A 56,004-nucleotide genomic window follows, 5' to 3' on the forward strand; every position below is an offset into this window, starting at 1 on the left:
GCCCGGGAGGAGAAGCGCCGCGGCCCTGACGTGACGCGGGGGCGTGCCGGTCCGGGACCGTCCGGACCGGCACGCCCCTCGTCGTCGTGGTCGCCCGGCGGTCGCCCCGGGCGTCACTGGGCCGAGGTCAGGTACTCCTCCACGCCGGGCGGCTGCGTGGCGTCCTCGACGGGCGCGGTGCCGCCGACGGCGTCCTGGGCGGGCCGGATGATGTAGGACTGCTTGCTGGACGGGCTGCCCGGGTCGGAGAAGTCCTGCGGGGAGCCGAGGCCGACGTCGACCTGGTCGCGGGAGCGGTGCGCCTCGACCAGCCCCTCGCGGGTGAGGTCCTTGGCGTCACAGGCCGCCTTCAGGCTCTCACCCATGAGGACGGCGGCGTTGAACCCGGAGAGCACGCCGGAGTCGACGAGGTCGCCGGGGTAGGTCTCCTGGTAGTCGGCGACCATCCGCTTCACCTCCGGGAGGTCGGAGCTGACGGACGGGATGGCCGTCACGATGTGCAGCATGGCCTCCAACGCCGGGGCGGCCGGGGTGTCCAGCAGCTGCGGCGCGAAGCCGGGGGCACTGGTGACGACGGGCACCTCGAAGCCCGAAGCCGCCGCCACCCCGACGAGCGAGGCGGTCTGCGCGGGTCCGGCGCTGATGAGCACGGCGTCGACCTCCTCCCCGCGCACGGCGGTGACCTGGGCCGTCAGGTCGGTGTCGGTCGCCTTGATCTTCTGTTCGACGACGTCGATCCCGGCCTGCTCCGCCGCGTACGTCGAGCCCTTGACCGCGTTGGCCCCGTACTCGCCCTCGAAGTAGACGTGGCCGATCGTGTCCCCCTCCTTCAGGCCCTGTTCCCGGACGAGGAAGTCCACCGCCCGCATCATGTCCAGGTCGTAGGTGGTGCCGAGCACCTGGACGGCGTCGTGGCCCAGCAGCGAGGCGGACCACGCCTGGGGGAAGGAGAGCACGGCGTCGCGTTCGAGGTCGTCGATGAGGGCGTCGACCACCGGCGACCCGATGACCTGCGGCATCGCGATGACGTCCGGGGAGATCTTGGAGTAGGCGGCCACGGCCTTCTGCACGTCGTAGCCGTGGTCCTCGACCTCGATCTCGAGGGAGCGCCCGCAGATGCCGCCGTCGTCGTTGATCTGCTCGGCCCACATCTGCTGGGCCTGCACGATGCTCTTGCCGAGCGTGGCGTAGGGGCCGCTGAGGTCGGTGAGGGCGCCGAGGGTGATGGTCTCCTCGGTGACGCCGGGGCCCGTCTTCACGCCGTCGGCGCCGGTGCCCCCGCCGGAGTCGGACGCCTTGGTGCTGCACGCGGTGCCGAGGAGGGAGAGGGCGGCCAGGACCGCGAGGGCGGCGGCCGGTCGTCTGATGCGGTTCACGGGCGGGACTCCTTGCGTTGCGCGGAGGGGACGGGCAGGGGGGTGACGTGGGGGCCGGTGCCGAGCGGCGGGGCGGCACCGGCGGCCGGGTCGGTCCCGGTGGGGCTGGGCTCCGGCCGGGCCCGGGCGGGGCGGCGGCGCAGCAGGCCGGCCAGCCCGCCGGGCGCGTAGCGCAGGACGACGATGATGGCGGCGCCGTAGAGGTAGCGCGCGGCCTCCGTCGGACCGACGACGTGGCCGGGGCCGCCCGGTTCGTCGACGATCGGGAGGGCGTCGGCGTACCGGGCCATGACCAGGGGCAGCGCCGTGACGAACGCCGCCCCCGCCACGGCTCCGCCCACCGACCCGAGTCCGCCGATGACGATCATGGCGAGGTAGTCGATGGAGAGGACCAGCCCGAAGTAGTCGGGCACGATCCGGCGGAAGGCGAGGGCGATGAGCGCGCCGGACAGGCCCGCGTACATGGAGGAGACGACGAACGCGGCCGAGCGGTAGCGGGCGACGGGCACACCCATGACGGAGGCGGCCACCTCGCTGTCCCGCACCGCCGCCATGGCCCGGCCGGGTCGGCCGCGCAGGATGTTGCGGGCGGTGAACCAGGCCACGGCGAGCAGCGTCAGTCCGAGGTACCACAGCCGCTCCTCGGCGCCGAACGGCACTCCGAGGACCAGGAGTTCCGGGTCCTGGCCGGTGAAGGAGAAGCCGAACAGCTCGAAGGGCGCCACCGCGCGGCCGTTGTACCCGCCGGTGACGGACTCGGCGTTGAGCATGACGTGGTGGCCGATGAAGACGAGCGCGAGCGTCGCCACGCCGAGGTAGATGCCGCGCACCCGGCCGGAGACGGGGCTGAAGAGTCCGCCCGCCACCCCGGCCAGGCAGACGGCCAGCACCAGCGCGAGCGGCGCGGGCAGTCCGGGGCCGGGCTCCCCGGCCAGCCAGGCGTAGCCGTAGGCGCCGACGGCGAGGAAGAAGGCGTGTCCGAGGGAGAGTTGGCCCGCTCCCCCGCTGAGCAGGTTCAGTCCGATGGCGCCGATGGCCGCCGCCATGGCGAACAGGCCGATCTGGAGCCAGTACGCCTCCGCGTAGAGCGGCAGCGCGCACAGCAGCAGGACACCGGCGGTGGCCAGGAGCGGACGCCGGGCCCGGGACGTCAGCGGGGTGCGGGGCGTCGGCGGGGTGCGGGGCGTCAGCGGGGTGCGGTCAGACACGGACGGCCTCCTTCGTGCCCAGCAGGCCGTGCGGGCGGATCAGCAGGACGGTGATCATCACCAGGTAGGGCGCCACGTCGCCCAGACCCCGCCCGAAACCGCTCAGTTCGCTCTGGTACCCGGCGGCCAGCGCCTCGGTCACGCCGATGAGCAGGCTGCCCACGAGCGCGCCCGGCGGGGACGTCATGCCGCCGAGGATGGCGGCGGGGAACGCCTTCAGGGCGATCTGACCCGTCGTGCGCTCCAGCCCGGGGGCGGGGAAGGCGGTGAGGAAGAGGGCGGCGAGCGCGGCGAGCGCCCCGGCCAGACACCAGGCCAGGGTGCGGATGCGGCTGAGCGGGATGCCCATGAGGGCGGCGGCCTCCCGGTCCTCGGCGGCGGCGCGCAGCGACAGGCCCCAGGAGGAGTAGCGGAACGCGGCGAACACCGCCCCGATGACGAGGACGGACACGACGATGCAGGCGATGCGGCTGACGGGCACGGTGACGCCGCCCAGCGCGACGACCTCGTTGCCCCACGGGTCGCCGAGGGAGAGCAGGTCTCCTCCGATGCGCCGGGCCAGTTCGGTGACGATCAGGATGTCGACGCCGATGGTGAGGATGGTGAGGATGTGGTGCTGCGACGGGTCCAGGCCGCGCAACAGCAGCCGGTCGACGGCCCCCGCCAGCACGGCCGTCGCGAGCACACCGACGGCGAGCGCCGCGAGGAAGCCGATGTGCTCGTGCAGGACGGCGGTGAGGTAGCCGCCGAAGAGCAGCATCGAGCCCTGGGCGAAGTTCATGACCCCGGACGCCTTGAAGATGATGACGAAGCCGAGGGCGACCAGGGCGTAGACCGAGCCGAGGGCCAGGCCGTTGATCAGGATGTCGAGCACTTGGTTCATGCGGGGGACTCCTGGTCGGCGCCGGACGGCGCGGCGTGCGGAGGTGTGGCGTCGGGAGCGGTGGACGGTTTCGGGTCGGCGGTGGCCGGGGTGCCGAGGTAGGCGCGGAGCACCGCCGGGTCGTTGCGGACCTGCTCGGGCGTGCCGCCCGCGATGCGGCGGCCGAAGTCCAGCACGGTGACCTCGTCGGCGAGCCGCATGACGAGTCCCATGTCGTGCTCCACCAGGACGACGGAGAGCCCGAGTTCGGCGCGCACGGTGCGGACGACCTCGGCCATCCGGTCCCGTTCGGCGCCGTTCATCCCGGCCACCGGTTCGTCCAGCAGCAGCACGCGCGGTTCCAGGCACAGGGCGCGTGCCAGCTCGACGCGCTTGCGGTCGCCGTAGGAGAGCAGGCCGACGGGCGTGTCGAACAGCGCTCCGAGCCCGGTGAGTTCGGCGAACTCGCGGGCCCGCCGCAGGTGCGTGCGCTGTTCCCGCACCGCGTGCGGCAGCCGCAGCGCGGCGGACGCGAAGCCCGCCTTCGTCAGCCCGTGCCGCCCGAGCATCAGGTTGTCGGCGACGGTCCCGGCGGTGGTGACGATGTTCTGGAAGGTCCGGGCCACCCCGAGCCCCGCGATGCGGTGCGGCGCGAGGCGGGTCAGCTCGTGCTCGCCGAGCCGGACGCTGCCCGACGCCGGGCGGCACACGCCGGAGAGCACGTTGAAGCAGGTCGACTTCCCGGCCCCGTTCGGCCCGATGAGGGCGTGCACGGTCCCGGGGCGGACGGTGAACCCGACGGCGTCCAGCGCGACGAGGCCGGCGAAGCGCACGGTGAGGTCCGTGACGGTCAGGGGCGGTGGCGGTGGCGGGACGGTCGCACTCATCCGGCGCGCACCCCCTCGCCGAGGTAGAGCCGGCCGACCTCGTCGGAGCGGGACAGCTCCTCGGCGGGCCCGGAGAGCCCGACCCGTCCGACCTCCAGCACGTAGGCGTGGTCGGCGAGGGCGAGCGCCATGGCCGCGTTCTGCTCCACGAGCAGCACGGACGTGCCCTGGGCGTGGATCTCGCGGACGACCTCCGCGATGCGCTCGACCATGAGCGGGGCCAGGCCCAGCGACGGTTCGTCCAGCAGCAGCAGCCGGGGCCAGGCCATCAGGGCGCGTCCGATGGCGAGCATCTGCTGCTCGCCGCCGGAGAGCAGCCCGGCACGCTGGCCGGTGCGTTCGGCGAGGCGGGGGAAGAGGCCGTAGACCCGCTCGCGGGCGGCGGCGTTGCCGCCGTCGGCGTCCCGCCGCACCCGGCCGAGGCCGCCCGCCCTCAGGTTCTCGTCGACCGTCATGCCGCCGAAGACGCGGCGGCCCTCGGGGACCTGCACGACGCCCGCCCGCACGGCCGCCACCGGGTCGGTGCCGTCCAGCGAGCGGTCCCCGTACGTCACGGTCCCGGCGGTGACGCCGCCCCGGTACAGGCGCAGCGTGCCCGAGACCGCGCGCAGCAGCGTCGTCTTGCCCGCGCCGTTGGACCCCAGCAGGGCGACGACGCCCCCGGCGGGCACGGTGAGGCTGACGTCGTCCAGGGCGGTGACGGCGCGGCCGTACCGCACCTGGAGGCCGTCGACCCGCAGGTCCGCCGGTCCGTCGCCGGGCGGCGCGCCGGAGCGGGAGGGAGGGGGCGCGCCGGGGCGCGCTCGGAAGCCGAACATGCACTCCTCCTCAAAGGCCGCCGCCGGCGGGACCGGGCGGGGCGCGACGGCGGCACGGGGCGGGGAACGCCCACACCACAGCACCCGCCGCGACGGGCGTACAGGGCCGCGCGGCATGTCGGGGGCGGCTCCCAGACTCCGGCCCCGCCCGTTGTGCACCGGCACAGCGGGCGGGCGAACGTCCAGCGCACGGCGTTCGGAGCGGGTTGTGCCGGGGCACACCGGCGGCAGGGCACGGCGAACGCACCCGCCGGCGCCGGTGCGGGCCGGGGGTGCGGTCGGGTGCCGTCGCGCGGGCCGGGGCACGCCGGCCCGGCCGGGTCGTCAGCCGGGCAGGAGACGGCGTGCGGTGAGGGCCAGCGAGAGCTGCACCAGGTCCTCGGGGCGGGAGAGCGAGCGGCCGGTGAGCTGCTCGCAGCGGCGCAGCCGGTTGAGCACGGTGTTGCGGTGGCAGTACAGCCGGGCCCCGGCGCGCGGCGCCGAACCGTCGCACTCCAGCCAGACGGTGAGGGTGTCCAGCAGCACGTCCCGGTCGGCCGGTTCCAGCCGCAGGAGCGGCCCCAGCACGCTGCGGGTCAGCGCGGCGGCGAGGGCGGGCGAGGAGACGGTCAGAGCGGCGGGCAGGTGGTCGTCCAGGACGACGGCCGGGCCGTCGGGGGTGGCGCAGCGCAGCGCGGTGTCTGCGAGCTTGCGGGCGTCGCCGAGCGCGGCCAGGCCCTCCACCACGGAGCTGACGCCCAGGCGGGCGCCGGGCGGCAGGCGCAGGGTGCGGGCCACCTCCTGCGGCGTGGCGTCGCCGAGGAGGACGACGGCGCGTACCGCCTCCCGCCCCTCGTCGTCCGGGCCGCCGTGCCACAGCAGCCGGGTGCCGCGCCGGCCGACCGGCAGGCGTCCGCCCGGCAGGCCGCCGGCGTGCGCGCCGGTGACGGTGACGACGGCGTACCGGCCGTCCTCGGGAAGGTCGAGCGCGGACGCGGCCTCGGGCAGGTCGGCGATGCGGGTGGTGCCGTCGAGCAGGCCCTGCACGAGGAGCCGCAGCCGGTTCTCCCGCCGCCAGGCGAGCTGCCGTTCGGTCTCCCGGAAGGCGTCCGCGACCAGGGCGCAGTGCTCGTCGACGAAGTTCCACACGTCGGCCGCGAGATGCACGAGGAGCCGCACGTCGTCAGGGTCGGTGCGCTCGGTCTCCTCGATCAGCGCCTGCCAGACGATGGCGCCGCCGCGCCGGAAGGCGTGCAGCACGGCGTCCAGCGGAACGCCCTGTTCCGCCCGGTGCACCGCGATCTCCCAGGTGCAGCGGCGCGCGGCGTCCCGGAACTGGCGGGGGCGCACGAGCGAGCTGACGTTGTAGCGCAGCGAGCGGTGCACCTCCTGCCACACCTCGTCGCCCTCGGAGGTGATGGCGGCGCGGTAGGACGCCTCCCGCTCGCCGAGGTAGGTGACCAGGCGGTCGGTGAGCTGCGGCAGTTCCTCGATGAGGACGCGCGCGGCACGGTGCAGGACCGCGAGGGCCTCGGGATCGGCCCGTGTCCGTACGGGGGGCGGCATGGCCGGTGCCCCGGCATGCGTACGGACCCGGGACAGTACGTCTGGCTGCATCAGAGTCCTCCACCTCGGTGGGCCCTGGCGTCAGGCGGGCGGACCGCCCGGCCGTCGGAGCACTCAGCATGACATACCACCCGGTCGGTAACCCAGACGAGCGACCGAAGTCGGCATCACTCCGTGACCTCCCAGGCCCCCGGCGCCCCGGGCCCCCGCGCCCGGCCACGTTGTGGACGGCGTCAGGAAGCGGCCCACTCCGGCCGCTCCACCCGTCCCACCAGCCGGGTCAGCTCCACGCGGGAGCGCACCCCGAGCGCCGTGAAGACGTTGCGCAGGTGGTAGTCGACCGTGCGCGGGCTGACCCCGAGCAGTTCGGAGACCTCGCGGTTCGTCGCCCCCTCGGCCACGTACCGGGTGATCCGCAGCTGTTGCGGGGTGAGCGCGCCGAGCGGCCAACCGCCGCACGTCCCGACGTCGGCGAGGAGCCGGTGCGCGGCGCGCCGGGCGGCGAGGGTCGCACCGGCGTACACCAGCCGGGCCACGACGGGCGGGTCGAAGCGCAGCGCGCCGCCGCCCGTCCGCACCAGACCGGCGTGCTCGGCCGGTTCCAGGCAGACCGGGTCGAGTCCGGCGGCCCGCACCGCCGCGACCCAGCGGCGCACGCCGTCCGCCGCGCCGTCCCGTCCCGACCGCTCCCCCGCGCCCGGCCCGGCGGCCCGGCGCGACGCCTCGGTCGCCGCCAGCAGCAGGGCGGTGCGGGTGTCGGCGGGCAGCTCCCCCACCCGGGCCGCGTACCGGCCGAGCAGCGAACCGGGCGGGTGGGGACCCTCCCACGCCGGCCCGCCCGGAGCGGCGGCCCCCGGCAGGGCGGCGAGTTCGGCCAGCACACCGGGGACGCCGCCCGCCTCGGTCAGCAGCCGCTCCCGCGCCCCGGCGTCCGAACCGGTGGGCAGGAGGTCGTCGAGGAGCGCCGCGCACGACGCCCGGCCCAGCCGCCCGACGTGGCGCACCGGCAGCCCGGCGAACTCCGGCGCGGCGGACGCGTCCCGTTCCACGCTCAGCACCAGCCCCACGGCGAGCCCGGGGCCCAGTCGGCGCGCGGCGAAGCCGAGGGCCGAGCGGGAGGTGGGGTCGACGAGGTGGGCGTCGTCCACGCACAGCAGCACCGGCCCGGCGGACGCGGTCAGGGCGCGCAGCGTGCGCAGCAGTTCCAGCGCGGCGGGCCGGTCGCCGGGCCACCGCGCCGGGGGCGGCGCGAGGCCGAGCGCGGCGGCCCGGCTGAGCACGGCGTGCAGCCCGGCGTGCGGCCAGCCGCGCTCGGCGAGGACCCCGGCGACGTCCACCACCGGGGACGGCCCGAACGCCCGCGCCGCGTACCGGAGCAGGGTCGTGCGCCCGCAGCCGGGGGGCGCGGTGAGGAGGAGGGCGCCGCCGTGGCCGTGCCGCACACCGTCCAGCAGCACGTGGAGGTCGGTGATCTCGGCGTCCCGGCCGTGCGGCCCGGCGGGGCGGGACGAGAGGGAGCCTGCAAGCGTCATCCCGTCATCATCGGGACCGGCCACCGGGGTGCGGCAAGGGGCGGTCCCCCAGCATGCCGAAGGCGGGGCTGTGCCTCGGCACAGCCCCGCCCGCAGGTCAACGTCAGGAGGAGTGGGGGCAGTTGCCCCGGTACTCCTCGATGGTGAGGCTCGGGCGCGGGATCGGGCAGAGGAACTGCTCGTAGCGCGTGTCGTCGTCGATGAAGCGCTTCAGCCAGGAGATGCCGTACTTCGCGATGGTGGTGTTGGAGAAGTTGGGCGCGAAGTGGTCGGCGTTGTTCAGCTCCAGGTACGCGCGGTCCAGATCGCCGGGCAGGGACGCGTAGAACGGCTCGGAGTGCGTGGCCACCGGGGCGACGCTGTCGCGCTCGGCGCCCACGATGAGGGTGGGCGTGCGCAGTTCGGGCCAGCGCTTGTCCGTGTTCCACGGAGTGAGCGGCACGGCCGCCTTCAGGGCGGGCCGCTCCTTGGCGGCCTCCAGGGACCCGCCGCCGCCCATCGAGTGGCCCATGACACCGAGCCGGTCCGGGTCGATGCGGTCGCGGACGCCGCTGTCCTCGGTCAGGTAGTCCAGGGCGGCCAGGAGCTGGTCACCCCGGCTGGCGGGGAAGTCGAAGCGCGAGTTGGTGTCGATGACGATGATGACGAAGCCCCGGGAGGCCAGGCGCGGCCCGAGCCACTCCATCGTCTCCTTGCCGGCCGTGTAGCCGGGTGAGACGGCCACCGCGCCGAACGTGCCGTCGCCGGTGTCGGTCGGGTAGTAGACGGTGCCGCCGCCGAAGCCGCTGACGTACCAGGACGGGACGTCGAAGTCGTCGACGGAGTAGTGGCCGAGGGGGGCTTCGATGCTCGACTCCGTGGGGTCCGGGCCGCGCTCGTAGGGGTTGTCGGCCGCCACGGCGACGGGGGCGCCCTCGGCGGCCCGGGTGGCCTGGGCGCCGTGGGCGGCCTGGGCGCCGCTGAGGAGGAGGAGCCCGGCGATGCCGGCCGAGGCGATACGTGAGCGATGGGTGCGCACGGTGGGGGTCCTTCCGGTCAGTGCCGTTGACCCCGCCACGATGGCGCTCCCGCCGCGCGGCCGCCCCGGTGTAATCGCCGGTCTCCGGCGCGGGCCCGCCCGCCTCGGTCCGTCCGCCGCCCCGGCCGCACGGCCCGCCCGGCCCGCACGGCCCGGAGCCGGGCGCGCCCGGCGGCCCTCAGCCCCGGCGGCGCGGCGCCAGGTCCGCCACCGAACCCGGACCGCCGCGCAGGGGCGGCGGGGACGCCGGGTGGTTGCGCCGCTGCCCCGGCAACGGCACCTCGTGGCGGGCCGGTTGCCCGGGATACTGCGGCGGGTGCGGCTGCTGGGGGGCGTCGGGGCGTTCCTGCACCGGGCCCGGCCCGGCCACGGCGATCTGCACCCCCTGGTCGGCCAGGGCCTGCAACTCGCCGCCCGCCCGCTCGTTCTCGGCCGGGGGCTCGTCCGTCACCAGGTGGGTGATGAGGTCGGTCGGCACCGTCTGGAACATGGTGTCCGTGCCCAGTTTCGTGTGGTCGGCGACGACGACGACCTCGGCGGCGGACTGCACGAGCGCCCGGTCCACACTGGCGGACAGCATGTTGGAGGTGGACAGCCCGCGTTCGGCCGTCAGACCGCTGCCGGAGAGGAACGCGCGCGAGACCCGCAGCCCGTGCAGCGACTGCTCGGCACCGCTGCCGACGAGGGCGTAGTTGGAGCCGCGCAGCGTGCCGCCCGTCATCACGACCTCCACCCGGTTGGCGTGCGCGAGGGCCTGCGCGACCAGCAGGGAGTTGGTGACGACCGTCAGGCCCGGCACCCGGGCCAGCCGCCGGGCCAGCTCCTGTGTGGTGGTCCCGGCCCCCACGACGATGGCCTCGCCCTCCTGGACCAGCCCGGCGGCCAGGTCGGCGATGGCCGTCTTCTCCGCGGTGGCCAGGTGCGACTTGTGCGGGAACCCGGACTCCCGGGTGTACCCGCCGGGCAGCACCGCACCGCCGTGCCGGCGGTCCAGCAGCCCTTCGGACTCCAGAGCGCGGACGTCGCGCCGCACGGTGACTTCGGAGGTCTGGACGACGCGGGCCAACTCCCGGAGCGACACCGCTCCGTTGGCCCGGACCATCTCAAGGATCAATTGTCGACGTTCTGCAGCGAACACGGAACTGACAGTAACGTGAAAGACCGCCAACTTTCAGCTATATGCCGCAATTAACCGAAGATGGTCATGCCCTGCACCGTGATGTGGTAAAGCGGACCGCAGCCCGGCGGGCCCTGCGTCCCGCCGGGGCCGACGTCAGTCCTGCGCCGCCTTCCGGGTGTGCAACTGTCGCGCCACCTCGGCGATCGAGCCCGACAGCGACGGGTACACGGTGAAGGCGTTGGCGATCTGCTCCACGGTCAGGTTGTTGTCCACGGCGATCGATATCGGGTGGATCAACTCGCTCGCGCGCGGCGAGACGACGACACCGCCCACGACGATGCCGGTACCCGGACGGCAGAACAGCTTCACGAAACCGTCCCGCACGCCCTGCATCTTCGCGCGCGGGTTGCGCAGCAGCGGCAGCTTGACCGTCCACGCGTCGATGCGGCCCTCGTCCGCGTCGGCCTGCGAGTAGCCGACCGTGGCGATCTCCGGGTCGGTGAAGATGTTCGCCGACACCGTCTTGAGGTCCAGCGGCGCCACCGTCTCGCCGAGGATGTGGTACATCGCCACCCGGCCCTGCTTCGCGGCGACCGAGGCCAGCGCGAGGACGCCCGTGCAGTCACCGGCCGCGTAGACGCCGGGCGCCGTCGTGCGGGAGACCTTGTCGGTCCAGATGTGGCCGGATTCCCTCAGCCGCACCCCGGCCTCCTCCAGGCCCAGCCCCGTCGTGTTGGGGACCGCGCCGACCGCCATCAGGCAGTGCGAGCCGGTGATCACCCGCCCGTCGGAGAGCGTCACCTCCACCCGGTCCCCGACCCGCTTGGCCGACGCCGCGCGGGAGCGGGCCATGACGTTCATGCCGCGCCGCCGGAAGACGTCCTCCAGGACGGCGGCGGCGTCCGGGTCCTCGCCGGGCAGCACCCGGTCGCGCGAGGAGACGAGCGTGACGTGCGAGCCCAGCGACTGGTAGGCGCCGGCGAACTCCGCGCCCGTCACACCGGAGCCGACGACGATCAGTTCCTCGGGCAGCTCGTCCAGGTCGTAGACCTGCTTCCAGTTCAGGATGCGCTCGCCGTCCGGCTGCGCGTCCGGGATCTCCCGTGGGTGACCGCCGGTGGAGATGAGCACGGCGTCCGCCGTCAGCGTCTCCTCGGTGCCGTCGGCCGCCGTCACCACGACGGTGCGCGAGCCGTCCGGGCCCTGCTGCGGCTCCAGCCGCCCGCGCCCGCGCATGACGCGGGCCCCCGCGCGCGTCACCGAGGCGGTGATGTCGTGCGACTGGGCCAGTGCCAGCCGCTTCACGCGGCGGTTCACCTTGCCCAGGTCCACGCCGATGCCGTCCTCCGCCCCGTCCCCGCCGAGCGTGATGCCCAGCTCCTGGTAGGAGGAGTCGAAGTTCGTCTTGACCTCCGCCGTGGCGATCAGGGTCTTGGACGGGACGCAGTCGGTCAGCACCGACGCGCCGCCGAGGCCGTCGAGGTCGACGACCGTCACCTCCGCCCCGAGCTGCGCGGCCACCAGCCCCGCCTCGTATCCGCCGGGTCCGCCACCGATAATCACGATCCGAGTCACGTGCCCCAGTGTCCCTCACGACCCCCCGCCGTGCGCGAGGGGCACCCTTCGGCCACCGGGGGCGCCGCCCGGTGCTCCCGTACCCTTTGACGCATGTCGCTCTACGCCGCGTACGCAGGAAACCTGGACGCCCGGCTGATGGCCCGCCGTGCCCCGCACTCCCCGCTGCGCGGCACCGGCTGGATCACGGGCTGGCGGCTGACCTTCGGCGGCGAGCACATGGGCTGGGAGGGCGCCCTGGCGACCCTCGTCGAGTCGCCGCGCTCGGAGGTCTTCGTGGCGCTCTACGACATCGCCCCGATGGACGAGGACGGCATGGACCGCTGGGAGGGCGTCGGCCTCGACATCTACCGCCGCATGCGCGTGCGCGTGCACACCCTCGACGGGGACGAGGCGGCGTGGATCTACGTGCTGAACGGCTTCGAGGGGGGCCTGCCCTCACCCCGCTACCTCGGCGAGATCGCCGACGCCGCCGAGTCGGCGGGCGCCCCGCACGACTACGTGATGACGCTGCGCAAGCACCCCTGCTGACCCCGTCGACGCCGCCCACCTGCGGTTTTCCGGACTGCGCCCACCCCTGAGCGGCCACCCCTGGCCGCGGGAGGGACGCACGAACGGGCACCCCCGCGGTTCGTGGTTTCCGCCGGAGTCCGCGAGGGCTTCTACGCGCGTAGCCAAAAAGCGGCTACCCTCTTCGCGTGAACGTTTCAGATACCCCTGCCGACCCTTACCTCGCCGCCGACGCGGCCGCGGCCCGGCTGCGCGAGCTGACCGGCGCCGAGACCCACGACGTCGCCCTGGTCATGGGCTCCGGCTGGGTGCCCGCCGCCGAGGCGCTGGGCACGCCGGAGTCGGGGTACTCGGAGTTCCCCGTGACGGAGCTGCCCGGGTTCCCCGCACCCGCCGTCGCCGGCCACGCCGGCACGGTCCGCTCCTACGAGCTCGGCGACAAGCGCGCCCTCGTCTTCCTGGGCCGCACCCACTACTACGAGGGCAAGGGCGTCGCCGCCGTCGCGCACGGCGTGCGGACCGCCGTCGCCGCGGGCTGCAAGACCGTCGTCCTGACCAACGGCTGCGGCGGCCTGCGCCCGGGCATGCGCCCCGGCCAGCCCGTCCTGATCAGCGACCACATCAACATGACGGCCGCCTCCCCGATCGTCGGCGCCAACTTCGTCGACCTGACCGACCTGTACTCGCCGCGCCTGCGCGCCCTGTGCAAGGAGGTCGACCCCTCGCTGGAGGAGGGCGTCTACGTGCAGCTCCCCGGGCCGCACTACGAGACGCCCGCCGAAATCGGCATGGTCCGCGCCGTCGGCGGAGACCTCGTGGGCATGTCGACGACGCTGGAGGCCATCGCCGCACGCGAGGCGGGCGCGGAGGTGCTGGGCATCTCGCTCGTCACCAACCTCGCCGCCGGCATGACCGGGGAGCCCCTCAACCACGAGGAGGTCCTCCAGGCCGGCCGCGAGTCGGCGACGCGGATGGGCGCCCTGCTCGCGCAGGTGCTCGGCCGCATCTGAGCCGCCCCGGCGGGCGGCCCGTCCGGCGGGCGGCCCGGCGGCCGGGCAGCCCGAGCCGACCCGGTACCGAACGACCCCGAAGGTGACCCCGTGACCGCACAGCAGGATCTCATCGCGCAGGCCCGCACCTGGCTGGCCGAGGACCCGGACCCGGACACCCGGGCCGAGCTGGCCGCCCTCCTGGCCGACGCCGAGGCCGGGAACGCCGGTGGCGCCGGGCACACCGACGGCGCCGACCGCCACGCCGAGCTGGCCGACCGCTTCGCCGGCACCCTCCAGTTCGGCACCGCCGGGCTCCGCGGTGAGCTGGGCGCCGGGCCGATGCGGATGAACCGGGCGGTGGTGATCCGGGCCGCCGCGGGACTCGCGGCGTACCTGAAGGGCAACGGCGACGGCGACGGACTCGTCGTCATCGGCTACGACGCCCGGCACAAGAGCGAGGCGTTCGCCCGCGACACGGCCGCCGTCATGGTCGGGGCGGGGCTGCGGGCCGCGCTCCTCCCCCGCCCGCTGCCGACGCCCGTGCTGGCGTTCGCCGTGCGGCACCTCGGCGCGGTCGCGGGCGTCACCGTCACGGCGAGCCACAACCCGCCGCAGGACAACGGGTACAAGGTCTACCTCGGCGACGGCCGCCAGATCGTGCCCCCCGCCGACGCGGACATCGCCGGGCGCATCGCCGCCGTCGGCGCGCTCGCCGACGTCCCCCGCGCGGAGAGCGGCTGGACGGTGCTCGGCGAGGACGTCGTCGACGCCTACCTCGACCGCGCGACGGCCGTCCTGGACGACGACGGGCCGCGGGACGTGCGGATCGTGCACACCGCCCTGCACGGCGTGGGCGCCGCCACGGTGGCCGCCGCGTTCGAACGGGCCGGGTTCCCCGCGCCGCTTCCCGTCGCGGAGCAGGCCGAACCCGACCCCGACTTCCCCACCGTCGCCTTCCCCAACCCCGAAGAGCCCGGCGCGATGGACCTCGCCTTCGCCACCGCCCGCGCCGCCACCGTCGGCGCGCCCGGCGGCGCCCCGGACCTCGTCATCGCCAACGACCCCGACGCCGACCGGTGCGCCGTCGCCGTCCCCGACCCCTCCGCCGCCTCCGGCTGGCGCATGCTGCACGGCGACGAGGTCGGCGCCCTCCTGGCCGTCCACCTGGTGCGCAAGGGCGTCACCGGCACGCTCGCCGAGTCGATCGTCTCCTCCTCCCTGCTCGGCCGCATCGCCCACGCCGCCGGGCTGCCGCACGCCGAGACGCTCACCGGCTTCAAGTGGATCGCCCGCGCGCCGGGCCTCGCCTACGGCTACGAGGAGGCCCTCGGCTACTGCGTGGACCCCGAGGGCGTCAGCGACAAGGACGGCATCACCGCCGCCCTCGCCGTCGCCGAACTGGCCGCCGGGCTCAAGGCCGACGGCCGCTCCCTGACCGACCTCCTCGACGAGCTCGCCGTCACCCACGGCCTGCACGCCACCGACCAGCTCTCCGTGCGCGTCCGGGACCTCTCCCTCATCGCCGACGCGATGGCCCGGCTGCGCTCGACGCCACCGACCACCCTCGCGGGCCTCACCGTCGACCGCGCGGACGACCTGTCCGCCGGGACGGCCGACCTGCCGCCCACCGACGGGCTGCGGTACCGGCTGACCGGGGCGGCCCGGGCCCGCGTCATCGTGCGGCCCAGCGGCACCGAGCCCAAGATCAAGTGCTACCTGGAGGTCGTCGTCCCCGTGGCCGACGCCGCCGCCCTCCCCGGCGCCCGCGCCGAGGCCGCCGCGCTCCTCCACGCGCTGCGCACCGACGTCGCCCGGGCGGCCGGCCTCTGACCGGCACCGCACCGTGAGACGATCGCCCACGACGGAGCGCCCGCTCCGGGAGTGAAGGGCGACGATGTACGCGATACCTCTCGGTGACGACGGCGCGGAGCTGCGCCCCCTGGAACCCTGGCACGCCGAGGAGTTCTTCCACCACATCGACCGGGGCCGGGAGTTCATCGGCCGCCACGTCGGCCTGCCCGACCTCGTCACGGACGTCGACACCGGCCGCGCCCACCTCCGGCGGTACGTGGAGAAGGCCGCGGCCGACACCGGGCGGATCTACGGCATCTGGGCCGACGGCACGCTCGTCGGCGGCGTCCTGTTCGTCGGCTTCGACGCCGCGCAGGGCGTCGCCGAGGCGGGCTGCTGGCTGGAACCCGCCGCCGTCGGCCGGGGCCTGGTCACCCGGGCCGCGCGCGTGGTCATCGACTGGGCCGTCGAGGAACGCGGCATCCACCGCGTCGAGTGGCACGTCTCCTCGGCGAACGCGCCCAGCATCGCCGTCGCCCGGCGGCTCGGGATGACGAAGGAGGGCGTCCTGCGGCAGAGCCACCTCTACCGGGGGGAGCGGCAGGACATGGAGGTCTGGTCCGTCCTCGCCCCCGAGTGGCGCGCCGCCCGCACCCCTCCCGCCCCGCGCGCCGAAACCGTGTGACCCGCGTCACCGACCCCCGCCCGTCCGGTGCGATGATTCTCCGGCGGCTCGGCCGTCCATCCCTTCGCACGCGTCGAGCACGTCAGCACGACCGACCGGACCACGGGAGAACCCCATGCGCATCGTCATCACCGAGTTCATGAGCCTCGACGGCGTCGTGCAGGCCCCGGGCGGGCCCGAGGAGGACACCGACGGCGGCTTCGCCCACGGCGGCTGGACCGGGCCCTTCTTCGACCCCGAGGTCGTCGGCGGCGCCTTCGACGCCGCCCTCGCCGAAGCCGACGCCCTGCTGTTCGGCCGCCGCACCTGGCAGACGATGGCCGCCGCCTGGCCCGAGCGCGCCGGCGACCCCTTCGCCGACCGCATGAACGCCATCCCGAAGTACGTCGTCTCCGCGACCCTCGGCGACGCCGACCTGACCTGGAACCACACCACCCGCCTCCCCGGCGGCGACGAAGCCCTCGACCGCCTCCGCGCCCTGCGGACGTCCGAGGGCGGCACGCTCCTCGTCATGGGCAGCTCCCGGCTCGCCACCACCCTGCTGCGGGAGGGCCTCTTCGACGAGCTGCGCCTCATGATCATGCCGGTGCTCCTCGGCGGCGGTAAGTCCGTCTTCCCCACGGACGGCACGAAGCGCCCCCTGGAGCTCGTCTCCACGACCACCAGCCCCACCGGCGTCACCGTCTCCACCTACCGCCCGGGCCCCCGGTCCTGATACAGCAGGTGCCGGTAGGACCGCCCCGTCCGGTGCAGTCCCGCCAGGAGACAGCAGGTCGCCGACACCACGGCCGAGGCGAGCGCCAGCGGCGCCGACGGGACGGCGTGCAGGACGGCGACACCGATCACCACCGTGACCAGGCCGTCGAACTGCCACACCACGACGCGCAGCCCCGACAGGTCGCCGAGCGGTGTGACGATCGGGAGGAGCAGGGCGAGCGGAAGGTGCAGCTTCATCTCCCGCAGGAAGCGGGCGCCGAGGGCGAGCACCACCGACCCGGCGACGAGTAACGCCGTGGCCCCCGGATCGTCCCGCACGTCCGTCCCCGGGGCCACGGACGCCAGACCGCCGCCCACCGCCACGCCGAGCGTCACGGCGAGGACGGGCCAGGTCAGCGTGCGGGCGGGCATCCCGCCCCACCGTCGGCCGAACAGCGGGGCGAGGGTCAGCTCGTCGCGCAGCCCGCGCCACGTCTCGCTGATCCACCCGGAACCCAGGTACACGCCGACGGTCCCGGCCGTCCACAGGGCCAGGGCGTGGCCCCCGTGGCGCTCGGCCGCCCCGAGGGTCAGCGCGGCACCGCCGCACAGGAGCAGCGCCGTGGCGGCGGACGTGCGGCCGGGCGTCCGGAGGGCCCGGACGACGCCCTGGGCGAGGTGTCCGCGCAGGCGGCCGTCCGGGCGGATCAGGGCCGTGGTGAGCCCGCGCGGCTCTGGCCGGTAGAGGTCCAGCGCGTGGTGCAGGGTGCCCGTCCAGGCGTACGCCTGCGCTTGAGAGAAGCGGGCCGCGTCGCGTGCCAGGCCGGGGAGGTCGATCGTGCGCAGGGATCGGAAGGCGACGCGTCCGAGGAGGGCGCCGGTGGTCGACAGCACCGCCGCGACCGGCCAGAGGCCGCCCGCCTGGCCCGGTGCCGTCCGGCTCGTCGCGGCCAGGACGGCAGCCGCACCGCCCACGGCGGCGGCGAGCACAAGGTTGTCGGCCGTCGCACGGATCTGGCCCCACAGCCAGGCGACGGCGACGAGCGCGGCGAGGCCCACCGCGACCGCGAGGGTCGGCGCGGCGGTCGCGGACCGGTCGAGGAGGTCGGTCGTGAGGGAGGCCGTCGCGGCGAGCGTCAGCAGTGTGGCCGTGCCCGCCCAGGCGAGTCGGCGCCGGGCCGTCGCGCCGAGGTAGGCCGTCGGGGGCAGGTCCGTGGACCGGAACACGTGCAGCAGGAAGGGCTGCGTCACCAGGGGCCCCCAGTACCGGCCGGTGAGCTGAGCCGTCCAGCACAGGGACGCCGCCACCGCGCTGAGGAGGGGCACCGCCGCCGAGGGGGAGCCGACGGCGACGAGCGTCGGGGCCGTGCTCGCGGCGTGGGCGAGGGGCACGAGGTAGATGAGAGCGAACAGGGAGACCAGGTAGAGCGTGTACGCCCGGCCGCGAACCGTCGCGCGGCCACCGCGCCGCGCGTAGCGGCGTCGCACGGCGCGGACCCGCGCCGCGGGGTCCGGAGCGGGATCGCGGCCGGGTGCCGCGACACGGGGCGTGGTCACCCCAGCTCCACGCGCCCGACGCACGCGTCGACCAGCGCGGGCTCGTGGGTGGCCACGAGGAACGCCGTGCCCTCCGCCGCCCGCTCGGTGAGCAGCGTGCCGAGCAGGCCGACGCGGCGCCGGTCGAGATGCCGCTCGGGTTCGTCGAGCAGGACGGCGTCGGCGGGGCGTACGAGAGTCAGCGCGAGGCCGAAGAGCTGCAGCTGTCCGGACGAGACCTGGTGCGGGAAGCGCTCACCCAGCGGGGCCAGCCCCAGTCGGCCCAGGGTGGCTTCGGCGTGCGTGGCGGTCTCCGGGGTGTCGCCGTACCAGGAGGCGGCGACAAGGGTCACCTGCTCACGCAGCGTCATGTCGCGGGCGACGGGGACGGGGTCGACGAGCGAGGCCACACTCCGTCGGTGCGGCGCCCTGGTGAGGTCCGCCGGCTCGCCCCACACGGTGCAGGTCCCGGCCGTCAGGCTGCGGCTGCCGAGGAAGGCCCGCAGCAGGGTCGTCTTGCCCGAGCCGTTGCCGCCGGTGACGCACCACGACTCGCCCGCCGCCACCGCGAAGGTGGTGGGGGCGAGCAGTGTGGTGCCGTCGAGGGTGACGGTGGCCCCGTGCGCGGCGAGGACCGGTGTCCCGGTCACGGCGCGCTCAGCCGGTGAGGAGGAGGGTGGCGGTGGCGAGGGCGCCGAGGGCGGCGGGGGCGATGATCTCGTAGGCCCAGCGGACCGTGGGCTCGCCGCCCTTCCCCTCGTTGCGCTCGGCGAGCTCGCGGAGGGTGCCGATCGCCTCGTCGCCGGGCGGGCGGCGCGGGCCGTCGTCGTCGTCCGCGATGCCGCCGCCCATGCCGAACAGGCCGCCGGCGACGAAGCCGCGCCGGGGGCGTCCGGCCGCCCTGCGCTCGTTGTGGCGCTGGGCGCTGCGGCGGGCGCGCAGGGAGACGGGAATGGCCCAGAGCTGGAACTTGCGGCCGTCCTCGACGACGAGCTCGTTGGAGTAGACGGAGCGGATCGAGACGACGGCGCCCCAGGGGACGGTGATGGTGCGGAAGGGGTTCCTGATGCGGGCGCGGTCGGCTCCTGCGAAGACGGCCGGGCGCAGGGTGAAGGCGCTGATCAGGGGGACCAGGCAGAGCATGAACGCGCCGGCCGTCAGCGGGGCGCGTCCCTCACCGCGCAGGATGGCCTCACCGCCGATCCACAGGACGACGGCGAGGAGCAGCACACCGCCCGCCAGCGCGGCGGGGGAACGGTAGCTGCGATCCGAGTAGGGCGGCTGCTGGCTGGTCATAGGGGCGATTGTGCCCGACCGTCCGGATGACGGACGTCTCGGTCCGGCATCTTTGTCGCCGCCGGGGCTCCGAGAGGCTTCGGGAGGGGGTTCCCGGCAGACGTCACAGGCGGTTCCCGGAAGACGTCACGTCGCCGGATCTGGCACGGAGCAACGCGCGTAGATATGCTGCTTTGCGTGACCTCACAGAGCCCACCCCTGACCGCACTGGCCGACGTCACCGCGTCCGACGCCGCACTGCGCCGCTTCCTGCACGGCCTGCCCGGCGTCGACGGGGTCGGCCTGGAAGCCCGTGCCGCCTCGCTCGGCACCCGATCCGTCAAGACGACGGCCAAGGCGTACGCGATCGACCTGGCCATCTCGATGATCGACCTCACCACCCTGGAGGGCGCGGACACCCCGGGCAAGGTCCGGTCGCTGTCGGCGAAGGGCATGACGCCCGACCCCACCGACCGGGGGACGCCGAGCGTCGCGGCGATCTGCGTCTATCCGGACATGGCGGCCGTCGCCAAGGAGGCGCTCGGCACCTCGGGCGTGCGGGTGGCGTCCGTGGCCACGGCCTTCCCCGCCGGACGCGCGGCGCTGCCGGTGAAGCTCGCCGACACCCGCGACGCGGTGGCGGCCGGGGCGGACGAGATCGACATGGTGATCGACCGGGGGGCCTTCCTCTCCGGCCGCTACCTGGAGGTCTTCGAGGAGATCCGCGCGGTCAAGGAGGTCTGCGGCACGGCGCGGCTCAAGGTCATCTTCGAGACGGGCGAGCTGTCGACGTACGACAACATCCGCCGCGTCTCCTGGCTGGCGATGCTGGCGGGCGCGGACTTCGTCAAGACCTCGACGGGCAAGGTCGCCGTCAACGCCACCCCGGCGAACACGCTGCTGCTCATGGAGGCCGTGCGCGACTTCCGGGCGGCGACGGGCGTGCAGGTCGGCGTCAAGCCGGCCGGCGGCATCCGCACCACCAAGGACGCGATCAAGTACCTGGTCATGGTGAACGAGACGCTGGGCGACGACTGGCTGTCGAACGAGTGGTTCCGCTTCGGCGCCTCCAGCCTCCTCAACGACCTGCTGATGCAGCGGCAGAAGCTGCGGACCGGCCGCTACTCCGGCCCCGACTACGTCACGGTGGACTGATCATGGGTTTTGACTACGCACCCGCGCCGGAGTCGCGGGCGATCGTCGACATCGCGCCGTCCTACGGCCTGTTCATCGACGGCGAGTTCCGCGAGGCGGCGGACGGGAAGGTCTTCAAGACGGTCGCCCCCGCCACCGAGGAGGTCCTCTCCGAGGTCGCGCAGGCGGGCGAGGAGGACGTGGACGCCGCGGTCGCCGCCGCGCGCCGCGCGTTCGCCTCGTGGTCCGCGCTGCCGGGCGCCGAGCGGGGCAAGTACCTCTTCCGCATCGCGCGCGTCCTCCAGGAGCGCTCGCGCGAGCTGGCCGTCCTGGAGACGCTCGACAACGGCAAGCCGATCAAGGAGACGCGGGACGTCGACCTCCCGCAGGTCGCGGCGCACTTCTTCTACTACGCCGGGTGGGCCGACAAGCTCGCCCACGCCGGGTACGGGCCGAGCCCCCGGCCGCTCGGCGTGGCGGGCCAGGTCATCCCGTGGAACTTCCCGCTGCTGATGCTGGCCTGGAAGATCGCCCCGGCGCTCGCCACCGGCAACACGGTGGTGCTCAAGCCCGCCGAGACGACACCGCTGTCGGCGCTGTTCTTCGCCGACGTCTGCCGCCGGGCCGGCCTGCCGAAGGGCGTCGTCAACATCGTGACCGGCGACGGCCGCACCGGCGCCGCGCTCGTCGCCCACCCCGACGTGAACAAGGTGGCCTTCACCGGCTCCACCGGCGTCGGCAAGCAGATCGCCCGCACGGTGGCCGGGACGTCGAAGAAGCTCACGCTCGAACTCGGCGGCAAGGGCGCCAACATCGTCTTCGACGACGCCCCGGTCGACCAGGCCGTCGAGGGCATCGTGAACGGCATCTTCTTCAACCAGGGCCAGGTGTGCTGCGCGGGTTCGCGGCTGCTGGTCCAGGAGTCCGTGCGGGACGAGGTGCTGGACGCCCTCAAGCGCCGGCTGGGCACGCTGCGGCTCGGCGACCCGCTGGACAAGAACACCGACATCGGCGCCATCAACTCCGCCGAGCAGCTCGCCCGCATCACCGCGCTCGCCGAGACCGGCGAGGCGGAGGGCGCCGAGCGCTGGTCGCCCGCGTGCGAGCTGCCGTCGTCCGGGTACTGGTTCGCGCCGACGCTGTTCACCGGCGTCTCCCAGGCGCACACGATCGCCCGCGACGAGATCTTCGGCCCCGTCCTGTCGGTGCTGACGTTCCGCACCCCCGACGAGGCCGTGGCCAAGGCGAACAACACGCCCTACGGGCTCTCGGCGGGCATCTGGACGGAGAAGGGCTCGCGCATCCTGGCGATGGCGAGCAAGCTCCGGGCCGGTGTGGTGTGGGCCAACACGTTCAACAAGTTCGACCCGACCTCGCCGTTCGGCGGCTACAAGGAGTCGGGCTTCGGCCGCGAGGGCGGCCGTCACGGTCTGGAGGCGTACCTCGATGTCTGAGCGACCTGAACGGCTCGCAGTGCTCAAGACGTACAAGCTCTTCGTCGGGGGCAAGTTCCCCCGCTCCGAGAGCGGACGGGTGTACGAGGTGACGGACTCCAAGGGCCGCCTGCTGGCCAACGCCCCGCTGGCCTCCCGCAAGGACGCGCGGGACGCCGTCGGTGCGGCGCGCAAGGCGTTCGGCGGCTGGTCCGGCGCCACGGCCTACAACCGCGGCCAGGTGCTCTACCGGGTGGCGGAGATGCTGGAGGGCCGCCGCGAGCAGTTCACCGCCGAGGTGGCGGCGGGCTCCGGGATCTCCCGGGCCAAGGCGGCGGCCGAGGTGGACGCGGCCATCGACCGCTGGGTCTGGTACGCGGGCTGGTCCGACAAGATCGCCCAGGTCGCCGGCGGGGCCAACCCCGTCGCCGGACCGTTCTTCAACCTCTCCACGCCGGAGCCGACGGGCGTCGTGGCCGTGCTGGCGCCCCAGGACAGCGCGCTGCTGGGCCTGGTGTCCGTCGTCGCCCCCGCGATCGTCACCGGCAACACCGTGGTGGTCGCCGCGAACGAGAAGGCACCGCTGCCCGCCCTGTCGCTCGCCGAGGTGCTGGCCACCTCGGACGTGCCCGGCGGCGTCGTCAACGTGCTGTCCGGTCGCACCGCCGAGTTGGGCGCGCCACTGGCCGCCCACCAGGACGTCAACGCCATCGACCTGGCGGGGGCGGACGCGGAGCTCGCCAAGGAGCTCCAGATCGCGGCGGCCGACAACCTCAAGCGCGTGGTGCGACCCCGCGCCGAGCGGTGGACCACCGACCCGGGCACGGACCGGATGCTCGCCTTCCTGGAGACGAAGACGGTCTGGCACCCCACCGGCTCCCTCGGCGCCTCCGGCTCCGCCTACTGAGCCCCGCTCCACCCCCTGGAGCCGCAGCCCCGCTCCCCCGCCGTCCGGGGAGCGGGGCTGCCCGCATGTGGTCATGAGCACGACGCTAGGCTGAACCGCGTGATGCGCAGGAAGGCAGCCGTACGCAGGCTTGTGGCAACAGTGGTCGGCCTCGCGGTACTCGCCTCGGGCTGCGCGGCCTCGATCGACCCCGACGCCCTGCCCGGCCGCTACCGCGACGAGACCGGCGGCGAGGTCCGGCTCGAACCCGACGGGACGTTCTCCGTCACCGCCGTGTCGACCAACGACTCCTCCGGCCCCGCCGACTTCAGCGGCACCTGGGAGTTCCACGACAGCGACATGACCACCGACTTCGTCTACCTGTCGGTCGAGGACGGCGGACTCGGCCGCATCGCGGGCATCCAGCTCTACACGGAGGACCAGGAGACGGTGTACTTCCGCCACGACGTGGACGGCCCCCCGACCACGGTGCTCCACAAGGTCGACACCCCGTAGACCTCACCCGCCGGTCCGGCCGCGTCGCTCAGCACGAGCGCGCGGCCGCCTCACATCCGGGACCTCAGCACGTCGACCTCGCAGCCCGGTGAGAAGGGGTCGAAGCCGTGCTCGACGAGCCAGCGCACCGCCAGCAGACTGCGCAGCGACCACCACGCGTGGACCACGTCGAGGTCGACGTCGGTGCCGTACCCGGCGATGACGTCGTCGAGATGCTCCGCATGCCCGAGCGTGAAGGTGGCGAGGTCGTACAGGGCGTCCCCTCGGCCCGCCTCGGACCAGTCGATGACGCCCGTGACCGCGTCACCGTCGAAGAAGACATGCGCGATCTGCAGGTCGCCGTGCGTGAACGCCGGAGTCCACGGCCGGAGGGCGGCCTCGGCGACCTCGCGGTTGCGGGCGACCAGATCGGCAGGCAGCAGGCCGTTCGTCACCAGCAGCGCGCACTCCGCGTCGAGTTCGGCCGCCAGCCGGGCGGCGCTCCGCCCGGCCCGGCCGGTCCAGGACGGCGGCGGCGCGTCGTGCAACCGTCGCAGGACGCGGCCCGCGGCGGCCCAGGCCGCGGGCGCCCCGGCCGACGGCCCACCGAGGCGGCCGAGCGTCGTCCCCGGAACCGCCGCGATCGCGAGGACGGGCGGCTTGCGCCACAGGACCTCCGGCGTCGGGACGGGCGCCAGGGCCATCGCCTCGACCTCGACGTCGACGCGCGCCTGATCGGCGTCGACCTTCAGGAACACGTCGCCGACGCGCAGGGTCGCGCGCTCGGAATGGGCCACGACGACTTCGACCTCATCCATGGCGGCCAGTATCCCCGGACACCCGACGGCCGTCCCCCGGATTTCCGCCAGCAGCCCAGGGCACGGCGACCCCGCGGTCAAATGAACGACCCGCTCCGCCCCTTCGGCGAGGCGGCCTTTCGTCAGGAACCGTCCACCGTGTAGGTGGTGGGCTGACCCGTCGCCGCGTCGACAGCCACGATCGGGCCCGCCTGTCCGGCCACACCCGTCGGGAAGAGCCAGGGAGCCTCCAGGCCGCTTCTTCAGGGTGTCTCACGCCCCGGCCCGCTCTTCCCGGCTGAGGCGTTCGACCGCCTGGGCCTCAGTGATGTCCAGGTCACGGGCCATGGCCTCGGTGACGCGGTCGATGGCTCCGCCTTCCACGGCGCTGGCGGGACCGGACAGGGAGGGTATGCCGATCAGTGTGGCGGCGGCCGCTGTGGCGGCGAGGGTGCGGAGTAGGGGTCGGTGCACGGTGGTGGTGTCCTCTCCTGCCACGAGCGCGGTACGTGGGGCGCGGTGGGGCCCGGTCGTGGCGTGTGGGTCAGTAGCCGTTGGGCCCGAGCACGTTGACGAAGAGCGGGTCGCGCTGGGTGCCGCCGAGAGTGACGCTCTGCGTGACGACCTTGCCGTAGTAGGCATTGGCGTTGATGACCTTGCCGTCACCGATGTAGATCCCGGTGTGGTCCAGGTCACCGCCGTATCGGATGCCGTCTCTCTTGTCCGTGTCCCAGAAGACGAGGTCGCCGGGGCGCGGGTTGGACACCACGCGGCCCTGGTCGATCTGGCCCTGGAGCCAGTAGTTGAGCTGGAGGCCGCGGCCGGTGGCGTTCAGCGTGCCGTGCCAGATGGCGTTGCGGTTGAAGCACTCGCAGTCCATGGCCGACTCCCGGCAGGTCCAGCCGTACTCCAGTCGGTACGGGCGACCCAGTCGGTTCTTCGCGGCGCGGACGACGGCCCTGCGCACCGCCGAGAGGGCCTCCGTCTCGTACCCCGCCGCGTCCGCCTGCGGAGCTGCGGCGGCCGCGGACGAGGCGGAGGGCTGGGCGGGGGCGGCCACGGCGGTCGCGGGCACTGCGGCGACGGGGCCGGCGAGCAGGGCGGCGGTGAGCACCGCCGTCCGACGTGACCGAGACATGACATTTTTACGGATGACGGGTGCGCGCATGGCGGGTACGTCCTTAGCTCTTGGCGGGGAGAGAGGGGAGGGGAAGTGCCGGTGGATATTCTTCGGACAGGACGACAAAGAAAGTAGAAGCGACCTGGGAGGGCGTCAAGGGGGGCGCTAGCATCGTGTTCTTCCGGCACACGACCGACGCGAGGAACCTGTTGGCCCGACCCAAACGCCAAGACGCCCGGCGCGAAGCCCTGTTGCAGGCCGCTGGGGTCGCCATCCAACGGCGTGGCCTGCACGCCACGAGGGTCCGCGACATCGCGGACCAGGCCGGTGTGGCCGCCGGCACCGTCACCTACTACTTCCGCGACCTCGATGAGCTCTTCCGCCTCGTCTTCGCGCAAGCCGTGGACCGCTTCTGCACCCAACGGGAACGTGAAGCCGCCGCCCACGAGGACCCCCGCGACCAACTCGCCGCCGTCCTCCGGCACGGCCTGCCCACCGGGCCCGATGACCAGCTCTGCTGCCTGCTCTACGAGTTCTCGCCGCACGCCCGGCACCGGGACAGCGACGCACAGCTTCGCCGTGAGCTCTATGAACGCCAGCTCCACCTCTATCGCGACGTGCTGACCCGTGGCCACGCGTCCGGCCGCTTCGACCTCCGCCGCCCCGCGGAGGAGATCGCGGCCAACCTGGTCGCCCTGGAGGACGCCTACGGCTACCACGTCATAGCGCGCACCTTCATGCCCCGCCAACAGGCCGAAGAACACCTCTTCGGCTACGCCGCCCTCGCGACCGCCGACCCCTCACTCGCCCCGGAGAACCACTACGGGCCGGGCTGAGCTACACCGGGGTCCGGCACCAGGCAACCACCCGCTCGGTCTTGCTGGCGGTCGCCCCCGCCGGCAACATCCGCATGCCTGCGCTACCGCGGTCGCCTACGTGCACCTCAGTGGCGAAGGCACCGCCCCCGTACGGCGCCGTGGTCTACCTCGCCCTCGACATCGTCGAAGGCGGCGCAGACGTCGGTGAGCCGAGAGCTGGTGATCGAGTGGTCGTGCCGTCGGGCGAGCCAGGGGCTCGACGAGTGTGTCGGCCGCCGTCGCTATCCGGTCGTCGGAGTCCGGGGCGGGTTGGCGATGGGCCCTCACACCGAGTCGCTGACGTGAACTCAGGCGACGTCGGCGAGCCGGCCCACGTCGAGCTGGAAGTCGAGGGCCAGGGCGAGCCCTTGGCGCGGGCAGCCAACCAGCAGAACGCGGCCCCGGCCGGTGCGTGCGCCGAGCCGGCGCCTCATGCGGCCGGGCGGGCGGATCGCGAGTGACACGCCTCGGACGACGCACGTTGGCAGGGCGCCATGGCGTCGGACACGGTGATCATGGTGATCGTAGCCTCGACCGGTGGCTGCCTTCATCTGTTCGAAGAGGTGTACTTGATAACCGCTCAGATTCTGGCTGCCGGCGCTCGTCGGCCGCTCAGCCTCACCGTTGTGACCTCCGCGAACTGAAGGAACCCCTGCCATGGACCTGCCGCGCAGCTTCACCATCCGCGAGAGCAGCCACCGCATCTGCAACCCGTTCACCAGCGACAAGCTGGCTCTCCTGGGCCGGGCCATCAGCCCGGCGCCAGGCACGCGCATGCTCGACCTCGGCTGCGGCAAGGGCGAGATGCTGTGCACCTGGGCCCGGGACCACGGTCTCACCGGCACGGGTGTCGACCTCAGCACCGTGTTCATCGACGCCGCCCGTAAGCGGGCCGCGGAGCTGGACGTCGCCGACCAGGTTGAGTTCGTGCATGCGGATGCCTCGGGCCACGTCGCCGATGAGCCCGTCGGGATCGCCGCCTGCGTCGGCGCGACGTGGATCGGCTCCGGAGTCGGCGGCACGGTCGACCTCCTGCGACACAGTCTCGCTCCCGGTGGCATGATGCTGATCGGCGAGCCGTACTGGCGCCGCGAGCCCGAGGACCAAAGGGTCGTGGAGGGCTGCCAGATGGCCCGCCGGGATGACCTGCTCACCCTGCCGGATCTGCTGGAGCAGTTCGGAGGCCTGGGCTGTGACGTCGTCGAGATGGTCCTCGCCGACCAGGACAGCTGGGACCGGTACGTCTCGGCGCAGTGGCTCAACGTCCGGCGCTGGCTCGACACCAACCCCGATGACGAGCTTGCCGACCAGATGCGAGCGGAACTGACGTCGGCACCCGTCCAGTACGTCGGGTACCAGCGGGAATACCTCGGGTGGGGTGTCTTCGTCCTCATGGACCGCTGATCAACCACCCCGAGCGTGAGCCCCGGCATCACCTGCCGGGGCCAACGATCACCCACAGTCGAGCGAAATGATCAGGTGCTCACGGGCTCTCAGGCGGCAGCCTGCGGCATAGATCGCCTGTCGCCGCGGACCCTACTGGTGCCTGCGAACCACGTTCGTGGACGGCGTGGGGCGGCCGACGGTGCCCACCCAGGTCGTGAATGGCATGGGGAACGGCCGCGTGTATCCGACGTGGCCGACAGGACGCCGCGGCGGGATGGGGCGTGGTAGGTCGGCCGCTGCCCGCATCGGATGACGAAACTCGGTGGCGGACGCAGTCGATGCGCACCACGATGCGGTCATGGCCTCAGGCGAGCGCAACGACGAAGCAGCGGTGACTCGGTGGACCCCTTCCACCATCTACCCCGATATGTGGGTCGATCCGGACGACGACCCGCGCGAGACGGAGGTCGAGACGGTCGACGAGCGCGGCACGCTGCTGGAGAGTCTGCGCCACTTCCGCCTGACCATCGAGATGAAGTGTGTGGGTCTGGATGCCGAGCAGATGGCCCGGCGCTCCGTACCGCCGTCCACGATGTCCCTGCTCGGGCTGGTGCGGCACATGGCCGAGGACGAACGGCACTTGCGCCGGATGGCCGGCGAGGACTCGCCCAGGCTCTACCGCACCCCTGAAGACCGTGACGGCGACTGGAACGGAGCGGTCGCCGACCCGGCGGTCGTGGAGGATGCCTGGCGGCAGTGGCGAGCCGAGAGCGAGGTCACCGACCGCTTCATCGCCGGCTTCGCTGACCTCGGCACGCGGACCGGGGAGGCGCCGCTGCGCGAGATCCTGGTGGCACAGATCACCGAGTACGCGCGACACTGCGGCCACGCCGACCTCCTGCGTGAGCGGATCGACGGCCGTGTAGGCCAGTGATCACATCCTGCCGTACGGATCCGGGAGGCGGGAGAAATCAGCCGGTCTTGGCGGGTGTCCCGGGCCGGGCCCCTGCGTAGGCGAGGAGAGAGAGTCCGGGACCGCTCTCCAAGACCATGCCACGTCAGGGGGAGCTGACCGCCTGATTCTCGCTCGCCGTGGCCGGTCAGCCTTCTACGATCGGGGGCATGCCGGCTCCCGAGCCGGTGGAACGGATCCCACCCGAATCCCAGCAGGGGCGACCGCGAGGCACGGTGAATTGGGCGCAACCGTGCCCCCTGGCAGCCGTTGAAAGGGTGTGACGCGTACCAAGGAACACGCCGAGGACACCGCCCGCTTGTCTACCAGTGACGGTTCGTTCCTCGGTCCGGAGACCGGTCGCGCGGTCCGTAATGGGCGAACGGCAGCGAGCCCTGCCAGGGCGGGGGGTGTGGTCGGCTGGGGGGGCTGCTCGCTGGCAGCGGTAGCGGGGGCGGCTTGGGGGGAGCAGCACGGTTCCGATGCGCCGTGTGTCGGTGTTGTCACCCGCGTGGCGGTCTGGTGGGGCGGGCCGTGGGGGGCCGCGTGCGGACCTCCCGAGGCTTTCCAACCCCCGTTCGTTGTCGGCGCACTTGTGGGATGAGGTCGGGGTCGGTCGGGTGGGGCGTCGCGGTGGTTGCGGTGGCCGGGGTGGAGGTTGCGGTGCAGCGTGTTGGTTGACGTGCTGAGGCGTGTTCGCCGCGTGTCGGTCTGGACGAGGACGGCTCGATCGCCTTGCCGAAGGACGTCGACCACGCGGGCTGGTTCACCCACACTCCCACCCCGGGCCGGCGCGGCAACGCGGTCGTCGTGGGGCACCTGGACTCCAAGAGCGGCCTTGCGGCCTTCTACGGTCTGGGCTCCCTTCGCGCGGGGGACCGCATCGTCGTCGAACGCGGAGGGGTCCGGCCGCGGTGTTCACCGTGACCGCCGCGGCGGTGCAGCCGCGGCGCCTTCCCTTCCGAAGAGGTCTACGGTCCCAGCACGCAGCCGCGGCTGACCCTGATCACCTGCGCCGACCGGGACGCCCAGCGCCGGGCTTACCGCGCCGATTTCGTGCTCACCACCCCATCTCACCCCGCGCGGGTGAGATGGGGTGGTCACACCCTCCCGGCTCGTGGGCCCTGACCGGTGAAAAGGGGCGGGGCGGCGCCTGGATACCGGCCGGTTCCTGCCCGCAGGAGGGGAGGGGCGGAAGGAGTCCCGGCATGGCGTGCGTCCTTCGGTAGGGCGGCACGGGGCCAGTGCGACCGGCGGCGGTACCGGGAGGGGTTCAGAGGTGGGCCGGGTCGGTGGAGGTGAGTTCGGCGTAGACGACGACGTTGTCCGCGTAGCGGCGGTCGGCCTGGGAGTAGGTGCCGCCGCAGGTGATCAGGCGCAGCCCGGCGTGGTCGAGGTTGCGGTAGACCTCGACGGTGGGGAAGGCGTCCTTGGGGTACTGCTCGACGCGGGTGACGGTGAAGGTCATCGTGCTGTCGTCGGCGCGATCGACGTCGATGGCCTGGCCCGGGCGCAATTCGCCGAGGCGGTAGAAGACCGAGGGGTCGCCGTCCCAGGTGACGTGCCCGGCGATGACGGCCGGACCCTGCTCGCCGGGGGCGGGCCCGGGTTCGTACCAGCCGGCCAGGTCGGTGTCGCGGGGGGTCTGCATGGCCCCGGCGGAGTCCCGGCGAAGCATTTCCAGGGGTGAGGAGATGCCGAGCGCGGGGACGGAGACGGTGGTGGGCACCGCCCGTCGCACCGGGTCCGCCTGCACGGGGGTCTGCGATGGGCTGCCGCTGGTGTGGTCCCGTGGGGGTTCGTGGGGTGCGGTGGTCGGTGAAGCAGCGGGCGGTGCCGGGGTGCTCTGCGGGTCGCCGGTGCCGCGCAGGAGCCCTGCGGCGATGAGGGCCACGGAGACCACTGCGAGGACGGCGGCGGTCGCCGGCCCGGCTCGTCGGCCGGGCCGGCGCCACCGCTGCTGGGCGGATGTCACGCGCTCTCGCTACGCCGGCGGCGCACCGTGATGGTGGTTGCGGCGGCTGCCAGGAGTCCGGCGCCGCCCAGGGCCATCAGGGTGGAGGAGGTGTCGGCGGGGGTTTCGGTGCCGGGGCCGGTGCCGGTCTCAACGCCGCCTTCGGGCATCTCGCCGATGGAGGCGCCCTTGACCATGCCGCAGTTGGCCGGGGCGGTGGCCTCCAGCGGCAGCTTGTCGTCCAGCGGGCTCATGCCGGCCTCGTTGTCGTACTTCCCGTTGCCGTTGACGTCGATGCCGTGCTGGACGATGTGCAGGTCCTTGAAGTGGTCGGCAACGTCCTGGGAGACGGTCAGGGTGCGCTCGTAGGTGAGGTTGCCGTCCTGGTCGGCTGTGGGGAAGCGGTCCACGGCCAGACCGCTGTCCTTGGAGGTGTCCCCTTCGGTGGTCAGGGAGATGTTGATGTCGCCGTAGTCGGGCAGGCCCTCGACGGTGCTGACGATGCCGTCGTTGTCCTCGTCGGCGCTGGGGTCGGGACAGTGGAAGTCGTGGCCTTCGGTCGATCCGTGGATGTGCTGCGCGTGCGGCGCACCGGGCACGAGCCCCTCTGCCTGGATCTTGACGGTGAGTTCCCTGCCCTCCAGGCTGACCAGCGCGGTCGCGCTGGCGCCGGATTCGTTCAGCGTCTCCAGGTCGACCTGGTACGCCTGGTCCTCGGCGGCTGTCGCCGGCACGGCCGCCCCCAGGGTGAGGGCTGCGGGGAGAGCGGCGAGCGCGGTGATCCGGGCGATGTGTCGGGGTATCACAAGGATGTCCCTTCCGGCAGCCCACGGGTCGATGCGGGCTGCTCCAGTTGGTGTCCGCCGGGCGCTGCGCTGCTGAACGCCCCCTGCAAGGCGGCTGACACCTCCTCTTCGTGACCGGGCCAGGTGACGGATTGCTCTGTCACCGCCCGGCATCGTGCCGGGAGTCCTGGAACGGGGCGCCGGGTGGTGTGTCGGTCAGGCGAGAACGGTCGCGAGGAGCACACGGCCGGACACCGCAGCGGGGCTGACGCCCGGAGAGGTTCGGCTGGATGGCGCAACCCGCTGTTCCCTATCGGGTGACCCACCCAAAACGCTCATAGCGTCCTTCCTGTGGCCTTGAGCTGGGCCTATGGCGTGTGTGCTCGAGCCGTGTGCGCGCCACGCGGAGCCTTGGGGCGTGGCGCGCGAGTGCGGTGGTGGTGGTTGGCTGCGGTCGCGTCCCTACGGAGTCCAGATCTGTGGGGCGCGGCATCGGGTATTCGCCAGGTGCCCGAGGGCCTTGTTCACGCCGCCTGTGCGCCTCCGTCTCTTTGACGGGGGGCCTGCCCGCAGTGGGCAGGGCCTCACACCTCCTTCCCTATACGTCGGTGTGCGGGGTGTTGAGGCCCCCGGCATGGGTGGCCCAGTGCGCTTCGCCGCACCGGGAGACGAGGACCGCTTTGACCAGACCACCTTCCGGTACCCGCACCAGGAGGCTGACCGGCACGCTGGCCGGTACGGGAGCCATCGCGCTCGCGGCCGCCGTGGCCGTGGCAGGCCTGGCCCCGGCCACCAGTTCGGCCTCCAGTCACCGTGAGGCACCGCTGATCGCTGGCGACCCGCGGGCGGACAACACGGACGTGTACGCCTTCACCAGCCCCGATCGGCCCGACACGGTCACCTTCGTGGCCAACTGGATTCCCTTCGAGGAACCCGACGGGGGCCCGAACTTCTACCAGTTCGCCGATGGCGACCAGGCCCGCTACAACATCAAGGTCGACCAGGACGGTGACGGGCGCGCCGACCTGACCTACACCTGGAGCTTCCGCACCGAGATCCGGGATGCGGCCGACACCTTCCTGTACAACAACGGCCCGGTGACCACTCTGGACGATCCGGACCTGAACATCCGCCAGTTCTACGACCTGACCGTCACCGGCAAGAGCGGCCGCTCGCGCACGCTCCTGCGTGACGCGCCCGTGGCGCCGTCCAGGGTCGGGGACGCCTCGATGCCGCGCTACGGCAAGCTGCGCCAGGAGGCCGTGGTCAAGGCCCGGGGCGGGGCACGCAGCTTCGCCGGACAGGCAGAGGACCCCTTCTTCGCCGACCTGCGGGTCTTCGACCTCCTCTATGGCGGTGACCTCAGCAAGCGCGGCAAGGACACCTTCGCCGGGTACAACGTCAACACCATCGCCCTGCAGGTGCCCAAGAAGACCCTCGCGCTGGGCGGCGACCCCAAGGACAACCCGGTCATCGGGGTATGGTCCACCACCGATCGGCGCGGTGCGAACGTCACCGGAGAGGGCTCGGCCGACTCCGGGTGGCGTCAGGTCTCCCGGCTGGGCAACCCGCTGGTCAACGAGGTCGTCGTCCCGCTGAAGTTCAAGGACGCGTTCAACACCCTGGAGCCCTTCCAGGACCGCACCGTCCAGCCGGTCGTCGACAAGGTCCTCGACCCGACCCTGCCCAAACTGATCGAGCAGGTCTACGGCATCCCCGCACCGCCAACGCCCCGCCGCGACCTGTTCGAGATCTACCTGACCGGCCTGTGCCAGGAGTGCGGCCCCATCAAGGCCGATCTCAACTCCCACCGTCTCAACAGCGACGCCCGCCCGGCCGGCATCGTTCCGGCGGAGGAACTGCGCCTGAACATGGCCGTGCCCCCGGCCAAGCACCCCGACCGGCTCGGTGTCCTGGGCGGGGACCTGGCCGGCTTCCCCAACGGACGCCGGCTGGCCGACGATGTCATCGACATCTCGCTGCAGGCCGTCGAAGGCGCCGCGCAGACCGGTGAGCTCGTCCCCGAACTCGCCGAGGGCGACCAGGTCGACATCAACGACGTCCGCTTCGGCAAGCGATTCCCCTACGTCGCGCTGCCCTACCACGGCTCCACGTCCGACGGACGAGCCCTGCGCGGAGCCGACCAGGCCACCAGCACGGCCGACACCACGCCGCGGGGAATGCGCCAAGCCCTCCCCACCGGACTGGCCGCCACCGGCGTGGCCCTGTTCGGGATGGGCGGCCTCGTGCTCTGGCGTGACCGCAGGCGCACCAAGAGCGACCCGTCACAGCCCACCGGTTCCCGTACCAGCACCAGCTGATACGGGCTCGGTGACCGCCGGGCCGACAGCGCCCCCCTGAGCGTTCGTCGGCCCGGCGCCCCTTGCTCCTCTCTCCCCCGCCCCGGTTCCCCCTGCTGCGTGAAGGAGGCGACGTGACCCGCTGGTCCAAGCCACGCGTGCGTTGGCCCTGGCGTCCCGCGACGGTGCTGTGCCTGCTCGGCCTGGCCGCCACTCTCTTCGCCGGCGGCGCCGCCTTCCTCCCACCTACAGGCGCCGCTCCGACCGTCCCCGTCGACGGACCCGGCCAGGAGAGTCGGCCAGCCGCTCACGACCGCATCGAGGGCCTGCGCACACGGCTGCGGCGCCTGCCCACCGACCACGCCGGCTGGGCCGAACTGGGCGTGCTCTACGTGCAACGAGCCCAGCACAGCGCCGACCCGCAGTTCTACGCCAAGGCCGAGCAGGCGCTGCGCCGCTCACTGGGCCTGCGGCAGAAGGACAATCACCTGGCCATGATGGGCAACGGTGCCCTGGCCGCGGCCCGGCACGAGTTCAGCGACGCCGCGGCTTGGGCCCGCAAGGCTCTGGCGGCTCACCCCGGCCACACCGCCTCCTACGGCGTCCTGGCGGACGCCCTCCTCCAACTCGGCCGCTACGACGAAGCCTTCCAGGCGACCCAGGACATGGTCGACCGCCAGCCCGCGACACCCTCCCTGGCCCGCGCCTCCTACGCCTGGGAGCTGCGCGGCGACACCAGCCGGGCAAGCGCCTTGATGCGCCGCGCCCTGCGCTCGGCCTCCACACCCGCCGACGCCGTTTTCGCCCGCCTCCACCTGGCCCTTCTCGCCCTGAACGACGGCCGCCCGAAAGAGGCCCTGAAGGGGATCGAGCAGGGCCTGCGCGTGGAGCCCGACCATCCGACGCTGCTGGGCGCGCGAGCCCGCGCACACCGCGCCCTCGGTGACCCGGACGCGGCTGTGGCCGACTACCGGGCGGCCATCGACCGCGTTCCACACCCCTCACTGCTGCTGGAGATGGGCGAGCTCCTCCAAGCACAAGGGCGGACCGAACAGGCGCGGGAACATTACGATCTCTTCCGCACCACCAGCGGGCTCTTCCGCCAGGAGGGCGTCGCCGCCGACGCCGAAGAGGTGCTCTTCGAAGCCGACCACGGGCAGCCCGCCCGGGCCGTGCGCCTCGGCCGCGAAGCCGCTGCGGACCGCCCGTTCCTGGCCACCCTGGACGCCTACGCCTGGTCCCTGCACAAAGTAGGACAGCACGGACAGGCCCTCCCATGGGCCAACGCCGCCCTCGAACTGGGCACCCGCAGCGCGCTGTTCCACTACCACCGCGGCATGATCCACCACGCGCTGGGCCACCGAGCCTCCGCCCGCACCGACCTTGAGCGGGCCCTGGACATCGACCCGCACTTCCACCCGCTCCACGCACCCCGGGCCCGCACGGCCCTCGACGAGATCGGCCCCGCCCAATGACCGGCCCCACCGGGCGCCTCCCCCTGCTCTGCGCGCTCCTGGCCGCACTGGCGGCGACACTCACCCTCACCCCACCCGCCCATGCCCACCCCCTGGGCAACTTCACCGTCAACCACCACATCGGACTACAACTGCACCCCGACCACATCACCACCACCCTGGTCGTGGACAGCGCGGAGATCGCCGCCGCACAAGAACGCACCACCGTGGACACCGACAGCGACGGCACCACCTCACCATCGGAACGCACCGCCTACGCCACCCGTCAGTGCACCGCACGCGCCGACAGCCTCATCCTCACTCTCAACGGCACACCCCAGCCCACCACCGTGCGCTCCAGCACCTTCGGCTACCGGCCCGGCGACGCGGGCCTGACCACCAGCCGCCTGGAATGCCGCCTGCACACCGACGCCGACCTCGCCCAACCGGCCAAGGTCACGGCCACCGACGAGCACGCGGCACCCCGCATCGGCTGGCACGAGATGACCGCCACCGGCCACCACCTCACCCTCACCGGATCCACCGTCCCCACCACCTCCATCACCGACCAGCTGCGCCGCTACCCCAACGACCTGCTCAACGAGCCCCTCAACCAACGCCACGCCGAACTACGCACCCAGCCGGGTAGCGGCACCCACACCACCAGCCCCCCGCCGGCCTTCGCGTCCGCGGGCCCGATCGGCACCGCCCTCACCGCACTGAGCGACCGCTTCACCGCGCTGGTGGGAACCCGTGAACTGACCCTCCCCGTCGGACTGCTGGCCCTGACCCTGTCCATGGTGCTGGGTATGTCCCACGCCCTCCTGCCCGGACACGGCAAAACGATCATGGCCGCCTACCTCGCCAGCCGACGCGGCCGCACCCGCGACGCCGTCACCGTCGGCGCCACCGTCACCCTCACCCACACCGCGGGCGTCCTCATCGTCGGCCTCCTGCTTCCCCTGGTCACCACCGTCGCCGGAGAAACCGTCCTCGGTTGGCTCGCCCTCATCAGCGGCCTGCTGGTCACCACCATCGGCATCGGCCTGCTACGCACCGCCCTCAAAGGCCACACCCCCGGCCACCACCATCACCACCACGGCCACCACCATCACCACGGCCACGACCATCACCACCGTCACTCCCCGACGCAACCCTCACTGCCCCGCAGCCGACCCCCCACCCGAACCCCTACCGAACCCGGCACCCTCGCGGTCCTCACCAAGGCCCACCCCACAGCCGACACACCACGACCCACCACCGACCACCCCGCCCCATCGACCGCGCGCCGCAGCCTCATCGGCATCGGCATCGCCGGCGGAATGGTCCCCAGCCCCTCCGCACTCGTCGTCCTCCTCGGCGCCATGGCCCTGGGCCGCACCCCCTTCGGCATCCTCCTCGTCCTCGGCTACGGCACCGGCATGGCCGCCACCCTCACCACCGCCGGCATCCTCCTCGTCCGCTTCCGCGACCACACCGCTGCCCGCATCACCACCCGGCTCCCCCACCACCCCCTCATCCGCCGCATCAGCCGACTCGGCGCACCCCTGACCGCCACCTTCGTCGTCCTGGTCGGCATCGGGCTCACACTCCGGGCCCTCACCACACCCTGACCGAGACGTCCGACCCCGGCACGCCCTCCGCCAACGGTGAGCGGACGACGGACGCCGTTGGGGCGGATGCAGACCACCCGCGAGGCACACCGCGTCCTCACCGACGCCATCAACGCGCTGCGCAGGCCGGCTTCGTGGCAGCGCAAGCCCGAGCAGGTCGCCCGCTGAGCCCGGCGTCTACTCACTGAACCTCTTTCATCCTGAATAATCGCAGGTCAAGAGGGGTATGTACCGCTGCCACGGTCCTGGCGGTGCGGTTGGTCGAGCAGCGGGCTCACCGCAGCACCCGCCAGGACTTGAGGCGCGCGAAGGCGCGTTCGCCGGGTGCCCTCAGTCGAGCGTGATCGGGGTTGAACTGCTGTTGGTGCTCGGAGTGTTCGCGGTGGTGGTGGTAGGGGTGCGCACCGTGGCATCGGCGCCCTGGTAGGCGCGGTCCGCGAGGACGAGGATCTGCCTGGTCAGGCACGCCTGGACGATGCCGTGGGCGCGAGGACGGTGAGGTCGTGCGTGCGTCCCGGCATCGCCGGTGAGAACCAGAGTGGGGTGCCGTCCGGACGCGCGATGACCTGCACGCTCATGCCGTGCTTCCGGTGATTATGCGAGAAGTACGGCTGGTCTGCCTTGACGCGGTCGGTGGAGATGAGCGTCCCGTCGACGATGACGAAGTCGCCTTCACCGAGCCCGACCAGGGCCTCGCGCAGGCCTGGCGCCCAGGAGTGATGGGGGTCTTTGAGAACGACCGGGTCCGTTCCTCGTCCCACTTGCTTGATCTTTGAACTGTGTGAGGGGGATGGGGATCGAAGAGCGGTCCTTGGTCACCAGAATGTAGGTTTTGGCCATGACTGGTGACTGGCGGATGGACCGGATCGGGACTGCGCTGAGGGGCGACAACCCGACCGTGCTGCGACGGTTGACGTCGGGGTTCGCGGTGATCGGGGATGTTCAGTTCCTGCCGGGCTACTCGGTTCTGCTCGTGGACGAGCCGGATGTGCAGCGGTTGTCGGACCTGCCGAGGGCGAAGCGACTGTCGTTCCTGTCTGACATGGACCAGCTTGGTGAAGCGGTTGAGCGTGCCTGTCGGCGGCTGGATCCGGCTTTCCGCCGGGTCAATCTGGAGATCCTGGGGAACACGGACCCGTTCTTGCATGCGCATGTCTGGCCGCGGTTCGAGTGGGAGCCGGCCGATGTGGTGGGCAAGCCGGTGTGGCTCTATCCGCGGGAACGGTGGAGTGAGGAGCAGTTCTGGCTCGGTCCGCAGCATGACGTGCTGCGGGATGCGATCAGCAGCGAACTGGACCAACTGCGTTCGGTCACCTGAGCGTTGCGGACCCGGTGATCGGTGACGGTCAGCCGAAGCTCACTGGAGGCGTCTGAGCGGGACGATGTCGGTGACGCGGTTGGTGATCGTGGGTCAGGCGGCTTCCTGGGTGGCGGGCAGGGCGACGATCGTGACGGGCTGGTCGCAGTGAGGACAGTTCCGGACTGCCGTCGGTGCCAGAGGGTCGATAGTTCCGGGGGCTGTCGACGGAGGGCCCATCACAGCGACATGGACGAAGCAGGTCTCTCACCTCAGAATGCGCCTGCAACCGTCACCCTTGCCCAGGCGCGAAGCAGCGTCGGGGGCGGGCACGGTCGGCATGCGCATGAACGGCCGTACCCACGCCGCCCGGTGCGGGTCGGGGTCGAGGCGGTCCGCGATGCGGAGTGCCTGCGCGCGGAGCCACCGGCGGGCCACCACCGGCATCGTGCCCGTGCGTGACTCCAAGAGCCCGGCGGGGCCGGTGCTGAACGTGTCCGCCGCCGCCTTCACGACCTTCGTGGCCGGGGTCAAGGCCAGGCAGCTGGGCGCCGCCTGACCCCCGAACCGCCCACCCACCCGCAGGTCTTACCACGCACGTGGCAGCCCGGACCCAGCGCCCGGAGAGCTTGGCAGCCCGCGATGTACCGCTGGCGCCTCGTCTCGCTCGGCGATGCGCAGGTCTCGAGGCAAGAAAAAGGGGCAGTGGCCAGTGACTGGCGAGTGCCCCTTCAAGTCTGTCCGGAGAGTACCACGGCCTCGTTCACGACGCAGGCAACCTCGTGGCGGTTGGCTAGGGTGCTGCGGTGACCTTACTTCCCGCCTCGGATGTGTATGCGCGGCACGTACTCGCCCGCATGGCCGACTTCTTCACTGATGAAGGCACCCCATGGGCGCGTCGACTCTGGGACATAGGCTCGGTGCTGGCACTGGAAGAACTGTGGGAGGCTGGCTACTGGCAGACGCACGGTGTCCTGTCACAGGCCGCGTGCGACTGGCAGCGTAGGGAACTCAGCTCTCTGATCGGCCCTGATCGGGGTCTCGGGGACAGGGACCTTCGCAAAGAGCTCACCGGGTTGCTCAAGTGCCCCCTGCCGGACCCGAGCCCGGCACGCCGTCGGTTCAAGGAGATCATCGGACACGTTCGAGCCGGCTACCTGGAGCGGTGGACTGCTGCGGTCAACGCTCCTGGGGAGCCCCAGGTGAAGCCGGAGCGATTCTCCCGAATGGTGGCTTCACACCTGCTTGACCTGGGATACAGCGCAAGCTTTCTCAAGGCTTGGGCGAAGGACCTTCATCAGACACGGGCCACCACGACGGACATCTCCGACAGCGCTGCCGAACTGGCGCGAACGCGGGCGCGCCAGTTCGACGTCCTCGTAGCGCTGGAGAAGGCGCCCCGCCGAGAGCTCGCGGAGCCCCTGGAAGGCTGGTACGACAAGGGAAAGATCGTGGCCTGGCTGCGCGAGCACGGCTACAACACCTCTGGCATCCGGGCCGGAGGTGGATTCGTCTACCGTTTCACCGCCCTCGACGTGTACAGCGCCGCAGAGCAAGCTCGGCAGATGGTGGAGCGGATGACCGCCCGTAGCCAGTTCCTGCGGCGGGACCGGGGAGGCGTGGAACCCCTCCCGTACATCTGGGTGGCGGGCCATCGGCGGCCCATCCCGCTGGCTCCTCCAGCACGCGGCGCGGACGTCCTGACGCTGGTCAATGAGGGACACCTGTACCAGGTCGGTAGCGAGCGCAGCCGCATCGACGAGGCGCTGGAGCTAGCGGCCGTGGTCAACCGAGGCCCCCTGGCCCCGGCCGTCGCCGGGGCGTGGGCCGCCGTCGAGTCGCTGCTGTCGCAACGGGACGACCCCACGGACAGCGAACGGTCGGGCAAAGCGGTGGCCGCCGACAGGATGGCGGCGATCATCACCTGCTCCTGGCCACGGGCCGAGCTCACCGCCCTCGCCCACCGCCACAAGCCACGTGCGGGCGACGATCTCAGCTGGGCGATCGCGGCCTGTGCGAAGAATCAGGAGCGCGCCCGGCTCGTGGCCGAGGCATTGCACGAGCGTGGTGCCTCGGCACTGGACTTCACCGGAGCGTCGACCAAGTACACCGACCAGCCCGCAGCGCAGCGCATGACCGACCTGGTCAGAGGCCCGCGGCCGGTCCTGAGCGATGTGAGGGGGGCTTTTCGGGTCGCGCTGCGTCGGCTGTATCGGACCCGGAACATCATTCTGCACGGCGGAGCCACGCAGGGCGTTGCGTTGGAGGCCTCGTTGCGCACTGCCGCGCCACTGGTCGGTGCGGGACTGGACCGCATCGTGCACGCCGCCTATGCCGAAGAGCTCGCCCCGCTTGACCTCGCTGCTCGCGCGGAGGTGGCCCTCCAGCTGGTCCGTGGTGAGACCGGACTCTCCGTGGTCGATCTGCTGGAACCTGTGTGACCTGGACAGGCACCACGTACCGTCCAGGATCACAGGCACACGCCCCCCGCGCGCCCCGCACGGTGGGGCTTCTCGCTGGTGGTCGGGGACCGGGCGGCGTACGACACCCGGCCTGGGTACGCTCCGGCGGACCGGAGCGTACCCAGGCCGACGGTAGGTGGGGGCGGCGGGGTCAGGTGCCGAGGGGGCCGGTGAGGGGGGCGGTGAGGCTGTCGAGGCTCGCGCCGCCCTCGGTGATGGGGGCGGCGAGCGGGGCCGTGCTCACGCTCTCGAAGTCGGCGATCTGCGCGCCGACGGCGTTGTCGAGCGGGTCGACGCCGGTGCCCGCGAGCGCGTACGGGCGCAGGTCGGTGACGGGCCCGACGAGGTTGCCGACGGCGCCGGTGGCGGCGCCGACCGGGTCCTTGCCGATGACGTCGGCCTGTGCGGTCCCGGCCGTGCCGAGGGCGGCGGCTGCGGCGGCGGTGAGGGTGAGCGTGGCGCTGAGGCCCCGGCGGCTGCGGGGGCGGGCGTGGGCGGGCATGGTCACCTGTCCGTCGATCGGGTGAGGGGTCGGATTCGGAGGGTAGTGGAGGGGTCATCGGGGTTCATCTTCTCGCCCCCGAGGTGTCACCCGGACGGGGTAATGCGGGACCATGGTGACCCGTGACGGACTCTGCTCGCGTGATCCTGTTGACCGGCCCCTCCGGCTCGGGGAAGTCCCGCCTCGCCGCCCGTACCGGGCTTCCCGTGCTGCGGCTCGACGACTTCTACAAAGAGGCCGGCGACCCCTCCCTCCCGGAGCTGCCCGGCGGCGGCACCGACTGGGACGCCCCCGGCTCCTGGGACGCCGACGGGGCGCTGGACGCCGTCCGGGAGCTGTGCGCCCGGGGACGGACGGCCGTTCCCGTCTACGACATCGCGGCCAGCACCCGCACGGGGTGGGGAGAGGTCTCGCTCGACGGCGCCGCGCTGTTCGTCGCGGAGGGGATCTTCGCCGCGCACCTGGTGCGGCGCTGCGCGGAGCTGGGGCTGCTGGCGGACGCCCTGTGTCTGCGGCTGCGGCCCGCGACGACGTTCCGGCGGCGGCTGGTGCGCGACGTGCGGGAGAGCCGCAAGCCGCTGCCGGTGCTGCTCGCCCGGGGCTGGCGGCTGATGCGGGCCGAGCCCGGCATCGTGGCGGGGCACGCCGCGCTGGGCGCGCACCCGTGCCGGAAGCCGGAGGCGCTGCTGCGGATCGCGGCGGCCGAGGGGACCCCTGCCCGGGTGTGAAACACCGTCGGCCGGGGGTGAACCGGAGCGCGGTGCGGTGCGTCCTGGAGGGCACGGGCCCACCGCAGGGGTGGTTGCCCGACCCTTCGGTCTGTCGTACGGTCCGCCGGACGGACGGCCGAGCAAGCGATGGTGCCGAAGGCCACAGGGGTTCGGATTGCCGCCCGAAGGGGCCCGTGTGCCATCGTTTACCGGTGCCCGGTCTGCATCGAGAGCGGCGCCGGGGGACACACGACGACGGGGACGGACGAAACGTGGGACACGTCAAGCGAGTGGTGGTCGGCACGGTGGGCGGCATCCTGCTGCTGACGGGCATCGCGCTGCTGGTGCTGCCCGGTCCCGGGCTGCTGCTGGTGCTGGCGGGCCTGGTGCTGCTGGCCAAGGCGGTGCCGTCCTTGCAGCGGCACGTGGCGCCCGTGCGGGCCCGCGCCATGAAGGCGGCGGCCGACAGCGTGGCCTCGCCGTGGCGCATCGCCGGGTCCGTGCTCGCCGGTCTGGGCCTGCTGGCCTCCGGACTCGTCGTGGGCCTGGGCCTGATCCCGCAGCTGCCGGTCTCGGGCTGGACGACGGGGGTGAGCCTGATCGTCTCCAGCGCCATCCTCTTCGTGCTGCTGGTGTGGAGCCACCGCGCGCACCGGCCCGCCCTCGCGGCGCCCGCGAACGCGGCGCCCGTCACCACGCCCGTCGCCGAGCCCGCGTCCGGCGCCGCGACGCCGGCCGCCGAGCCGGCACCGGTGGTGGAGCGGTCCGTCTGACGCGGAGCGGGCCGTTCTGACGCCGTGGCCCGCCGCCCGGCGCGCCCGTGGCCGACCGGGCGCCCGACGCCTACCGTTGGGCCCGGACGGGCCGAGGTGAGGAGGGGTCGACGGCGATGGTGGGACACGTCAAACGGGTGGTGCTGCTGGCGGTCGGTGGCACGCTGGTCCTGATCGGGCTCGCCCTGCTGGTGCTGCCCGGCCCCGGACTCCTGGTCACCTTCTCGGGCGTGGTGCTGCTGTCGCGTGCCGTCCCCGCGCTCTCTCGGTTCGTGGAGCCGGTGCGGGTACGGGCGATGAAGGCGGCCGAGGACAGCGTGGCCTCGCCGTGGCGCGTCGCCGCTTCCGTGCTCGCCGGGCTGGGCCTGATCGCGGCGGGGGTGGTGTGGGGCCTCGCGCCGGGGCTGCCGTTCGGCGGCTGGAGCGCGGGATCGAGCCTGATCGTCTCGGGCGTGATCCTCTTCGTGCTGTTGGGGTGGAGTTTCCGCCGCTTGCGGGCTGGTGAGCGGACGACCCGCGTCTGAGCGCCGAGCACGGGCGAAGGGCGGGGCACGCACGGCGAAACGGGTGCGGCCAGACCCCCCGGCCGGCCGCACCCGCGTCTCCCCCGTGTTCCCCGTATCCCCCTGCTCCCCCGTCGTCCCCCGTGTTCCCCCGTGTTCCCCCGTTCCCCCCTCGGCGGGTCCGGTCGTCAGGCGACCAGCTCGCCGAAGCACTCCTGCTCGTCCCGGCCGCGGGCGAGCACCTCGTCGTCGCGCAGCCGGCGCAGCGAACGCCAGATGCTGCTCTTGACCGTGCCGACGCTGATGCCGAGGATGTCGGCGATCTCCGGGTCGGTGCGGCCCTCGTAGTAGCGCAGCACGAGCATCGTGCGCTGCGGTTCGGGCAGCCGGGCGAGCGCCTGCCAGAGCACGGCGCGCAGCTCGGTGCCGCGCATGGCGTCGACGTCGCCGGTGGACGGCGTCTCCGGCAGTTCCTCGGTCGGGTACTCGTTGAGCTTCCGCCGGCGCCAGGCGCTGATGTGCAGGTTCGTCATGGTGCGGCGCAGGTAGCCGCCGACGGCCGCCTTGTCGCTGATGCGGTCCCAGGCGCGGTAGGTGGAGAACAGCGCGCTCTGGAGGAGGTCCTCGGCCTCGAACCGGTCGCCGGTGAGGTGGAAGGCGGTCGCGTAGAGGGCCGCGCGGCGCTGCCGCACGTACTCGGTGAACTCGGCCTCGGAGCGTGCGGACACCGGCGCCCGCGGCGCCGGCGCCGCCTTCGCGGGGGCCGCCTCCGCCGGGACGGGCGTCAGGTGGGCCGGACGCCGGCCGGTGCCGCGAGCGCACCCCCGCCCGCTCACGGCACCGGGGTTCTCGGCGGTCAGGTGCGTGACGGCGCCGTGCTGCGCCGTGGACTGACCGTTGTTGCGCTGGGCGGGAACCGAAGAGGTGTGGCGGCGCGTGTGAAGGACTGTGCTGCCGTTTCCGGCGGACGACGCCGTCGTTCCGGTGTGTCCGCGCAGTTCGCGCAGTGCTGTCATCGCGCGCCTCCTTCGACCGAGCAGCCGTTCGCTTGCCGTGTGAAGAACACACTGCCGGGCCAGTTTCATCGCCGGGTCCCCCGACTGTCACAGCGGTGTCACAAGCGGCGTGGGCGTCACGCCGAGGTCCGGACGGCCGGACGGTCGAACTCGCGCCCGTTGATGGGCCAGAATGACGCGCGTGCCTTTCCTGTTGCTGATCGAGGATGACGACGCAGTCCGTACCGCCCTGGAGATGGGTCTGACCCGCCAGGGTCACCGCGTGGTGACCGCTGCCTCCGGCGAGGACGGGCTCAAACTTCTGCGCGAGCAACGGCCGGACCTGATCGTGCTGGACGTGATGCTGCCGGGCATCGACGGCTTCGAGGTCTGCCGCCGCATCCGCCGCACCGACCAGTTGCCGATCATCCTGCTGACGGCCCGCAGCGACGACATCGACGTCGTCGTGGGTCTGGAGTCGGGCGCCGACGACTACGTGGTCAAGCCCGTGCAGGGCCGGGTGCTGGACGCGCGCATCCGGGCCGTCATGCGGCGCGGCGAACGGGAGGCCAACGACGCGGCGACGTTCGGGGCGATCACCATCGACCGGGCCGCCATGACCGTGACGAAGAACGGCGAGGACCTCCAGCTGACGCCGACCGAGCTGCGGCTGCTGCTGGAGCTGAGCCGCCGCCCCGGGCAGGCCCTGTCCCGCCAGCAGTTGCTGCGGCTGGTGTGGGAGCACGACTACCTGGGCGACTCCCGGCTGGTGGACGCCTGCGTCCAGCGGCTGCGGGCGAAGGTCGAGGACGTGCCGTCCTCGCCGACGTTGATCCGTACCGTGCGCGGCGTCGGGTACCGCCTGGACGCTCCCCAGTGAGCCCCGCCCCCGGCCGGATGCGGCACCGGCTGGCCGGGATACTGCCGAGCCTGCGGCTGCGGCTCGTCGTCGTGTTCGCGGTGACGGCGCTGTCGGCGGCCGTCGCGGTCAGCGGCATCGCCTACTGGCTCAACCGGGACGCCGTCCTCACCCGCACCCAGAACGCCGCGCTGGACGACTTCCGCAAGATGCTCGGCGACCACGCCGGCACCCTGCCGCCGGAGCCGCGCTGCGACCAGCTGCGCGACGCGGCCAACGCGATGGCCGACACCACGCAGACCTACGAGGTCCTGCTCATCGACGAGCAGCCGGACGGCTCGCCCTGCGCGGTCACCTCCGACGACGGCTTCACCCTCGGCGACGTGCCCCGCCCGCTCCAGGAGGCGGTGAACGAGGTCCGCCCGCTGGACCAGGGCAACGACGCGCCCTACCACCTGTACTGGCAGCGTGTGACCCAGGACGGCACCCCGTTCCTGGTGGCCGGGGCGACCGTCATCGGGGACGGGCCCACCGGCTATCTGCTCAAGTCGCTGGAAGCGGAGCAGGACGACCTCAACTCGCTGGCCTGGTCGCTGGCGATCGCCAGCGCCTTCGCCGTCCTCGGCTCGGCCCTGCTCGCCCAGGCGGCGGCGTCCACGGTGCTGCGCCCGGTCCAGCGGCTCGGGGAGGCGGCGCGACGGCTCGGCGAGGGCAAGCTGGACACCCGTCTGACCGTCTCGGGCACCGACGAACTGGCCGAGCTGTCGCGGACGTTCAACTCCGCCGCCGCCTCCCTGGAGCGACGGGTGGCCGACCTGAGCGCGCGGGAGCAGTCCAGCCGCCGGTTCGTCGCCGACATGTCGCACGAGCTGCGCACCCCGCTGACGGCCATCTCGGCCGTGACGGAGGTGCTGGAGGACGAGCAGGACAACCTGGACCCGATGATCGCCCCGGCCGTGGGCCTCGTCGTCAGCGAGACGCACCGGCTGAGCGAACTGGTGGAGAACCTGATGGAGGTCACCCGTTTCGACGCGGGCACGGCCCGGCTGGTGCTGGACGACGTCGACGTGGCCGAGCAGGTCATGGCGTGCATGGACGCCCGTGCCTGGCTGGACGCCGTGGAGCTGGACGCGCCGCTGGGCGTCCGCGCGCGGCTGGACCCGCGCCGGCTGGACGTCATACTCGCCAACCTGATCGGGAACGCCCTCAAGCACGGCGGGTCCCCCGTACGGGTGGCCGTGCGCACCGAGCCGGCGCCGGACGGCGGCGAGTTCGTGGTGATCGAGGTGGCCGACCGGGGGCCGGGCATCCCGGAGTCCGTTCTGCCGCACGTCTTCGACCGGTTCTACAAGGCCAGCGCCTCCCGGCCGCGTTCGGAGGGCAGCGGGCTCGGGCTCTCCATCGCGCTGGAGAACGCCCACATCCACGGCGGGGAGATCACCGCGCGCAACGGCTCCGAGCGCGGTGCGGTCTTCACCCTGCGGCTCCCCCGGGACGCCGACCGGCTCGCGGAGGACGCCGACACCGACGCCGACACCGACGCCCACGACGGCACCGGCGGCACGCGACGGGTGGAGGGTTCGGGCACGGAGGGTTCGGGCACGGAGGGTTCGGGCGCGGAGGGCGACCGGCGGCAGGACGAAGGAAGCGGGGAGGAGAACACGTGAGGGCGGTCGAGCGCCGCGCGGCGTCCCGTGCCCGGTGGGCCGGGCGGATCGTCGCGGTGACGGTGGCGGGCGCGGCGCTGGCGGGGTGCGGCATCCGCGCCACCCCCGTGCCGGTGGACGCCGGGTCGGCTCCGAGCCGGGTCGCCTGCGGGGTGCGCGGCGCGACGGGCGACCCCACCGAGGGCGCGAGCGAGGTGCGCATCGCCCTCGTGTGCAGCGGCCGGGTGGTGGACGTCCGGCGACGGCTGGAGCTCCCGTCCGGGGACGGCCCGCGCGACCGTGTCGCGCTGGCGCGCCTCCTGCTGGCGGAGTTGCGCGGTGACCCGGGCGAGGAGGAACTGGCGGCCGGGTTCGCCACCGCCGTCCCGGACGACCTGCGCGTCGCGGGACCGGCTGAGGGGGACGAGCCGACCGCCCTGCGGCTGAGCCGACCGCCGTCCGCCCTGCCGTCCTTCGCACTGGCCCAGCTGGTCTGCACGTTCGCCGACACCCAGCTCGCGGACAGCGGCCGGGGCGTCCTGCTCGGCGGCCCGCCCGGCGGACCCGGCGAGGCCCCACGGGACGACAGCGAGCTGCGCCGCTACGAGTGCAACGCGGCCCTGCGGACGACGACCGAGGCGGCGGACTCGGCCGGGGTGCCACTCTGACGGCCGACGGGCGGGAACCGCTGGGAGAGGGCCGGGCGTCGTTCTGCTCGTGCCCCCCGTGCAGCGCCACCGCCCCACCGGCCGAGCCGCCGTCCGCCTCCGGACGGCGGGACGTCTGCTCCTCGCCGGGTACCTGCTCGCCGTCGGCTGGCTGACGCTGCGACCGCGCGCGGTGCCGTGGGTGGAGCCGCCGAACGTCACCCTGTTCGCGACCGTCCGGTCCGTGTGGGCGGGCGGACCCGCCGAGGCGTTCTCGACGCTGGGCGGGCAGCTGCTCCTGCTGGCGCCGCTCGGGGCGCTGCTGCCGCTGGCGTCGGGGGCGCTCGGGCCGCGCACCGCGTCGTTCGTCCGCACGGTCCTGGCGACGGCGGCGCTCTCACTGGCCGTCGAGGTGGCCCGGATGTCGGTGCCGGGGCAGACCGGCGACGTGGACGCGGTGGTCCTGAACAGCGCCGGCGCGGCCCTCGTCCACCTGGCGCTCTACCCGGTGGTGCGTCGGCGACTGCGCCGGGCGGCGGCGGACCCGGCCGTGCGGAACACGGCGGGGACGGCCGGGACGGTCCCGCGGGGCGCGGGGGTCCTCGGGGCGGGCGGCGCGGAGGCGTCCCGGCGGCGGGCCTGGGAGGAGACGTCTCAGGGGCGCACCCCGAGAACCCCGAGGGTGCGGATCGCCCCGTAGAGGGAAGTCGGCGGCACCGGGCCGCTCGTACGGTGGAACCAAGGACGCGAAAGCGTCGAAACCGCGCGAGAGGAGGCCGACGATGGCCGCGCTGTCAGGGATGTCGCGCCCCCGCGAGGGGCGGATGATCGCCGGGGTGTGCGCGGGGCTGGCCCGCAGGTTCGGGACGAGTGCCACGACGATGCGGGTGCTGTTCCTGGCCTCGTGCCTGCTGCCGGGGCCCCAGTTCGTGCTCTACCTGGCTCTGTGGGTGCTGATGCCGTCGGGCGAACGCCGCGAGGCGTGGTGAGGGGCGGCCGCGGGACGCGGCGGGCCGGAAGGGCGACGGAGGGCGGCCCGCCGTGGCGGGCCGCCCTCCACTGCCGCTCGGCGGTGGATCAGAGGGGCAGGCCGCCCGTCAGACCGCCGAGGTCCCCGGAGGGCAGGCCGCCACCGGCCAGGTTGTCGGCGGAGAGCCCACCGGAGAGCTGGTCGGTGGGCAGCGCGCCCTGGGCGAGCTGGTCCGTCGGCAGCCCGGCGCCCTGGAGCTGGCCGACCAGCGGCAGGCCGCCGAGGAGACCGCCGACCGGGTCCTGACCGGCGGCCGGGACGGCCCGGTCGCTGCTCTCCTGGACGGCACCGGCCGCCTGCGTGACGTCACCGGGGAGGTCCATGACCCGGTCCTCCACGCTGAGGTTCTGCACGTCCGCCGCCGCGTCCATGAGGTTGTCGGTGGGGCCCGCCGCGGAGGCGGTGCCCGCGGCCGTTGCGGCCATGGCGGCGCCGAGTGCGGCGACGCCAAGCGTCTTCCTGGGGATTCCCTTGCTCATGGTCAGCAGAACCTAGTGAGCCCCCGCGGGGGGCGGCAAACACCCCTCGGGCGGGCGGGGCGCCGCCGGACGGGACCGGAACGACGGTTCCCGGCCACGTCCGACGATGCGGACGTCAGCCCTGGTAGGCGGCTGGGTCGCTGGTCAGGGAGTGGTCGGCGGCCGTCTGGCGGAACAGCCAGGCGGACTTCAGCTCGGCGTAGCCGGGCTTGATCACGTCGTTGATCATCGCAAGACGTTCATCGAAAGGGATGAACGCGGATTTCATCGCGTTGACGGTGAACCACTGCATGTCGTCCAGCGTGTAGCCGAACGCCTCGACGAGGTGCGCGAACTCCCGCGTCATGCTCGTGCCGCTCATCAGCCGGTTGTCGGTGTTGACCGTGACCCGGTAGTGCAGCGTGCGCAGCAGCCCGATCGGGTGCTCGGCGTAGGAGGTCGCGGCGCCGGTCTGGAGGTTGGAGGTGGGGCACATCTCCAGGGGGACGCGCTTGTCCCGGACGTAGGCGGCCAGCCGGCCGAGCTCCACCGTCCCGTCGTCGGCGATGGTGACGTCGTCGACGATGCGCACGCCGTGTCCGAGCCGGTCCGCGCCGCACCACTGGAGCGCCTGCCAGATGGACGGCAGGCCGAAGGACTCCCCGGCGTGGATCGTGAAGTGGTTGTTCTCCCGCTTCAGGTACTCGAACGCGTCGAGGTGACGGGTGGGCGGGTGGCCCGCCTCGGCGCCCGCGATGTCGAACCCGGCGACGCCGCTGTCCCGGTAGCGGTTGGCCAGCTCGGCGATCTCCAGGGCGCGCGCCGCGTGCCGCATCGCGGTGAGCAGCGCGGCGACCCGGATGCGGTGCCCGGCGGCTGCCGCGCGCAGCTCACCCTCCCGGAAGCCCTCGTTGACCGCCTCGACGACCTCCTCCAGCGTCAGCCCGGCCTCCAGGTGCTGCTCGGGGGCGTAGCGCACCTCGGCGTAGACGACACCGTCGGCGGCCAGGTCCTCCGCGCACTCGGCGGCCACCCGCACCAGGGCCTCGCGGCTCTGCATGACGGCGACGGTGTGGGCGAACGTCTCCAGGTAGCGCTCCAGCGAGCCCGAGTCGGCGGCCTCGCGGAACCAGCGCCCCAGGGCTTCGGGCTCGGTCTCGGGCAGCCGGTCGTAGCCGGCGTCCCGGGCGAGGTCGACGACGGTGGCCGGCCGCAGGCCGCCGTCCAGGTGGTCGTGCAGGAGCACCTTGGGGGCGCGGCGGATCTGCTCCTCGGTCGGCTGGGTGGTGAAGGTCTCGCTTGTCATCTTCGTACTGTAGTCCTACGCGCGTAGATCACGCGAGGGCGAGTCTCTTGGACAGGGCTCGGGTGCGGCCCCGGGGCGGCACCGCCGTCGGACCCGGGACCGCACCGCGGCGCGTCAGCCCAGCCCGAGGGTCGCCGTGATCCGGTCGGCCATGCCCCGCTCGCCGAGGGCGTTGGGGTGGACCGGCACGTAGTTCGTCCCGCCGAACGCCGGCTCGATCCAGCGGGTGCCGGACGGCGCGCAGGCGTCGCGCCCCTCGGAGGCGGCCGACTGGTCGACGTAGGTCGCGCCGGTGGCGTCCGCCGCCCGTTCGATCACGTCGTTCAGCGTGGCCTGGAGGTCCCGCAGGTAGGGGACGTCGCCCCGGGCCACGGGCATGGCCGGGAAGCAGCCGCCGGACGCGGGGAGGATCCACGGGTAGCCCGAGATCACCACCCGCGCGTTCGGCGCCTTCTCCTTGACCTGCTTCAGCGCCCGCGTGACGTTGGCGTACGTGCCCGTCCGCACGGCGTCGGCGAACGTGTCGCCGTAGAGGTCCGCGCACGGGCTGCCGTGGCCGAGGGTGAGGAGGCCCACCGAGCCGCAGGCGAGGACGGCGCCGATGAAGGTGTTGTTGTCGTTGCCGCCGATGGTCATGGTGACGAGGTCGGTGGATGCGGACAGGGCGTCCAACTGCGGTGCCACGCCGGGGAACTGCGATTCCGTGAAATTGCGCGTCTGCGCCCCGCCGCAGCTCACGTCGGTGAGGGCGTACCCCTGGTCGGCCGCGATGGCGTGCGCGAAGTTGTCCGCCGCCCGGGTGCACAGCGGGTTGCTCCCCTCGGCCAGCGGCAGGATGCCGGAACCGGAGCTGAAGCTGTCGCCGAGGTTCACGTAGTCGAGTGCGGGAGCGGTGGCCGTCGAGGTGCCGGTGGTGGCCGTGGCGGCGAGCCCGAGGGCCACGGCGGTCACGGCGGCGGCGCGGCGCAGGCGGCGTACGGAGGGCATGGGGAGACCTTTCGTCAGACCTGTGGGGGCCCGGCACGGCGCGGCGGGACGGACGGCACCCGGGGTCCGCCGTACGGTGGGGAACGCGCAGCCACGCTCGGGCCGGTACTTACTGACCGGTCAGTTGTGCTCCATCGTGGGGCCGCCGCCGCGCCGACGACATGGGCACGCGCACAGACTCCGCCCCCACCCCCTGTGCCCGCTCCCAACCAACCCCGCAGCCCTACCCGGGTGATGACCACCCCACCGCTGCCCGGCCACGCCCGGGCCCCGCCTGCGGGGGTGGGGTTGTGGGTGGGGGGCGGGGGGACGAGACTCGGGCGTGTCGCATCCCGAACCGCGAGGACCCGCATGGCCGACGAGAGCACGCCCCCGCCCGTCCACTACTCCGACCACCAGGCGTTGATCTACGCGAACGGCGCGTTCCTGGGCGAGAGGCCCGCCCTCACCACGGACCTCGCGGCGCTGGAGGCGAAGGCCGCCGAGGTGCTGGACGCGGCGGCGCTGGGGTACATCGTGCCCAGCGCGGGCAGCGGTTCGACCGCGCGGGCGAACCGGGCCGCGTTCGAGCGGCGGCGCATCGTGCCGCGCATGCTGCGCGACCACGCCCGGCGCGACCTGTCGACGACGCTGCTGGGCGCGAAGCTGCCCGCACCCGTGCTGCTCGGCCCGGTCGGTGTGCAGAAGCTGGCGCACCCGGAGGGGGAGTTGGCCTCGGCACGGGCCGCCGCCGCGTTGGGGCTGCCGTTCGTCCACTCCACGCAGGCCAGCCACTCCATCGAGGAGGTCGCGGAGGCCGGGGGCGACGGTCCGCGCTGGTTCCAGCTGTACTGGCCGCGCGATCCGGAGTTCTGCGTGAGCCTGCTGCGGCGGGCGCGGGAGGCGGGCTACAGCCACCTCGTCCTGACGTTGGACACCACGATGCTCGGCTGGCGTCCGGCCGACCTCGACCGCGGTCACCTCCCGTTCCTCCAGGGCGAGGGCATCGCCAACTACACGAGCGACCCCGTCTTCCGCCGCAGGCTGGCGAAGGACCCGGTCGACGATCCCGGCGCGGCCGGACTGGCCTTCGCCGAGGTCTTCCCCAACCCGGGCCTGACGTGGGAGCAGTTGCCGTTCCTGCGGGAGCACTGGGACGGTCCGATCGTGCTCAAGGGCATCCAGTGCGCCGCCGACGCCGAACTCGCCGTCCGGCACGGCATGGACGGGGTCGTGGTGTCCAACCACGGCGGTCGGCAGGTCGACGGGGCCCTCGCCTCGCTGGACGCGCTGGCGCCCGTGGCGGAGGCCGTCGGGGACCGGACGACGGTGCTGTTCGACTCCGGGGTGCGCACCGGAGCGGACGTCTTCAAGGCGCTGGCGCTCGGCGCGGACGCGGTGCTGATCGGCCGTCCGTACCTGTACGGACTGGCGCTGGCCGGGCAGGCGGGCGTGGAGCACGTGCTGCGCTGCCTGCTGGCCGAACTCGACCTGACGCTGGGCAACTCCGGGTACCGCACGGCGCGTGAGCCGGGGCCGGACGCGCTGTGGAGCGTGACGCCGTGAGGGCTCGGTGAGGCCGTCCCGCACTTCGATATGCAACGGTGACTGTCGGCGGCCGGGTCCGACCCCGCGCCTTCTGCCATCGTTGCGGCCATGGATGGGCACACGCTTCCTGCACGGGACGCTCGGCTGGGCCGCCCCCTCGGCACGACGGGGAGGGTCGAGGGCGTCCTCCTGCTCCTGCCCGGCGGCGTCCCGGAGTCAGCCCGGCGGTCCTCACCGCTGGCGGCGGCGGGGGCACTGGCGCTGGCCCGGCAGGTGGCAAGGGCGGCCGAACGCTGCGGCGAGGCGCTGACGGCACACGTCGTGCACTACCGGTACCAGGGGTGGAACGGCGACGAGGCGCACCCGGTCGCCGACACGGTGTGGGCCCTGGACGAACTGGTCCGCCGCTACGGCGACGTGCCCGTCTGCCTGGCGGGCACCGGCCTCGGGGGCCGGGCGGCACTGCGTGCCGCGGGGCACCCGGCGGTGACGTCCGTCGTGGCGCTCGGGCCCTGGCTGCCGGAGCCGGCGGAGGCCGAGCGGGAACCGGTCGACCAGCTCGTGGGGCGGCAGGTCCTCGTCGTGCACGGCACCGACGACCGGCGCTCCGACCCCGAGTCGTCCTACCGGCTGGCGGAGCGGGCCCGGAAGGCGGGGGCGGACATCTGCCGCTTCGAGGCCCACACCGACGGCCACGCCCTGCGCGAGTACCGCTCCGAGGTCTTCGCGCTCGCCACGGACTTCGTGCTGGGCACGCTGTGCGAGCAGGACTTCGCCCGGCCCGTGCACGACGCCCTCGCCGCGCCGCCCCCACTCGGCCTGCGGATGCCGCTGGCCTCAGGCTTCGGCCGCACCTGAGGGGCCGTCCGGCGGCCGGTCAGGCCAGGAGTCGGCCGCGCCGGGTGAGCAGGAACGTCCGGAACGCGGCCACGGGTGGGGTGTCGGGCCGGTCGGCCGGCCAGGCGACGCCGATCTCCCGGACGGCGCGGGGCGCGGTGACGGTGAGGTCGACCAGGCCGGGCCGGGGGACGGTCGGCGGCGGCAGCAGCGCGACGCCGAGGCCGGCCGCGACGAGGCCGCGCAGCGTCTCGGCCTCCTCCCCCTCGAAGGCGATGCGGGGCGTGAACCCGGCCTCGGCGCAGAGGGTTTCGAAGATGCGCCGCATGCCGTAGCCGGGTTCCAGGGTGATGAACGCCTCGTCGGCGGCCTCGGCGAGCCGGACGCGTTTGCGGCGGGCCAGGCGGTGGTCGTCGGGGACGACCAGGCGCAGCCGCTGCTCGTCCAGCCGCCGGGCGACGAGGTCGGGCGCGTCGGGCACCGGGGAGGTGAGGCACAGGTCGAGGGTGCCCGCGCGGAGTCGGTCGAGCATGGCCTCCCCGTAGTTCTGGACGAGGGCGAACCGCACCCTGGGGTGGTCGGCGCGGAAGGCCCGGATGAGGCCGGGCACGGTCTCCGAGCCGAGGGTGTGCAGGAAGCCGAAGGCGACCTTGCCGGTGGCGGGGTCGGCGTCGGCCCGCACCGCCTCGGCGGACTGCTCGACGGCGGCGAGCGCCTTCTCCACGGACGCCCAGAAGGTGCGCCCGGCCGGGGTGAGCGAGACCGAGCGGCCCCGGCGCGCCAGGAGGGCCACGCCGAGGTCCTCCTCCAGACGGGCCATCGCCCGGCTGAGGGTGGACTGGGGGACGCCCAGCTCCCGCGCGGCGCGGGTGACGTGCTCGTGCCGCGCGACGGCGGTGAACTGGGCCAGGCGCGGGGTGAGCAGCGCGGCCCAGGACTCGGCGTCGATGTCGGCGCGTGTTACCTGCATGTCGTTTTCGTTGCCTGGTGGTGACACGGGCGGTCCTCAGCTCGGCTTATGCGCTGGTGCATCGTTTCTTCCATTCTTGTGCATTGGACGCATGAAAGGGAGCTGCGTACGTTCGAGACATGCCTTCCGTCGATACCGGGGCACCCGTCATCCCGGGTGCCTCTCAGCCGTCGTCCCCCACCACCGGACCCGCCGCCGGACCCGCCACCGACCGTCGGGCGGACGCCCCCTCGACGCGCCGGGTGAACCTCGCGCTGTTCGCGCTGGGGCTGGCGACCTTCGCCCTCCTCTTCTCCACCCAGGCCCTGTTGCCCGCGCTCTCCGCCGACTTCGCGGTGTCGCCGGACGCGGCGAGCTGGACGATCTCCGCCGCCACGATCGCCCTGGCGGTGTGTGTGCTGCCGTTGAGCATGCTGTCCGAACGGTTCGGGCGACAGCGGCTGATGACGGTGTCGGTGGCGGTCGCGGTGGGCATCGCCCTGGTGCTGCCCCTGGCGCCGGACCTGGGCTGGCTGGTGGCGCTGCGCACCGTGCAGGGCGCGGCGATCGCGGGCATTCCGGCGTCGGCGATGGCCTACCTCTCCGAGGAGCTGCGGCCGGGGGCGCTGGTCGGCGCGATCGGGCTGTTCGTCGCGGGGAACAGCGTGGGCGGCATGGCGGGCCGCATCGTCACCGGCTGGGTGGCGGAGGGCTTCGGCTGGCGCGGCGCGCTGCTGGTCGTCGGCGTCATGGCCCTGGTCTGCGCGGTCGTCTTCCGGGCGCTGCTGCCGAGGGCGCGGAACTTCACCCCGTCCCCGCTGGAGCCGCGCGCCCTGGCCCGCACCGTCCGTGACCTGCTGGGGAATGCGCTGCTGGTGCGGCTGTACGCGATCGGGCTGCTGTTCATGGCCGTCTTCGGCGCCGTCTACACGGTGATCGGGTACCGGCTGGTGGCCGAGCCGTTCGGGCTGTCGCAGGGGCTGGTGGGCTCGGTGTTCGTCATCTACCTGGTGGGCACGGGCTCCTCGGCGGCGTCCGGGGGGCTGGTCAAGCGGCTCGGGCGGCGCGGGGCGCTGTACCTGGCCATCGGCACGACGGCGGTCGGGCTGCTGCTGACGCTGTCGGGCAACCTGGTGGCGGTGCTGGCCGGCCTGGTGCTGGTGACGGCGGGCTTCTTCGCCGGGCACACGACGGCGTCCTCGTCGGTGAGCCGGACGGTCACGTCGGGGCGGGCGCAGGCGTCGGCGCTGTACCAGATGGCGTACTACGTGGGGAGTTCGCTCGGTGGCACGCTCGGCGCGCTGGCCTTCCACGGCGGCGGCTGGGCGGGGACGGTCGCCCTCGCGCTGACCGCCCTGGTGGGTGCGGCGGGCATCACGCTGTACGCCACCCGCCGGGCCGTGCGGCTCGCGACGGCCTGAGCCGGACGCCGACCCGACGGGCCCGGACCCGGACCACCGCTCGCCCACCGCCCGCCCCGCCGGGGCCGGGCGGTGGCTCCGCTGGGGTGGTGTCCGGCGCCGCCTGACGCCGACAAAACAGACATAAGGGTTAGTCTCGGCGGATTGGTCCGCGATCACCGCCTGGAGGCTCCGACATGCCCGATGTCACCGCCCCGTACGCCAAGGGCACGCCCTGCTGGGTCGACCTGATGGTCCCCGACCAGCGGGCCGCCCTCGACTTCTACCGGAACCTCCTCGGCTGGCAGGGCGAGGTCGGCCCGCCCGAGACCGGCGGCTACGCGCTCTGCACCCTGCGCGGCCGGGCCGTCGCCGGGATCATGGCGGCCGTGAACCCCGACGGCACCGCGATGGCGGAGCCCCCGCCCCCGGCGTGGACGACCTACCTCGCCACGCCCGACGTGGACGCCGCCGCCGACGCCGTCACCAAGGCCGACGGCAGCGTGCTGGTGCCGCCCATGGAC

Annotated in this window: 56 protein-coding genes and 1 pseudogene (1 of these 57 only partly in view); 31 read left to right on the forward strand and 26 right to left on the reverse strand. The window is 73.3% G+C overall.

Features of this window, described 5'->3' with window-relative positions:
* Positions 1–113: 113 nt before the first annotated feature.
* The 10 genes from IF129_RS11830 to IF129_RS11875 all read right to left on the reverse strand — a co-directional run bounded on the left by IF129_RS11830 (position 114) and on the right by IF129_RS11875 (position 11,950).
* Entirely contained in the window at positions 114–1,376 is a 1,263-nt protein-coding gene (locus tag IF129_RS11830) for an ABC transporter substrate-binding protein (RefSeq protein WP_191209558.1), read from the reverse strand.
* Positions 1,373–2,584: a branched-chain amino acid ABC transporter permease gene (locus IF129_RS11835; RefSeq protein ID WP_381481503.1), complete on the reverse strand. Its 1,212-nt coding sequence runs from the start codon at positions 2,582–2,584 to the stop codon at positions 1,373–1,375. The genes IF129_RS11830 and IF129_RS11835 overlap by 4 nt, the downstream gene beginning before the upstream one ends.
* Positions 2,577–3,467: a branched-chain amino acid ABC transporter permease gene (locus IF129_RS11840; RefSeq protein ID WP_191209559.1), complete on the reverse strand. Its 891-nt coding sequence runs from the start codon at positions 3,465–3,467 to the stop codon at positions 2,577–2,579. Before IF129_RS11840 ends, IF129_RS11835 begins: the two co-directional genes overlap by 8 nt.
* Positions 3,464–4,333 (reverse strand): ABC transporter ATP-binding protein, encoded by an 870-nt coding sequence (locus IF129_RS11845; protein ID WP_191209560.1) that lies wholly within the window; start codon positions 4,331–4,333, stop codon positions 3,464–3,466. The genes IF129_RS11840 and IF129_RS11845 overlap by 4 nt, the downstream gene beginning before the upstream one ends.
* Positions 4,330–5,151, reverse strand: a complete 822-nt coding sequence (locus tag IF129_RS11850; protein WP_191209561.1) for an ABC transporter ATP-binding protein — start codon at positions 5,149–5,151, stop codon at positions 4,330–4,332. The genes IF129_RS11845 and IF129_RS11850 overlap by 4 nt, the downstream gene beginning before the upstream one ends.
* A 324-nt stretch (positions 5,152–5,475) precedes the next feature.
* Positions 5,476–6,747, reverse strand: coding sequence for a PucR family transcriptional regulator (locus tag IF129_RS11855; RefSeq protein WP_191209562.1), 1,272 nt, complete (start codon positions 6,745–6,747; stop codon positions 5,476–5,478).
* Between the two features lie 182 nt (positions 6,748–6,929).
* Positions 6,930–8,228: a helix-turn-helix transcriptional regulator gene (locus IF129_RS11860; protein WP_191209563.1), complete on the reverse strand. Its 1,299-nt coding sequence runs from the start codon at positions 8,226–8,228 to the stop codon at positions 6,930–6,932.
* Positions 8,229–8,331: 103 nt separating this feature from the next.
* Positions 8,332–9,246 (reverse strand): poly(ethylene terephthalate) hydrolase family protein, encoded by a 915-nt coding sequence (locus IF129_RS11865; protein ID WP_318153688.1) that lies wholly within the window; start codon positions 9,244–9,246, stop codon positions 8,332–8,334.
* A gap of 178 nt (positions 9,247–9,424) precedes the next feature.
* On the reverse strand, positions 9,425–10,348 hold the full coding sequence (locus tag IF129_RS11870) for a DeoR/GlpR family DNA-binding transcription regulator (protein ID WP_381481510.1): 924 nt from the start codon (positions 10,346–10,348) through the stop codon (positions 9,425–9,427).
* Positions 10,349–10,519: 171 nt separating this feature from the next.
* A complete protein-coding gene (locus tag IF129_RS11875; RefSeq protein ID WP_191209843.1) occupies positions 10,520–11,950 on the reverse strand; it encodes an NAD(P)H-quinone dehydrogenase in 1,431 nt (476 codons plus the stop codon).
* Positions 11,951–12,034: 84 nt separating this feature from the next.
* Here IF129_RS11875 and IF129_RS11880 point away from each other — a divergent pair, with 84 nt between their 5' ends.
* The 5 genes from IF129_RS11880 (at position 12,035) to IF129_RS11900 (ending at position 16,634) form a co-directional block, all read left to right on the forward strand.
* Positions 12,035–12,472 (forward strand): gamma-glutamylcyclotransferase, encoded by a 438-nt coding sequence (locus IF129_RS11880; protein WP_191209565.1) that lies wholly within the window; start codon positions 12,035–12,037, stop codon positions 12,470–12,472.
* A gap of 167 nt (positions 12,473–12,639) precedes the next feature.
* Complete coding sequence (locus IF129_RS11885; protein WP_191209566.1) at positions 12,640–13,461, forward strand: purine-nucleoside phosphorylase; 822 nt, start codon at positions 12,640–12,642, stop codon at positions 13,459–13,461.
* Between the two features lie 90 nt (positions 13,462–13,551).
* The gene (locus IF129_RS11890) at positions 13,552–15,273 is read left to right on the forward strand and encodes a phospho-sugar mutase (RefSeq protein ID WP_191209567.1); all 1,722 of its coding nucleotides are present in this window, start codon (positions 13,552–13,554) and stop codon (positions 15,271–15,273) included.
* Between the two features lie 64 nt (positions 15,274–15,337).
* Positions 15,338–15,919 carry a GNAT family N-acetyltransferase gene (locus IF129_RS11895; protein ID WP_191209568.1) on the forward strand — a complete coding sequence of 194 codons (582 nt, stop codon included), beginning with the start codon at positions 15,338–15,340 and terminating at the stop codon, positions 15,917–15,919.
* Positions 15,920–16,034: 115 nt separating this feature from the next.
* The gene (locus IF129_RS11900) at positions 16,035–16,634 is read left to right on the forward strand and encodes a dihydrofolate reductase family protein (RefSeq protein ID WP_191209569.1); all 600 of its coding nucleotides are present in this window, start codon (positions 16,035–16,037) and stop codon (positions 16,632–16,634) included.
* Here the strand turns inward: IF129_RS11900 and IF129_RS11905 are convergent.
* The 3 genes from IF129_RS11905 to IF129_RS11915 are packed head-to-tail and all read right to left on the reverse strand — an operon-like array spanning position 16,610 to position 19,447.
* Positions 16,610–18,172: a hypothetical protein gene (locus tag IF129_RS11905; protein WP_318153689.1), complete on the reverse strand. Its 1,563-nt coding sequence runs from the start codon at positions 18,170–18,172 to the stop codon at positions 16,610–16,612. The two genes, IF129_RS11900 and IF129_RS11905, sit on opposite strands and share 25 nt — an antisense overlap.
* Complete coding sequence (locus IF129_RS11910; protein ID WP_191209570.1) at positions 18,169–18,801, reverse strand: ABC transporter ATP-binding protein; 633 nt, start codon at positions 18,799–18,801, stop codon at positions 18,169–18,171. Before IF129_RS11910 ends, IF129_RS11905 begins: the two co-directional genes overlap by 4 nt.
* A gap of 7 nt (positions 18,802–18,808) precedes the next feature.
* A complete protein-coding gene (locus IF129_RS11915; protein ID WP_191209571.1) occupies positions 18,809–19,447 on the reverse strand; it encodes a PH domain-containing protein in 639 nt (212 codons plus the stop codon).
* 177 nt (positions 19,448–19,624) lie between these two features.
* On the opposite strand from IF129_RS11915, the gene deoC reads away from it, so the two are divergent.
* The 4 genes from deoC (at position 19,625) to IF129_RS11935 (ending at position 23,395) form a co-directional block, all read left to right on the forward strand.
* Positions 19,625–20,581 (forward strand): deoxyribose-phosphate aldolase, encoded by a 957-nt coding sequence (deoC, locus tag IF129_RS11920; RefSeq protein ID WP_381481492.1) that lies wholly within the window; start codon positions 19,625–19,627, stop codon positions 20,579–20,581.
* Positions 20,582–20,583: 2 nt separating this feature from the next.
* Positions 20,584–22,014 (forward strand): aldehyde dehydrogenase family protein, encoded by a 1,431-nt coding sequence (locus IF129_RS11925; protein ID WP_381481489.1) that lies wholly within the window; start codon positions 20,584–20,586, stop codon positions 22,012–22,014.
* Positions 22,007–22,900, forward strand: coding sequence for an aldehyde dehydrogenase family protein (locus IF129_RS11930; RefSeq protein WP_191209573.1), 894 nt, complete (start codon positions 22,007–22,009; stop codon positions 22,898–22,900). Before IF129_RS11925 ends, IF129_RS11930 begins: the two co-directional genes overlap by 8 nt.
* Before the next feature lie 102 nt (positions 22,901–23,002).
* Positions 23,003–23,395 carry a hypothetical protein gene (locus IF129_RS11935; protein ID WP_191209846.1) on the forward strand — a complete coding sequence of 131 codons (393 nt, stop codon included), beginning with the start codon at positions 23,003–23,005 and terminating at the stop codon, positions 23,393–23,395.
* Between the two features lie 50 nt (positions 23,396–23,445).
* Here the strand turns inward: IF129_RS11935 and IF129_RS11940 are convergent, their stop codons facing one another.
* The 3 genes from IF129_RS11940 to IF129_RS11950 form a co-directional block, all read right to left on the reverse strand.
* On the reverse strand, positions 23,446–24,192 hold the full coding sequence (locus IF129_RS11940; protein WP_191209574.1) for a phosphotransferase family protein: 747 nt from the start codon (positions 24,190–24,192) through the stop codon (positions 23,446–23,448).
* A 252-nt stretch (positions 24,193–24,444) separates the two neighbouring features.
* Positions 24,445–24,645: a hypothetical protein gene (locus tag IF129_RS11945; RefSeq protein WP_191209575.1), complete on the reverse strand. Its 201-nt coding sequence runs from the start codon at positions 24,643–24,645 to the stop codon at positions 24,445–24,447.
* A 70-nt stretch (positions 24,646–24,715) separates the two neighbouring features.
* A complete protein-coding gene (locus tag IF129_RS11950) occupies positions 24,716–25,309 on the reverse strand; it encodes an NlpC/P60 family protein (protein WP_191209576.1) in 594 nt (197 codons plus the stop codon).
* Positions 25,310–25,500: 191 nt separating this feature from the next.
* Here IF129_RS11950 and IF129_RS11955 point away from each other — a divergent pair, with 191 nt between their 5' ends.
* Positions 25,501–26,127 carry a TetR/AcrR family transcriptional regulator gene (locus IF129_RS11955; RefSeq protein WP_191209577.1) on the forward strand — a complete coding sequence of 209 codons (627 nt, stop codon included), beginning with the start codon at positions 25,501–25,503 and terminating at the stop codon, positions 26,125–26,127.
* A 329-nt stretch (positions 26,128–26,456) separates the two neighbouring features.
* Here IF129_RS11955 and IF129_RS11960 read toward each other — a convergent pair whose 3' ends face one another.
* Positions 26,457–26,612: a hypothetical protein gene (locus tag IF129_RS11960; protein WP_191209578.1), complete on the reverse strand. Its 156-nt coding sequence runs from the start codon at positions 26,610–26,612 to the stop codon at positions 26,457–26,459.
* 193 nt (positions 26,613–26,805) lie between these two features.
* Here IF129_RS11960 and IF129_RS11965 point away from each other — a divergent pair, with 193 nt between their 5' ends.
* The 3 genes from IF129_RS11965 to IF129_RS11975 all read left to right on the forward strand — a co-directional run bounded on the left by IF129_RS11965 (position 26,806) and on the right by IF129_RS11975 (position 29,413).
* Complete coding sequence (locus IF129_RS11965; protein WP_191209579.1) at positions 26,806–27,552, forward strand: SAM-dependent methyltransferase; 747 nt, start codon at positions 26,806–26,808, stop codon at positions 27,550–27,552.
* Between the two features lie 340 nt (positions 27,553–27,892).
* Positions 27,893–28,468, forward strand: coding sequence for a DinB family protein (locus IF129_RS11970; RefSeq protein WP_191209580.1), 576 nt, complete (start codon positions 27,893–27,895; stop codon positions 28,466–28,468).
* A gap of 753 nt (positions 28,469–29,221) precedes the next feature.
* A complete protein-coding gene (locus IF129_RS11975) occupies positions 29,222–29,413 on the forward strand; it encodes a class F sortase (protein WP_191209581.1) in 192 nt (63 codons plus the stop codon).
* 346 nt (positions 29,414–29,759) lie between these two features.
* Here the strand turns inward: IF129_RS11975 and IF129_RS11980 are convergent, their stop codons facing one another.
* Together IF129_RS11980 and IF129_RS11985 are read right to left on the reverse strand one after the other, a co-directional pair.
* The gene (locus IF129_RS11980) at positions 29,760–30,461 is read right to left on the reverse strand and encodes a class F sortase (RefSeq protein WP_191209582.1); all 702 of its coding nucleotides are present in this window, start codon (positions 30,459–30,461) and stop codon (positions 29,760–29,762) included.
* A complete protein-coding gene (locus IF129_RS11985) occupies positions 30,458–31,246 on the reverse strand; it encodes a hypothetical protein (RefSeq protein ID WP_318153690.1) in 789 nt (262 codons plus the stop codon). The genes IF129_RS11980 and IF129_RS11985 overlap by 4 nt, the downstream gene beginning before the upstream one ends.
* Before the next feature lie 659 nt (positions 31,247–31,905).
* Between IF129_RS11985 and IF129_RS11990 the strand changes: the two genes are divergently transcribed.
* The 3 genes from IF129_RS11990 to IF129_RS12000 all read left to right on the forward strand — a co-directional run bounded on the left by IF129_RS11990 (position 31,906) and on the right by IF129_RS12000 (position 36,592).
* On the forward strand, positions 31,906–33,546 hold the full coding sequence (locus IF129_RS11990) for a DUF4331 domain-containing protein (protein WP_191209583.1): 1,641 nt from the start codon (positions 31,906–31,908) through the stop codon (positions 33,544–33,546).
* 113 nt (positions 33,547–33,659) lie between these two features.
* A complete protein-coding gene (locus tag IF129_RS11995; RefSeq protein WP_318153691.1) occupies positions 33,660–35,000 on the forward strand; it encodes a tetratricopeptide repeat protein in 1,341 nt (446 codons plus the stop codon).
* Positions 34,997–36,592 carry a nickel/cobalt transporter gene (locus IF129_RS12000; RefSeq protein WP_224754847.1) on the forward strand — a complete coding sequence of 532 codons (1,596 nt, stop codon included), beginning with the start codon at positions 34,997–34,999 and terminating at the stop codon, positions 36,590–36,592. Before IF129_RS11995 ends, IF129_RS12000 begins: the two co-directional genes overlap by 4 nt.
* A gap of 195 nt (positions 36,593–36,787) precedes the next feature.
* Here the strand turns inward: IF129_RS12000 and IF129_RS12005 are convergent.
* A pseudogene (locus tag IF129_RS12005) lies at positions 36,788–37,305 on the reverse strand (transposase family protein); the annotation flags it as partial.
* Between the two features lie 125 nt (positions 37,306–37,430).
* Here IF129_RS12005 and IF129_RS12010 point away from each other — a divergent pair.
* The 3 genes from IF129_RS12010 (at position 37,431) to IF129_RS12020 (ending at position 40,330) form a co-directional block, all read left to right on the forward strand.
* A complete protein-coding gene (locus IF129_RS12010) occupies positions 37,431–37,910 on the forward strand; it encodes an HIT family protein (RefSeq protein WP_191209584.1) in 480 nt (159 codons plus the stop codon).
* Positions 37,911–38,289: 379 nt separating this feature from the next.
* On the forward strand, positions 38,290–38,448 hold the full coding sequence (locus IF129_RS26315; protein WP_381481475.1) for a DUF397 domain-containing protein: 159 nt from the start codon (positions 38,290–38,292) through the stop codon (positions 38,446–38,448).
* A 298-nt stretch (positions 38,449–38,746) separates the two neighbouring features.
* A complete protein-coding gene (locus tag IF129_RS12020; protein WP_191209586.1) occupies positions 38,747–40,330 on the forward strand; it encodes an integrase in 1,584 nt (527 codons plus the stop codon).
* Positions 40,331–40,502: 172 nt separating this feature from the next.
* On the opposite strand, the gene IF129_RS12025 is transcribed toward IF129_RS12020, so the two are convergent.
* On the reverse strand, positions 40,503–40,853 hold the full coding sequence (locus IF129_RS12025; protein ID WP_191209587.1) for a hypothetical protein: 351 nt from the start codon (positions 40,851–40,853) through the stop codon (positions 40,503–40,505).
* A gap of 140 nt (positions 40,854–40,993) precedes the next feature.
* Here IF129_RS12025 and IF129_RS12030 point away from each other — a divergent pair, with 140 nt between their 5' ends.
* The 3 genes from IF129_RS12030 to IF129_RS12040 all read left to right on the forward strand — a co-directional run bounded on the left by IF129_RS12030 (position 40,994) and on the right by IF129_RS12040 (position 42,860).
* A complete protein-coding gene (locus tag IF129_RS12030; protein WP_191209588.1) occupies positions 40,994–41,581 on the forward strand; it encodes a uridine kinase family protein in 588 nt (195 codons plus the stop codon).
* A gap of 254 nt (positions 41,582–41,835) precedes the next feature.
* Entirely contained in the window at positions 41,836–42,336 is a 501-nt protein-coding gene (locus IF129_RS12035; protein ID WP_318153692.1) for a PGPGW domain-containing protein, read from the forward strand.
* Positions 42,337–42,452: 116 nt separating this feature from the next.
* Positions 42,453–42,860, forward strand: a complete 408-nt coding sequence (locus IF129_RS12040) for a PGPGW domain-containing protein (protein ID WP_191209589.1) — start codon at positions 42,453–42,455, stop codon at positions 42,858–42,860.
* 167 nt (positions 42,861–43,027) lie between these two features.
* On the opposite strand, the gene IF129_RS12045 is transcribed toward IF129_RS12040, so the two are convergent.
* Entirely contained in the window at positions 43,028–43,855 is an 828-nt protein-coding gene (locus IF129_RS12045; RefSeq protein WP_191209590.1) for a SigE family RNA polymerase sigma factor, read from the reverse strand.
* Between the two features lie 181 nt (positions 43,856–44,036).
* On the opposite strand from IF129_RS12045, the gene IF129_RS12050 reads away from it, so the two are divergent.
* From IF129_RS12050 to IF129_RS12070, 5 genes are all read left to right on the forward strand, one after another.
* Entirely contained in the window at positions 44,037–44,714 is a 678-nt protein-coding gene (locus tag IF129_RS12050; RefSeq protein ID WP_191209591.1) for a response regulator, read from the forward strand.
* Positions 44,612–46,360 carry an ATP-binding protein gene (locus IF129_RS12055; RefSeq protein ID WP_381481506.1) on the forward strand — a complete coding sequence of 583 codons (1,749 nt, stop codon included), beginning with the start codon at positions 44,612–44,614 and terminating at the stop codon, positions 46,358–46,360. Before IF129_RS12050 ends, IF129_RS12055 begins: the two co-directional genes overlap by 103 nt.
* A complete protein-coding gene (locus IF129_RS12060; RefSeq protein ID WP_318153693.1) occupies positions 46,357–47,007 on the forward strand; it encodes a hypothetical protein in 651 nt (216 codons plus the stop codon). The genes IF129_RS12055 and IF129_RS12060 overlap by 4 nt, the downstream gene beginning before the upstream one ends.
* A gap of 49 nt (positions 47,008–47,056) precedes the next feature.
* Positions 47,057–47,686 carry a VanZ family protein gene (locus tag IF129_RS12065; protein ID WP_318153694.1) on the forward strand — a complete coding sequence of 210 codons (630 nt, stop codon included), beginning with the start codon at positions 47,057–47,059 and terminating at the stop codon, positions 47,684–47,686.
* 91 nt (positions 47,687–47,777) lie between these two features.
* Positions 47,778–47,975 carry a PspC domain-containing protein gene (locus IF129_RS12070; RefSeq protein WP_191209854.1) on the forward strand — a complete coding sequence of 66 codons (198 nt, stop codon included), beginning with the start codon at positions 47,778–47,780 and terminating at the stop codon, positions 47,973–47,975.
* 88 nt (positions 47,976–48,063) lie between these two features.
* Here IF129_RS12070 and IF129_RS12075 read toward each other — a convergent pair whose 3' ends face one another.
* The 3 genes from IF129_RS12075 to IF129_RS12085 all read right to left on the reverse strand — a co-directional run bounded on the left by IF129_RS12075 (position 48,064) and on the right by IF129_RS12085 (position 50,767).
* On the reverse strand, positions 48,064–48,495 hold the full coding sequence (locus IF129_RS12075) for an ATP-binding protein (RefSeq protein WP_191209592.1): 432 nt from the start codon (positions 48,493–48,495) through the stop codon (positions 48,064–48,066).
* Between the two features lie 115 nt (positions 48,496–48,610).
* The gene (locus tag IF129_RS12080; protein WP_191209593.1) at positions 48,611–49,780 is read right to left on the reverse strand and encodes an adenosine deaminase; all 1,170 of its coding nucleotides are present in this window, start codon (positions 49,778–49,780) and stop codon (positions 48,611–48,613) included.
* 114 nt (positions 49,781–49,894) lie between these two features.
* Positions 49,895–50,767, reverse strand: a complete 873-nt coding sequence (locus tag IF129_RS12085; protein ID WP_191209594.1) for an SGNH/GDSL hydrolase family protein — start codon at positions 50,765–50,767, stop codon at positions 49,895–49,897.
* Positions 50,768–51,118: 351 nt separating this feature from the next.
* Between IF129_RS12085 and IF129_RS12090 the strand changes: the two genes are divergently transcribed.
* Both IF129_RS12090 and IF129_RS12095 read left to right on the forward strand, forming a co-directional pair.
* The gene (locus IF129_RS12090; RefSeq protein WP_191209595.1) at positions 51,119–52,312 is read left to right on the forward strand and encodes an alpha-hydroxy-acid oxidizing protein; all 1,194 of its coding nucleotides are present in this window, start codon (positions 51,119–51,121) and stop codon (positions 52,310–52,312) included.
* 90 nt (positions 52,313–52,402) lie between these two features.
* Positions 52,403–53,152: an alpha/beta hydrolase gene (locus tag IF129_RS12095; protein WP_191209596.1), complete on the forward strand. Its 750-nt coding sequence runs from the start codon at positions 52,403–52,405 to the stop codon at positions 53,150–53,152.
* A 19-nt stretch (positions 53,153–53,171) separates the two neighbouring features.
* On the opposite strand, the gene IF129_RS12100 is transcribed toward IF129_RS12095, so the two are convergent.
* On the reverse strand, positions 53,172–54,101 hold the full coding sequence (locus IF129_RS12100; protein ID WP_191209597.1) for a LysR family transcriptional regulator: 930 nt from the start codon (positions 54,099–54,101) through the stop codon (positions 53,172–53,174).
* A 119-nt stretch (positions 54,102–54,220) separates the two neighbouring features.
* On the opposite strand from IF129_RS12100, the gene IF129_RS12105 reads away from it, so the two are divergent.
* Together IF129_RS12105 and IF129_RS12110 are read left to right on the forward strand one after the other, a co-directional pair.
* Positions 54,221–55,501, forward strand: a complete 1,281-nt coding sequence (locus IF129_RS12105; RefSeq protein ID WP_191209598.1) for an MFS transporter — start codon at positions 54,221–54,223, stop codon at positions 55,499–55,501.
* A gap of 176 nt (positions 55,502–55,677) precedes the next feature.
* Positions 55,678–56,004 carry the start of a VOC family protein gene (locus IF129_RS12110; protein ID WP_191209599.1) on the forward strand. It continues 471 nt past the right edge of the window, so 327 of the gene's 798 nt are visible here — the first part of the coding sequence; its start codon is at positions 55,678–55,680; its stop codon lies beyond the right edge, outside the window.

Source organism: Streptomyces chumphonensis, from assembly GCF_014779715.1.
Lineage (GTDB): Bacteria > Actinomycetota > Actinomycetes > Streptomycetales > Streptomycetaceae > Streptomyces > Streptomyces chumphonensis.

Coding starts and splice junctions, on each gene's coding strand:
- IF129_RS12090 (WP_191209595.1), top strand. CDS start 51,119: ATGGCCGACGAGAGCACGCCCCCGCCCGTCCACTACTCCGACCACCAG.
- IF129_RS11940 (WP_191209574.1), bottom strand. CDS start 24,192: ATGGATGAGGTCGAAGTCGTCGTGGCCCATTCCGAGCGCGCGACCCTG.
- IF129_RS11880 (WP_191209565.1), top strand. CDS start 12,035: ATGTCGCTCTACGCCGCGTACGCAGGAAACCTGGACGCCCGGCTGATG.
- IF129_RS11895 (WP_191209568.1), top strand. CDS start 15,338: ATGTACGCGATACCTCTCGGTGACGACGGCGCGGAGCTGCGCCCCCTG.
- IF129_RS11935 (WP_191209846.1), top strand. CDS start 23,003: ATGCGCAGGAAGGCAGCCGTACGCAGGCTTGTGGCAACAGTGGTCGGC.
- IF129_RS12100 (WP_191209597.1), bottom strand. CDS start 54,101: ATGCAGGTAACACGCGCCGACATCGACGCCGAGTCCTGGGCCGCGCTG.
- IF129_RS11840 (WP_191209559.1), bottom strand. CDS start 3,467: ATGAACCAAGTGCTCGACATCCTGATCAACGGCCTGGCCCTCGGCTCG.
- IF129_RS12105 (WP_191209598.1), top strand. CDS start 54,221: ATGCCTTCCGTCGATACCGGGGCACCCGTCATCCCGGGTGCCTCTCAG.
- IF129_RS12010 (WP_191209584.1), top strand. CDS start 37,431: ATGACTGGTGACTGGCGGATGGACCGGATCGGGACTGCGCTGAGGGGC.
- IF129_RS12025 (WP_191209587.1), bottom strand. CDS start 40,853: ATGCCCGCCCACGCCCGCCCCCGCAGCCGCCGGGGCCTCAGCGCCACG.
- IF129_RS12020 (WP_191209586.1), top strand. CDS start 38,747: ATGGCCGACTTCTTCACTGATGAAGGCACCCCATGGGCGCGTCGACTC.
- IF129_RS11900 (WP_191209569.1), top strand. CDS start 16,035: ATGCGCATCGTCATCACCGAGTTCATGAGCCTCGACGGCGTCGTGCAG.
- IF129_RS11950 (WP_191209576.1), bottom strand. CDS start 25,309: ATGTCTCGGTCACGTCGGACGGCGGTGCTCACCGCCGCCCTGCTCGCC.
- IF129_RS12095 (WP_191209596.1), top strand. CDS start 52,403: ATGGATGGGCACACGCTTCCTGCACGGGACGCTCGGCTGGGCCGCCCC.
- IF129_RS12085 (WP_191209594.1), bottom strand. CDS start 50,767: ATGCCCTCCGTACGCCGCCTGCGCCGCGCCGCCGCCGTGACCGCCGTG.
- IF129_RS11925 (WP_381481489.1), top strand. CDS start 20,584: ATGGGTTTTGACTACGCACCCGCGCCGGAGTCGCGGGCGATCGTCGAC.
- IF129_RS12000 (WP_224754847.1), top strand. CDS start 34,997: ATGACCGGCCCCACCGGGCGCCTCCCCCTGCTCTGCGCGCTCCTGGCC.
- IF129_RS11930 (WP_191209573.1), top strand. CDS start 22,007: ATGTCTGAGCGACCTGAACGGCTCGCAGTGCTCAAGACGTACAAGCTC.
- IF129_RS11915 (WP_191209571.1), bottom strand. CDS start 19,447: ATGACCAGCCAGCAGCCGCCCTACTCGGATCGCAGCTACCGTTCCCCC.
- IF129_RS12075 (WP_191209592.1), bottom strand. CDS start 48,495: ATGAGCAAGGGAATCCCCAGGAAGACGCTTGGCGTCGCCGCACTCGGC.
- IF129_RS12080 (WP_191209593.1), bottom strand. CDS start 49,780: ATGACAAGCGAGACCTTCACCACCCAGCCGACCGAGGAGCAGATCCGC.
- IF129_RS11870 (WP_381481510.1), bottom strand. CDS start 10,348: ATGGTCCGGGCCAACGGAGCGGTGTCGCTCCGGGAGTTGGCCCGCGTC.
- IF129_RS11965 (WP_191209579.1), top strand. CDS start 26,806: ATGGACCTGCCGCGCAGCTTCACCATCCGCGAGAGCAGCCACCGCATC.
- IF129_RS11850 (WP_191209561.1), bottom strand. CDS start 5,151: ATGTTCGGCTTCCGAGCGCGCCCCGGCGCGCCCCCTCCCTCCCGCTCC.
- IF129_RS11855 (WP_191209562.1), bottom strand. CDS start 6,747: ATGCAGCCAGACGTACTGTCCCGGGTCCGTACGCATGCCGGGGCACCG.
- IF129_RS12040 (WP_191209589.1), top strand. CDS start 42,453: ATGGTGGGACACGTCAAACGGGTGGTGCTGCTGGCGGTCGGTGGCACG.
- IF129_RS11860 (WP_191209563.1), bottom strand. CDS start 8,228: ATGACGCTTGCAGGCTCCCTCTCGTCCCGCCCCGCCGGGCCGCACGGC.
- IF129_RS26315 (WP_381481475.1), top strand. CDS start 38,290: ATGCGGAGTGCCTGCGCGCGGAGCCACCGGCGGGCCACCACCGGCATC.
- IF129_RS12045 (WP_191209590.1), bottom strand. CDS start 43,855: ATGACAGCACTGCGCGAACTGCGCGGACACACCGGAACGACGGCGTCG.
- IF129_RS11845 (WP_191209560.1), bottom strand. CDS start 4,333: ATGAGTGCGACCGTCCCGCCACCGCCACCGCCCCTGACCGTCACGGAC.
- IF129_RS11970 (WP_191209580.1), top strand. CDS start 27,893: ATGGCCTCAGGCGAGCGCAACGACGAAGCAGCGGTGACTCGGTGGACC.